Below are 56,280 nucleotides of genomic sequence, written 5' to 3' on the forward strand. Positions count from 1 at the left end.
CGCGGCGGCGATCCGCATCCCGATGAGCGCGCTCGGGATGCTCCAGTACCTGGCCCCGGTGCTGCAATTCCTCATCGGGTTGCTGGTCCAGCACGAGGAGATGCCGGCCAGCCGGTGGATCGGGTTCCTGCTGGTGTGGGCGGCGCTGATCACGCTGACCGGGGACGGACTGCGCGCGGGACGGCGCGCACGGCACGGCGCGGGCGCCGTCGAAACGGCGCCCGAACCCGTCCGCTGAGCGAGGTTCCGACGCGGAACGCGCAACTTCTCCGGCTTTACGCACATCTATAGAGGAAGAGATCCCGAACCACTAGAGTGCCGGATGTCACAAGCACCTTGTCGAGGAGTATCGTTGCGCCTACTCAGCGCCGCAGTGTTGGGCGGGGCCCTCATCGCGGTCGGCCTCGCGGCCCCGGCGACGGGCGAGGCGACGGCGACGAGGGGGAACCGCATCGCCGTGGAGCCGGACGTGGCCCGTCCCGGGCAGCGGATCGAGCTGGAGGTGCGCGGGTGCGCGGCCGGGACGCAGCGGCACTGGGCCGGCTCGCCGGCCTTCACCGGGGACGCCACCCTCGGGGGCAGGAACGACCAGGGGCGGACCGTGGCCCGGCTCCGGCGGGACATCAAGCCCGGCACCCACACGGTCGTGGCGCACTGCGGCCAGCAGACGTTCACCGGCCATTTCAAGGTCTCCAATAAGATCTCCTGGCCGGTCCGGTTGTCGACCGACATCGAGTCGCCGACCGCGAACTGAGACATCGCGCACCCATTCCCCGGGACACCCGGGGATTTTTTTTCGCCCTTATTCTTTTGTGCCGCGAAACCCGGTACATGATTATTCCGCCCACCACAGCCCGGCGGCGTCCCGCCTTTCATCGGCCGGCCGCGCGTGGGCTCACCTTCCCATCGCCAAAGTGCCCGACCGAGGCCACCGGACCGTTCCACCTGGCGGAATGGACGGGCCGAAGCGTGATGAAGGTCACTCGTTGAAGTTTCTATATACCGCCTTCGGCCATCTTGATCACGCCAAATGACCATGTGATACTTCCACGGAATCGCTCATACCCCCCATGCTTCACACGGGTGCACAGAACGGTAGGTTCGCCCGTTCAGCAACGTGCGACCGATGCGCCTCGTGCCACCAATTCCACTCCTAGGGGCAGTCGAGAATGTCCGTAGACATCGGTCTCGTTCCCGTCTGGACGGCGCATCGCCTCCGTCACGAGGCCGCCTCCACCGCACCGGTCCGCTTCCCTGCGGCCTCCCTCCTCGCGGCGGCCCGCCGCGTCGAGTCGCCTCCGGGCCGGCGCCCCGACCCCGGCGGCGGACCGGTCCCGGACCTGCCGGACGGAGGGCGCGCGTGAGCCCGCTCCAGACGGGCACCGACGAGATCCGGGCGGTCGCCGAGCACGGCCGGATCTGCGCCCTCTCCGCTCAATGCGCTCGTGACCTGCAAGGATGCGCCGCCGACTATCCCGGCCTGTTCTCCGGGAAGCCGTTCGACGCCACGCTCTTCACCGCGGTCTCGATGGCCAACGCGTTCGGTTCCCCCGGCGACACCCGGGAGCGGCTGGAGGTCGCCAACCGCACCTCGCTGTGGATCTTCGCGCTGGACTGGCTGGTCGACTACGTCGCCACCTCGCGGGCCGACCTCGACGGAGCGCTCGCCGGCCCGCTCGCCATCGCCGAAGGCCGTCCGCCCGCCGGGGACGCGCCGCTCGCCCGGTTCCTGGCGGCCATCCGCGACCGCGTCGGCAGCAGCCCCTCGTTCGCCGCGTTCGGCCCGGTCTGGCGGGACGAGCTGCGCCGGATGCTGGACGCGATGACCCTCGAATGGGAGTGGAAGGCCGCGCTCACCGCGGGCACGACCGCGCCGCCCTCCTTCGACGCCTACCTGGCCAACGCCGACAACTTCGGCTCCACGTTCGTGAACGCCGGGCACTGGATCTTCACCTCCGAGCCGTCCGCGCTGGCGCACCTGGACGCGCTGCTGGAGGTCAGCCGGAAGGTCCAGCAGGTGCTCCGCCTGCTCAACGACCTGGCCACCTACAAGCGCGACGTCACCTGGGGCGACCTGAACGCGATGCTCCTCGGCGTGGACGCCGACGCCGTCAGGGAGCGGATCGCCGAACTCGTCGCGCAGTGCCGGGTGCTGCTCGAGCCGCTCAGGGACACGTGCCCCCGCGAGGCCGTCTATCTGGAGCGCCAGATCGGCTACAGCATGGGCTTCTACGGTGCGGCCGACTACTGGGGCGAGCTGTGAGCATCGGAACCGAGCGGACCGAGACGGCCGCCGCCACCGTCCGCACCGGCTCCGCCGATGTCACCGCCGCCGCCCGCGACCTGATCACCGGCCTCGTCGCCGAACCGTGGGGACAGGTCTCCCCCTCGATCTACGAGACCGGACGGCTCGTGTCGCTGACACCCTGGCTGACCGGCCACGACCGGCGCGTGGACTTCCTCACCGAGACCCAGCGTCCCGACGGCGGCTGGGGCGCCCCCGACGACGGCTACGCGCTGGTGCCCACGCTGAGCGCGACCGAGGCCCTGCTGTCGGTGCTCGTCCGGTCGGACGCGTCCGAGCCGGACGGCCCGACCGCCCGCGCCGCGCGGGGCGGGCTGGACCGGCTGCACGTCCTCCTGCCCGGCGGCCGGGGCCCGGAACTGCCCGACATGCCGGCGATCGAGCTGATCGTCCCGTCCCTGGTGGAGCTGATCAACAAGCATCTCGGCGCGCTGGCCGCCCGGTCCTCCCGGCGCGTCCCGCTGCCCGAGGGCATGGACGGCGCCAAGCTGACGGTGATCAGGCGGCTGCTCACCTCCGGGATCGAGCCCCCGCAGAAGCTGATGCACGCCCTGGAGGTCGCCGGCGAGGTCGCGCGCGGGCTCCCGCAGGCCCACCCGGAGCCGACCGGGACCATTGGCGCGTCGCCCGCGGCGACCGCCGCGTGGCTCGGCGACCGTCCCCCGAGCGATCCGAGCGCCCCGGCGCGCTGGTACCTGGAGACCGTCGCCGCCACGCACGGCGGCCCGGTTCCGGTCGGGTTCCCGCTCACGGTGTTCGAGCGGGGCTGGGTCCTGGCGTGGCTGGAGCGGGCGGGCGTCCCGTTCGTCGCGCCCCCCGAGCTCGTGCTGAGCCTGACCGCGCCGCTCCGCGCGGACGGCACGCCCGCCGCGGCGGGGCTGCCCGCCGACGCCGACACCACGGCCGGCGCGCTCTACGCGCTGGCACTGCTCGGTGCCCCGCACCGTCCCGATCCCCTCTGGGAGTACGAGACCTCGACGCATTTCTGCACCTGGCAGGGAGAGGACGGCTATTCCCTCACGACCAACGCGCATGTGCTGGAGGCGTTCGGCGAGTACCTCGCGTCCGTCGGGACGAACCGTCTCGGCGCGGACGCGGCCGGCCGGTACGCCGACACCATCGACAAGGTGTCCGGTTGGCTCTGCCAGCAGCAGCAGGCTGACGGGAGCTGGACCGACCGATGGCACGCGTCCCCCTACTATGCGACCGCGTGCTGCGCCCTGGCCCTGGACCGCTTCGGCGGGGAGCGCTGCGCCCCCGCCGTGGAACGCGCCCGCCAGTGGGTGCTGGGCAGGCAGCGTCCGGACGGCTCCTGGGGACGCTGGCACGGGACCGCCGAGGAGACCGCGTACGCCGTGCAGGTGCTCCTGCTCCCCCGGCCTGGACGGGACGAGCCGCGCGCTCGCGCCGAGGCCCGGTTCGCGGCGGCCTCCGCCGCGCGGACGGTGCTCGAACACGACCTCGGCCGCCCGACCGCGGACCGGAGCTGCGACCCGCCGCTCTGGCACGACAAGGACCTGTACCATCCGACGGCGATCGTGCGCGCGGCCGTGATCGCGGCGCTCCACCTCATCTCCTCGCGCCGGCCGCCTCGGCCCGGAAAGTGAAATTCGTCATAACAGCGAAAACGACACCAGGCTGCAAACGGGACGGCCCGCGCCGACAACTCCATTCACCTTGAGCGGGTGTGTTCGCATTGCTAAGGTTCTGGGCCGTACGGACCGGCTCGACCGCCGCGCCCGCCCCACCAAACCCGAGCATCTCGCTACCGTTTATTCCGATGAGCGGCTGCCGATTCTTAGCAGAATTGATAGGGCGAATCCCATGCGCTTCCGCACCCCCCGCCCGCGGACCGGGGCACCGTCCCCATGCCCGCCGGTGGCCGCCCTCCGGGCGCCCGCCGCGCGGGGGGCCGTCCGCCGCGGGGCGGGCGGCGGGCACGCGCGCGGACCGATGCATCCCGCCGCCGCGACACGGCGTACGGTGATCATGCATGGCCCGGTGACCGAAAGGCCGGCGGCCACCGCCGGCGCCGGGTGCCCCGAGACCTCTCAGCCGGAGGACCAGCGACCCGTGCCCGAGACCTCCACCACCCCGTCCGGCCTGCCGGTCCGGGTGCCCCAGGCCAACCTGACCCCGCCTCTGGCCGAGAACGAGCAGTCCGGCGCGGCGGACGAAACCGACGGGCCGGTCCGTTCCCCCGAGGAGATCCATCGGATCATGGACGCGTACCAGCTCGGCACGCGCCGCGGCCGGTCGGCCGCGGCGGCCCGAGCGACGGAAGACGAGGACGATCAGTGATGCAGAAGACGGGTTCGTCGGCAGACCTGAGCTGGTTGCTGGACGACCTGGTACACCGGCTGCCGCACGCCGAGCATGCCGTGGTGCTGTCCGCCGACGGCCTGCTGATGGCCTCCTCGGAGGCCATGGCGCAGGACGACGGTGAGCATCTGGCCGCCGTCGCCGCCGGGATCCAGAGCCTGGCCAAGGGTGCGGGCACCCGCTTCGGCGGCGGCCCGGTCCGGCAGTCCATCATCGAGATGCAGTCGGCGTTCCTGCTGGTGACCGTCGCCGGCCAGGGCGCCTGCCTGGCGGTGCTGGCCGGTGAGGAGGCCGACGTCGGCCTGATCGCCTACGAGATGGCGATGCTGGTCACCAGCATGGGCCATCACCTCACCACGCCGTCGCGGTCGGAGGCCGCCGCAGAGGGCCGGACCACCTCATGATGCCGCCCGAGGAGCCCGGCCACGACCGCTGGCAGGACGACGCCGACCCCGTCCAGGACCGGTGGCACGACGAGCACTCCGGCCCCATGGTCCGCCCGTACGTGATGACCAGCGGCCGGATCGAGCCGACCCGGGGCAAGTTCGACCTGATCACCCTGGTGGTGTCGGTCGGCGCCGAGCCCGACGGCGCGGTCGGCCTCGGCCCCGAGCACGTGGCGATCGCCCGGCTCTGCCAGTCGGTGATGTCGGTCGCCGAGCTCACCGGGCACCTCAACCTGCCCATCGCCACCGTCCGGGTTCTGCTCGGCGACCTGCTCGACCAGGGCTTCATCTCGATGCAGGAACCCGAACCGGAGGCGGACATGCACGACATCAGGCTCTACAAGGCGGTGATCGATGGTCTCCGGGCCCTCTAGTCTCCCGACCCGTGCCCGCCGGCTGCCCACCGCGGTCAAGATCGTGATCGCGGGCGGTTTCGGGGTCGGCAAGACCACCATGGTCGGCACCGTCTCGGAGACCAAGCCGCTGCGCACCGAGGAGATCCTCACCGACGAGAGCGTGGGCGTCGACGACATCTCCGGTGTGGAGAAGAAGAAGACCACCACGGTCGCGATGGACTTCGGCCGCATCACGATGCGCGACGAGTACGTGCTCTACCTCTTCGGCACCCCGGGCCAGGAACGCTTCTGGTTCATGTGGGACGAGGTGGCACTCGGCGCCCTCGGCGCAATCGTCCTGGCCGACACCCGCCGCCTCTCGGACTGCTTCCCGTCGGTCGACTACTTCGAACGCCGCGGCACCCCGTTCATCGTCGCGGTGAACTGCTTCCAGGGCGCCCGCCAGTACGACCTGGCGGAGATCCAGCTCGCCCTCAACCTGGGCCCCGCCGTCCCGGTCATGCTCTGCGACGCCCGCAGCCTCGACTCCTGCAAGCAGGTCCTCATCGACCTGGTCCTGCACGCGATGAAGACCCGCGGCCTGGCCCCCAACCAAGAAGAACCCCAGAACGCCTGACCGCGACCGGCCCTGTTTTTGAAGCCCGGCCCGGCACCCTCGCCTGGCGGCTCGGACGCCGACCGTGCTTGGGCGAGCGCGACATCGCTTCGCGATCTGGCCGGTGAGGCTCGCCTCCGGCATCGCCCCACCGGCCAGATAACGCGCTCGCGCGACGGCTGAGGCACAGTGAGACCGGCCCTAACCCCCAGTGTGCCCGTGAGGGGCCGAACAACCTCAAGACGCCCCCGAGCCCCCGAGCGGGCGCGCGGTGTCTGGACTGAGGAGCGCAGGGAGCCTGCGACCGGAGCGACGAGGGAAGACACCGCGTAAAGCGCCCGCGAGCCGCGACGCCGAAGGCGGCGCCATCAACACAGCGAGCGGGCGCGTGGTGTCTGGACTGAGGAGCGCGCGCAGCGACGAAGGAGCGAGCACGCGACGAGGGAAGACGCCGCGTAAAGCGCCCGCGAGCCGCGACGCCGAAGGCGTCGCCATCAACACAGAGGCGCCATCAGACACCACTCAGCCGGTGCGGGAGACCACGTAGTCGCAGAGGCCGGTGAAGGCGGCGCGGGCGGGGATGTCGGGGAGGGTGAGGAGTTCGGTGCGGGCGTCTTCGGCCCAGCGGCGGAGGTCGGCGCGGGCGCGGTCCATGGCGGGGTGGGCGCGGAGGAGGGCGAGGGCTTCGGCGTGGAGGGCGTCGCCGGTGAGGTCCTGGGTGAGGAGTTCGCGCAGCCGGGCGTCGTCCGGGCCGGTGCCGGCGAGGACGTGGTGCATGGGGAGGGTGCGGATGCCTTCGCGGAGGTCGGTGCCGGGGGTCTTGCCGGACTGCTCGGCCTCCGAGGCGATGTCGAGGATGTCGTCGGAGAGCTGGAAGGCGACGCCGATCTTCTCGCAGGCGGAGGTGACGGTGTCGACCACGTGGGTGGGGGCGCCGGAGATGAGGGCGCCGAACTGGCCGGACGTGGCGATCAGCGAGGCGGTCTTGTCGGCGACGACCTGGAGGTAGTGCTTGAGGGGGTCGGCGTCCGGGCCGGGGCCGACGGTCTCCTGGATCTGGCCGCGGACGAGGCGGGCGAAGGAGCGGGCCTGGATCCGGACGGCTTCGGGGCCGAGGTCGGCGAGCAGGTCGGACGCGCGGGCGAACAGGTAGTCGCCGGTGAGGATGGCGACGGTGTTGGTCCAGCGGGAGTTGGCCGACGGCTGGCCACGGCGGACGGTGGCCTCGTCCATGACGTCGTCGTGGTACAGGGTGGCCAGGTGGGTCAGCTCGACGACGACCGCGGACGGGACGATGCCCGGGGAGGCCGGGTCGCCGAAGTCGGCGGCGAGCAGCACCAGCATCGCGCGGAAGCGCTTGCCGCCCGCCTCGACCAGGTGCTTGGAGGCCTGGGTGAGCAGCGGGTCCTCGCCGTGCACCGATTCCAGGAGGAGGTCTTCGACGGCCGTCATGCGCTCCTGTACGGCCGTCGCGAGCTTCTCGTCGATCGGGAGCCCGAACGGCCCGGCCGCGTCGGCCGCGCCCGGCGGCCCTCCGGGCCCTCCGGCGAAAGCGCTACTCACCCAAACCCCCTAGCGGACGTTCACCGCACGAACATCTGTGACGCGGCGTGCCCCGCCAGGTCCAGCATCGGCTGGGGGAGCACACCGAGTACCACAGTAGCCGTCAGTCCGAGCGCGACCGCCGCCGCGGTGGGCAGCCCGACGACCACCGTGGGGCCGTCCGCCTCGGGCTCGCTGAAGAACATCACAACGATGACGCGGACGTAGAAGAACGCCGCGATCGCCGAGGACAGCACGCCGATGATGACCAGCGGCGTGGCGCCGGCTTCGATGGCCGCCTTGAACACCGCGAACTTGCCGGTGAAGCCGCTGGTCAGCGGGATTCCGGCGAACGCCAGCAGGAAGAAGGCGAAGGTGCCGGCCACCACCGGGGAGCGCTTGCCGAGCCCGGCCCAGCGGGACAGGTGCGCGGCCTCGCCGCCCGCGTCCCGGACCATCGTGATGACGGCGAACGCGCCGATCGTGGTGAATCCGTAGGCGGCCAGGTAGAACAGGGTGCCCGACAGACCGTCGGCGGACGTGGCGATCACGCCGGTGAGCAGGAAGCCCGCGTGCGCGATCGAGGAGTAGGCCAGCATCCGCTTGATGTCGGTCTGGGTGATGGCGATCACCGCACCGATCACCATTGTGAGAATGGCCACACCCCACATCGCGGGGCGCCAGTCCCACTTCATGTTCTCGAAGGCGACGTAGAAGACGCGCAGCATCGCGCCGAAGGCGGCGACCAGCGTGCACGAGGCCATCAGCGCCGTGATCGGGGTCGGGGCGCCCTGGTAGACGTCCGGCTTCCACATGTGGAACGGCACGGCGCCGAGCTTGAACAGCAGGCCGACCGACAGGAGCGCGACCCCGCCGAGGAGCAGCGTCTCGCTGCCCGCGTCGCGGCTGAGCTGCGCGGCGATGTCGGACAGCCGCACCGAGCCGGCGTAGCCGTACAGCAGCGCCGTCCCGTACAGGAAGAACGCCGAGGAGAACGCGCCGAGCAGGAAGTACTTGACCGCGGCCTCCTGCGACAGCAGCCGGCGCCGGCGGGCGAGGCCGCACAGCAGGTACAGCGGCAGCGAGAGGACCTCCAGCGCCACGAACATGGTGAGCAGGTCGTTGGACGCGGGGAACATCACCATGCCGCCGACGGCGAACATCAGCAGCGGGAACACCTCGGTCTGGGTGATGCCCGCGGCCATCGTCTCCTGCTCGGCCTCGGTGCCGGGCAGCGCCGCCGCCTGCGCGGTGAAGTGCCCGCCGCCGACGCCGCCCTGCCCGCTGCTGCCGCGCTCGGCGATCAGCAGCAGGCTGATCAGCGCCAGGACGAGGATGGTGCCCTGGAGGAACAGCGTGGGGCCGTCCACGCCGAGCGCGCCTTCGGCGGCGACGTGGAACGGCTTGTCCCGCCAGCCCAGCACGATCGTCCAGACGAAGGCGCCGGCCAGCCCGAGGAAGGCCAGCGGCACCTGCACGGTGTAGCGCCAGGTGCGTCCGACGAACGCCTCGACCACCACCCCGGCGATGGCGACGCCGAACACCAGCAGCATCGGGGCGATCTGCCCGTACTCGATGTGCGGGGCCGGGATGGCCCCGCCCTGCGCGAGGACGGCGCTCACCTGGTTGCTCGCGCTCATGGACGCGCTCCGTTCTCGGCGACGTTACCGGTGATCTTCGGCGCCGGGTCGTGCCGGTCGACCCGGACCAGCGTCTGCTTGACCGATGGGTTGATCACGTTCAGCACCGGCTGCGGGAACACGCCCATCGCCACGATGATCGCGATGATCGGGGCCAGCGCCCACTTCTCCCGCGCGGACAGGTCCGTCATGCCCTGGACCTTCTCGGTGGACGGGCCGCCCATCGTCCGCTGGTACATCCACAGGATGTAGACGGCGGCCAGCACGATCCCGATGGTGGCGATCACGGCGGGCACCCGGTACCGGCTGAACGTGCCGGTGAACACCAGGAACTCCGACACGAACGGCGACAGGCCCGGCAGCGACAGCCCGGACAGGCCGGCGACCAGGAACGTCCCGGCGAGCACCGGGGCGACCTTCTGCACGCCGCCGAAGTCGCCGATCCGCGCGGACCGGCGCCGGACGATCATGAATCCGACGATGAGGAACAGCGCGCCGGTGGAGAACCCGTGGTTGACCATGTACAGCGTCGCGCCGGACTGGCCCTGCGAGGTCATCGCGAAGATGCCCAGCACGATGAACCCGAAGTGCGAGACCGACGTGTAGGCGATCAGCCGCTTCAGGTCGACCTGCCCGATCGCCAGCACCGCTCCGTAGATGATGCTGAGCACCGCCAGTCCGAGCACGACCGGTGTCGCCCACTTGGCGGCGCCGGGGAACAGCTCCAGGCAGAACCGCAGCATCCCGTAGGTGCCGACCTTGTCGAGCACGCCCACGATCAGCACCAGCGCGCCCGCCGGGGACTGCTGCGCGGCGTCCGGGAGCCAGGTGTGCACCGGCACCATCGGCGCCTTGATCGCGAACGCGAGGAAGAACCCGAGGAACAGCCACTTGGCCGTGGTCGGGTCGATGTTCATCTTGCTCAGCTCGCTGAACAGGAAGGTGCCGTGCCCGAGGCCGCCGTCCGCGGCCGACTTGGCCGACAGCGGGTACAGCCAGATCACCGCGACGAGCATGACCAGCCCGCCGAGCAGCGAGTAGAGCAGGAACTTCACCGCGGCGTACGAGCGCTGGAGGCCGCCGTAGGACCCGATGATGAAGTACACCGGGATCAGCATCGCCTCGAAGAAGACGTAGAAGAGGAAGACGTCGGTCGCCACGAAGACGCCGATCATCGCCGCTTCCAGCGCCAGCAGCAGCGCGAAGTAGGTCTTCACCGACCGCTTGGGCGGCACGTCGACGCCGCCGGACCGGTCGGCCTCGCTCCAGGAGGCCAGCATGACCAGCGGGACGAGGATCACCGACAGCACGACCAGCACCAGCGCGACGCCGTCGACGCCGACCGCCCAGTGCACCCCGAACTGCTTGATCCACCAGTACTTCTCTTCGAACTGGAACCGGGCGCCGCCGCTGTCGAACCGCGCCGCCATCACCAGCGTCAGCACCGCGACCAGCACCGAGACGCCGAGCGCGGTCTGTTTGACGAGCGCCTCACGCCCGCGCGGCAGGACGCCGACGAGCAGCGCGCCCAGCAGTGGCAGCGCGATGAGGACGCTCAACCAGGGAAAGTCACTCATGACACGTTCACCACCAGCAGCGCGGCAACGATGAGCGTCGCGCCGAAGAACATGGACAGGGCGTACGAGCGGACGAAGCCGGTCTGGAGCCGCCGGATGCGACCGGAGCTGCCGCCGACACCGGCCGCCGTGCCGTTGACCGCGCCGTCGACGACGCGGCCGTCGAACCAGACCGCCAGCCGGGTCAGCCACTGGCCGGGCCGCATCAGCAGCGACTCGTTCAGGGCGTCGCCGTAGAGGTCCTTGCGGGCCGCGACGGTGATGATCGAGCCGGCCGGGGCCTCGCGCGGCACCGGGCGGGCGCCGTACTGGCGCCACGCGATCGCCACGCCGATCACCATCAGCACGAGCGTCGCGATACCGGCCGGAGCGAACGGGTTGAACGCGTGGTGCTCCTCGGGCGCGCCGACCACCGGCTCCAGGAAGTCGGCGAACCCGCCGAGCACCAGGAACCCGCCGGCGCCGACCGAGCCGACCGCGAGCAGCATCAGCGGGACGGTCATCACCTTGGGCGACTCGTGCGGGTGCGCGTCCTCCGCCCAGCGCTTCTCGCCGTAGAAGGTCATGAACATCACCCGCGACATGTAGTACGCGGTGATGCCGGCGCCGATCAGCGCGCACGAGCCGAGGATGTTCCCGGACGTGCCGCCCTTCTCGTACGCGGCCTCGATGATGCCGTCCTTGGTGAACCAGCCCGACAGTCCCGGGAACCCGATGATGGCCAGGTAGCCGAGCCCGAAGGTGGCCCAGGTGAACACCATCATCACGCGCAGGCCACCGTAGCGGCGCATGTTCACGTCGTTCTTCATGCCGTGCATGACCGAGCCGGCACCGAGGAACAGGCCGGCCTTGAAGAAGCCGTGCGCGATGAGGTGCGCGATGGCGAACACGTACCCGGCCTTGCCGAGCCCGGCGGCCAGGAACATGTAGCCGATCTGCGACATCGTCGATCCGGCCAGGGCCTTCTTGATGTCGTCCTTGCCGCACCCGATGATCGCACCGGCGAGCAGCGTGGCCGCGCCGACGATGGTCACCACCAACTGCGCGGTGTCGGACATCTCGAAGATCGGGGCGGACCGGACGATCAGGTAGACGCCGGCGGTCACCATGGTCGCGGCGTGGATCAGCGCCGACACCGGGGTCGGGCCCTCCATCGCGTCCAGCAGCCAGGACTGGAGCGGGAGCTGCGCCGACTTGCCGCACGCGCCGAGCAGGAGCAGCAGCCCGAGCGCGGTCGCGGTGCCGGTGCCGAGCTTGGACGCGAGTCCCACGTGCTCGGCGCCGGTGCCGAGGATCTGGTCGAACCCGACGGTGCCGAAGGTGGAGAACATCAGCATCAGCGCGGTGAGCAGGCCGAGGTCGCCGACCCGGTTCACCACGAACGCCTTCTTGGCGGCGGTCGCCGCCGTCGGCTTGTACTGCCAGAACCCGATCAGCAGGTACGAGGTGAGGCCGACGCCCTCCCAGCCGAGGAACATGACCAGGTAGTTGCCGCCGAGGATCAGCAGCAGCATCGCCGCCACGAACAGGTTCAGGTACGCGAAGAACCTGCGCCGGTCCGGGTCCTCGGCCATGTAGCCGACGGAGTAGACGTGGATGAGCGAGCCCACCCCGGTGATCAGCAGCACGAAGCTCATGGACAGCGGGTCCACCAGCAGGTCCATGCCGACCTTGAACGAGCCGACGTCGAAGAAGTTCCACAGGTGCAGGGTGCGGCGCCGCTCCTCGGCGCCGTATCCGAGCATCTGGACGAACATCGCCACGCCGACCGCGAACGAGGCCACCGACATGGCGACCCCGAGCAGATGCCCCCACTTGTCGGTGCGGCGGCCCCCGAGAAGGAGGATCGCCGCGCCGGCCAGCGGCAGCGCGATGAGAAGCCAGGACGCGGCCTGGATGCCTTCCGCTTTCATCCCCGACCTCTCAGTACTTCAGCAGGTTCGCGTCGTCGACCGACGAGGACCTGCGGGTCCGGAAGATGGTCATGATGATCGCCAGTCCCACCACGACCTCCGCCGCGGCCACCACCATCACGAAGAAGGCGATGATCTGGCCGTCGAGGTTGCCGTGCATCCGGGCGAACGTGACGAACGCCAGGTTGGTGGCGTTGAGCATCAGCTCGACGCACATGAACACCACGATCGCGTTGCGCCGTACCAGCACGCCGACGGCGCCGATGGTGAACAGGATCGTCGAGAGCGCCAGGTAGTGCCCGGGACTCATTTGCCAGCCTCGCCTTCACGCTCGCCGGAACCGGAGCCCGGACCGGAACCCGCCCCCGGGCCGGACGCCGGGGCGTCGCCGCCGGGAGCGCCGGTGCCGGAGCGGAAGACCGCCCGGGACTCGGCGCCCGCGTCCTCGGCCTCGTCCGTGGTCGTCTTGACCGCGGACACGTCGCGGTCGACCGCCTCCTCGGCGGTCCCGCCGTACAGGTCGGGGTGCCGTTCGATGGTGTCGGTGCGGGCCGCGATGACCGGGTTGAGGGACAGCTCCGACGGGGTGCCGTCGGGCAGCAGCGCCGGCATGTCGACCGAGTTGTGCAGCGCGTACGTGCCGGGGCCGGGCAGCGGGCCGGGGTGCGCCCCGGACTTGAACCGGCTGGTCGACAGGTCGCGCTGGGTCGGCTTCGGCGTGGTGCGCTCGCGGTGCGCCAGCACCATCGCGCCGAGCGCCGCGGTGATCAGCAGCGCGCTGGTCGCCTCGAACGCGAACACGTACTTGCTGAACAGCAGCCGGGCCAGGCCGATCACGTTGCCCTCGGAGTTGGCCGCCTGCAACCCGGCACTGTCGCCCAGCGCCGCGTTGCCGAGGCCGGCGCCGAGCAGCGCCAGGAACCCGAGCGCGCCGATCGCGGCCCACAGCCGCTGCCCGCGGATCGTCTCCACCAGCGAGTCGGTGGAGCTGACCCCGACGAGCATCATCACGAACAGGAACAGCATCAGCACCGCGCCGGTGTACACGATCACCTGGACGAACGCCAGGAACGGCGCCCCCTCGATCGCGTACAGCGCGGCCAGCGAGAGCATCACGGCCGCCAGCATCAGCGCCGAGTGCACCGCCTTGCGCGTGAAGATCATGCCGAGCGCGGCGGCGACCGACACGATCGCCAGCAGCCAGAAGAAGAACGGCTCGCCGGACTGCTTGTCGGCGACCTGTGCGGCGACCGCGCCGGACGCGAGCAGGTGGGCGCTCATTTGCCCTCACCCGCGCCGGACGGCCCCTCCTCGGGCTGGAGGCCGAGGCGGTAGTAGTCCACCTCGGTCTCGCCGAGCCGCATCGCGTGTGGCGGCGTCTCCATGCCCTCGCGCAGCGGGGCCAGCAGCATGTCCTTGGTGTAGATCAGGCTCTCGCGGCTGTCGTCGGCGAGCTCGTACTCGTTGGTCATCGTGAGCGCCCGGGTGGGGCACGCCTCGATGCACAGCCCGCAGAAGATGCAGCGCAGATAGTTGATCTGGTAGATGCGCCCGTACCGCTCACCCGGCGAGAACCGCTCGTCGTCGCTCGCGCCGTTGTCGGCGCCCTCGACGAAGATCGCGTCGGCCGGGCACGCCCAGGCGCACAGCTCGCAGCCGATGCACTTCTCCAGGCCGTCCGGCCACCGGTTGAGCTGGTGCCGCCCGTGGAAACGCGGGGCGGTCGGCTTCTTCACCTCGGGGTACTGGACGGTCTCGCTCTTGGTGAACATCTGGTGGAACGAGACCCCGAACCCCTTGACCGGGTTCAGGAAGTCAGTGAGTCCCACTGGTGACCTCCTTGCTAGCGGGCTCGGCGCGCGAGGCTCCGGTGAGGCCCGCCCCCCGCATCTCGGTGTCGCGGCCGTGGTAGTGGGGCAGGTCCATCGGCGGGACGGGGAACCCGCCCGCCGCGGACCCGGCCGTCCCGGCCGGGCCGTCCGGGGCGAGCCCCGGGACGATCTGCTTCTCGTCCTCCTTGTTGCCGCGCAGGAACTCCCACACGAGCGACACGACCAGCACCACCGCCGCGGCGACCGCCGCGTACACGACGATCTGCCGCATGTCGTAGTCCTCGTTGCGCAGCGCGCGGATGGTGGCGACCAGCAGGATCCAGCCGAGGGAGAAGGGCATCAGCACCTTCCACCCGAGCTTCATCAGCTGGTCGTACCGGACCCGCGGCAGCGAGCCGCGCAGCCAGATGAAGAAGAAGATGAAGCACCAGATCTTGACCAGGAACCACAGGATCGGCCACCAGCCCTCGTTGGCCCCGGCCCAGATCGTGGAGATCGGCGCGGGAGCCCGCCAGCCGCCCAGGAACAGGGTGGTGGCCAGCGCGGACAGGGTGACCAGGTTGACGTACTCGGCGAGGAAGAACATCGCGAACTTCAGCGAGGAGTACTCGGTGTGGAAGCCGGCGACCAGCTCGCCCTCGCCCTCGGGCAGGTCGAACGGGATGCGGTTCGACTCGCCCATCATCGTGATCACGTAGACCAGGAAGGACGGCAGCAGCAACACCACGAACCACTTGTCCTGCTGCTGCGCGACGATCTGCGAGGTCGACATCGACCCGGCGAACAGGAACACCGCCACGAACGACAGGCTCATCGCGATCTCGTAGGAGATCATCTGGGCCGAGGCGCGCAGCCCGCCGAGCAGCGAGTACGACGACATCGACGCCCAGCCGGCCAGCACGATCCCGTAGATGCCCATCGACGACATCGCCAGCACCAGCAGCACCGCCACCGGCAGGTCGGTGCCCTGGAGCGCGGTCTGGTGCCCGAACACCGACACGACCGGCCCGAACGGGATGATGATGAACGAGATCAGCGCCGGGGTGGCGGACACGATCGGCGCCAGGATGAAGACGACCTTGTCGACCTTCCGGGGGACGATGTCCTCCTTGAGCGCCAGCTTCACCCCGTCGGCCAGCGCCTGGAGCAGGCCCTGCGGCCCGGTCCGGTTCGGGCCGACGCGCAGCTGCATCCGGCCGATCAGGCGCCGCTCGACCCACATGGACATGAAGACCATGAGGACCAGGAAGACGAACAGGAACAGCACCTTCCCGCCGATCAGCCACCACGGATCGTGGCCGAAGGCGGGCAGCGACGGATCGTTCGGCGCCGGCGCGGCGGCGAGTGCGGGCACCCTCATGCGGGACCTCCCGAGGAGATGGTGACGACGTTCCCTGCGGCGGCGCCCAGGTCGCGATGGAGCGCGCAGCCCGCGGAGTTGGTCGGCAGCCACACCACCCGGTCGGGCAGGTCGGGGGTGATCTCCAGCGGGAGCGTCACCTCGCCCCGTCCGGAACCGACCGTGACCGTCGCGGTCGCGCCGATCTCGGCGGCGGTGGCGGGCGACAACCGGGCCGCCGCGGGCTTGGCGGTGCCGGCCAGGTAGGGCTCGCCGTCCTGCATCCGGCCCTTGTCGAGCAGCAGCCGCCAGCTGGCCAGCAGCGCCTCGCCCTGGCCGGGCTGCGGGTGCGCGCCCTGACGGGCGCTCGGCGCCTGCGGGCGCTCGCCGCGGTAGCCGCCGAGCCCGGCCAGCTCGCGGCGGGCCGCGTCCGGTCCGGGCAGCGCCAGGTGCACGTCCATCTCGTTCGCCAGCGCGTCCAGGACGCGCAGGTCGGAGAGGCGGCCGACGGACGTGAGCACCACGTCGAACTGACGGCCGCGGCCCTCCCAGTCAACGAACGTGCCGGCCTTCTCGGCGACCGCGGCGACCGGCAGCACCACGTCGGCGCGGTCGGTGACCGCGCTCGGCCGCTGCTCCAGGCTCACCACGAACGGGGTGGCGTCCAGGGCCCGCAGCACCGCCTCGGGGTCAGGCAGGTCGTACGGGTCGACGCCGCCGACGAGCAGCGCGCCGCGCTCCCCCGCCGCAGCCGCGGCGAGGATGCCGTCGGCGTCCAGGCCCGGGACGGACGGCAGCTCGGCCACGCCCCACGCGCGGGCCACTTCGGCGCGCACGTCGGGGTCGTCGGCCGGACGGCCGATCGGCAGCAGGCCGGGCAGCGCGCCCGCCTCGATCGCGCCGCGCTCGCCCGCCCGCCGCGGCACCCAGGCGAGCCGGGCGCCGGTGACCTGGGCGAGCCGGACCACCGCCGACAGCGCGCCCGCGCTGCCGGCCAGCCGCTCGCCCACCAGGATCACCGCGCCGGGCGTCGCCAGCAGGTCGCGGACGGCGGTGTGCTCGGAACCGCCGACCAGCGACCCGAGCACCTCGGCCTCGGCGCCCGGCAGGGTCGGCAGCAGCGTGCCGCCGACCTTGGCCAGGCCGCGGGTCGCGAACGGGGCGACCGCGTGCACCTTCAGCCCGTTCTTGCGGACCGCCTTGCGGAGCCGCAGGAACACGATCGGCGACTCCTCCTCCGGCTCCAGGCCGGCGAGCAGCACCGCGGGCGCCGACTCCAGGTCGGCGTAGGACACCTCGATCGGCCGGCCCGCCACGGCGGCGGCCAGGAAGTCGGCCTCCTCCGCCGAGTGCGGCCGGGCGCGGAAGTCGACGTCGTTGGTGCCGAGCGCGATCCGGGCGAACTTGGCGTAGGCGTAGGCGTCCTCCAGCGTCACCCGCCCGCCGGTCAGCACGCCGGCCCGGCCGCGCGCGGCGGCCAGGCCGCGGCCCGCGATGGTGAGCGCCTCGGGCCAGGACGCCGGCTCCAGCACGCCCTGCTCGTTGCGGACCAGCGGGTGGGTGAGCCGGTCGGGCTGGGAGCCGTAGGTGAACGCCCACCGGCCCTTGTCGCAGTTCCATTCCTCGTTGACCTGCGGGTCGTCGCCCGCCAGCCGCCGCGTGATCTTCCCGCGGCGGTGGTCGGTGCGCAGCGCGCAGCCGGACGCGCAGTGCTCGCACGTGCTCGGCGCCGACACCAGGTCGAACGGACGGGACCTGAACCGGTACGCGGTGCCGGTCAGCGCCCCCACCGGGCAGATCTGCACCGTGTTGCCGGAGAAGTAGGACTGGAACGGCTCGCCGTCGGCGACCCCGACCTGCTCCTTGGCGCCGCGCTCGAACAGGTCGATGAACGCGTCGCCGGCGATCTGGTCGGAGAACCGGGTGCAGCGGGCGCACTGGACGCAGCGCTCCCGGTCGAGCAGCACCTGGCTGGACAGCGGGATCGGCTTCGGGAACGTCCGCTTGGCCTCGGTGAAGCGCGACTCGCCCCGCCCGTTGGACATCGCCTGGTTCTGGAGCGGGCACTCGCCGCCCTTGTCGCAGATCGGGCAGTCCAGCGGGTGGTTGATCAGCAGCAGCTCCATCACGCCCTGCTGGGCCTTGTCGGCCTGCGGCGAGGTGAGCTGGGTCTTGATCACCATGCCCGGCATCACCGTGGTGGTGCAGGACGCCTGCGGCTTGGGCATCCCGCGCCCGTTGCCGGCGTCGGGGATCTCCACCAGGCACTGCCGGCAGGCCCCGACCGGGTCGAGCAGCGGATGGTCGCAGAACCGCGGGATCTGGATGCCGAGCAGCTCGGCGGCCCGGATGATCAGGGTGCCCTTGGGCACTTCGATCTCGAACCCGTCGATGGTGACGGCGATCATGTCCGGTGCCTTCTTGACCGCGGCCGGACCACCCCCAGGCTGCTGGGGAGCACTCGAAGCCGCCGAGCCGCCACCAACACTAACCGTCATCGGGAGCCTCCCTCAGCCCAAACCGTGGACTTGGCGTGGTCGAACGGACAGCCGCCCTGCTCGAAGTGCTTGAGGTACTCGTCGCGGAAGAGCTTGATGGAGGACACCACCGGGCTCGTCGCGCCGTCGCCGAGGGCGCAGAAGGAGCGGCCGAGGATGTTGTCGGACAGGTCCAGGAGCGTCTCCAGGTCCGCCTCCTCGCCCTGCCCGGCCTCCAGCCGCTTGAGCATCTGCTTGTACCAGTAGGTGCCCTCGCGGCACGGCGTGCACTTGCCGCACGACTCGTGCGCGTAGAACTCCGACCAGCGCAGCACGGCCCGCACCACGCAGGTCGTCTCGTCGAAGATCTGGAGCGCGCGGGTGCCGAGCATCGACCCGGCTGCGCCGACCGACTCGAAGTCGAGCGGCACGTCCAGGTGCTCGTCGGTGAAGATCGGGGTGGACGAGCCGCCGGGCGTCCAGAACTTCAGCCGGTGCCCGGCGCGGACGCCGCCCGCCATCTCCAGCAGCTCGCGCAGCGTGATGCCGAGCGGCGCCTCGTACTGCCCGGGACGGGTGACGTGCCCGGACAGCGAGAAGATCCCGTACCCCTGGGACTTCTCGGTGCCCATCGCGGCGAACCAGTCCGAACCGTTCTGCACGATCGAGGGAACCGACGCGATCGACTCGACGTTGTTGATGACAGTGGGGCCGCCGTAGAGGCCCGCGACCGCCGGGAAGGGGGGCTTCAGCCTGGGCTGACCGCGGAACCCTTCCAGGGAATCGAGCAGCGCCGTCTCCTCGCCGCAGATGTAGGCCCCGGCACCGGTGTGCACGACCAGATCGAGGTCGAACCCGGAGCCGAGGATGTTGCGGCCGAGGTAGCCGGCCTCATACGCCTCGGCGACCGCCTGCTGGAGGCGTCGTACGACGTGCAGTACCTCACCGCGCACGTAGATGAACGCGTGGTTCGACTTGATCGCGAACGAGCTGATCACGATGCCCTCGACCAGCACGTGCGGGTTGGCCATCATCAGCGGGATGTCCTTGCACGTGCCCGGCTCGGACTCGTCGGCGTTGACGACCAGGTACCGCGGGTTCGGGCTCGCCGGCGGGAGGAAGCCCCACTTCATGCCGGTGGGGAAGCCCGCGCCGCCCCGGCCGCGCAGGCCGGAGTCCTTGACCGCCTGCACGATCGCGTCCGGCTCCATGCCGAGCGCGGTGCGCAGCGCCTGGTAGCCGCCCTCGCGCTCGTACGCCACGCGGGTGAACGAGTCGGGCTGATCCCAGTTCCTGGTGAGGATCGGGGTGAGCGTGGTCACTGGTTCCGCCCCTCCTGGCCGCCGGACTCGTGCGGCCGCTCGCGCTCGGCGCTCGGCGGCGGAGCCGTCCAGCCGCGCTCCTTCGCCAGCTCCAGCCCGCGCAGCGACTCCGGTCCGGCCTGCACGCCCTCGTGGGCGCGGCCGTCCGGGAACCCGGCGAGCACGCGGGAGGCGTCCTTCCAGCCGACCAGCTCGTTCGGCCCGCGCGAAGGAAGCACTTGCTTACCCGAGCGCAGATCGTCGACCAGCGCCTTGGCCTTCTCGGGAGTCATGTTGTCGAAGAACTCCCAGTTGACCATCATCACCGGCGCGAAGTCGCAGGCCGCGTTGCACTCGATCCGCTCGAGGCTGACCCTGCCGTCGGCATCGGCCTCGTCGTGGCCGAGCCCGGTGTGCGCGCTCAGCTCGTTCCAGATCTGGTCGCCGCCCATGATCGCGCACAGCGTGTTGATGCAGACGCCGACGTGGTACTCCCCGACCGGCTTCCGCTTGTACTGCGTGTAGAAGGTCACGACGCCGGTCACCTGCGCGGGCGTGATCCCGAGCTGCTCGGCGCAGAACGCGGTGCCGCGCGGGGTGACGTGCCCCTCCTCCGACTGCACCAGGTGCAGCATCGGCAGCAGCGCCGACCGCGGCTTGGGATAGCGCGCGATGATCTCTTTGGCGTCCCGCTCCAGGCGCTCGCGCACCTCGGGCGCGTACGGCTCCTGATCGCCGGTCCCTGCGGTCTCCAGGAACTCCATGTGCTCGCTCAACGGTCCACACCCCCCATGACCGGGTCGATGCTGGCCACGGCCGCGATGACGTCGGCGACCATGCCGCCCTCCGCCATCGCCGGCGTCGCCTGCAGGTTGACGAAGGACGGGTCGCGGAAGTGCGCCCGGTACGGGCGGGTGCCGCCGTCGCTCACCAGGTGCACGCCGAGCTCGCCGCGCGGCGACTCGATCGCCGAGTAGACCTGCCCCGCCGGCACCCGGAACCCCTCGGTCACCAGCTTGAAGTGGTGGATGAGGGCCTCCATCGAGGTGCCCATGATGTGCGCGATGTGCCGGGGCGAGTTGCCCATCCCGTCCGCCCCGATGGCCAGCTGCGCGGGCCAGCCGATCTTCTTGTCCTCGATCATCACCGGGCCCTTGACCGTCTGGAGCCGCTCCGCGCACTGCTCGACGATCTTCAGGGACTCCTCCATCTCCTTCATCCGAACGAGATAGCGGCCGTAGACGTCGGCGGTCTCCTCGGTGGCGACCTCGAAGTCGTAGGTCTCGTAGCCGCAGTAGGGCTGCGACTTGCGCAGGTCCCACGGCAGCCCGGTCGCGCGCAGCATCGGCCCGGTGACGCCGAGCGCCATGCAGCCGGTGAGGTCGAGGTACCCGACGTCCTTGGTCCTGGCCAGGTAGACCGGGTTGGAGTCCAGCAGCTTGCGCATCGCCTGGAACCGCTTCGGCATCCGGTCCAGGTAGTCGCGCACCTTGCTGAGCGTCCCGCTCGGCAGGTCCTGCGCGACGCCGCCCGGCCGGACGTAGGCCATGTTCATCCGCAGCCCGGTGATCTCCTCGAACAGGTCGAGGGTGTACTCGCGCTCGATGAACCCGTTGAGCATCACCGTCGTCGCGCCGAGCTCCAGGCCGAACGTGGCGATCGCGACCAGGTGCGAGGAGATCCGGTTGAGCTCCATCATCATCACCCGGATGATCTGGGCCCGCTCGGGGATCTGGTCGGTGACGCCGAGCAGCTTCTCCACGCCGAGGCAGTACGCCGTCTCGTTGTAGATCGGCGCCAGGTAGTCCATCCGGGTGCAGAACGTGGTGCCCTGCGTCCAGGTGCGGTACTCCATGTTCTTCTCGATGCCGGTGTGCAGGTAGCCGATGCCGACCCGGCACTCGTCCACCGTCTCGCCGTCGAGGGTGAGGATCAGCCGCAGCACCCCGTGCGTGGACGGGTGCTGCGGGCCCATGTTGACCACGAGCCGTTCGTCGCCGGCGTCCTCGGCGCCGGCCACGACCTGGTCCCAGTCCTGCCCGTTGACGTCGTAGACGGTGCCCTCCGCCGCGGCGTCCGCGGCGTAGGCGTCGTACTCGGTGTACTTCGTGCTGCTCATGTGTACGACCTCCGCTCGTCCGGAGGGGGGATCTCCGCTCCGCGGTACTCGACGGGGATGCCGCCGAGGGGATAGTCCTTGCGCTGCGGGTGCCCCACCCAGTCGTCGGGCATCTGGATGCGGGTGAGCGCCGGGTGGCCGTCGAACACGATCCCGAAGAAGTCGTAGGTCTCGCGCTCGTGCCAGTCGTTGGTCGGGTACACCGGGACCAGCGACGGGACGTGCGGGTCGGCGTCCGGGCAGGACGCCTCCAGCCGGACCCGCCGGTTGTGCGTGATCGACAGCAGGTGCACCACCGCGTGCAGCTCGGCCCCGGTCTCGTCCGGGTAGTGCACCCCGGACACGCCCGAGCACAGCTCGAACCGCAGGGACGGCTCGTCGCGCATCGTCCGCGCCACCGTCAGCAGGTGCTCGCGCCGGACGAAGAAGGTCATCTCGCCGCGGTCGACGACCACCCGCTCGATCGCCTCGCCGAAGTCGGGCAGCGCGCGCTCGAGCTCGTCCGCGACCTCGTCGAACTCGCCCGCCTCGGCGGCCCCGCGCGGCCCGCCGTAGGGGCGCGGGGTGGACACCTTCGGGGTCCGCCGGACGACGAGGCCCCCGTAGCCGGAGGTGTCGCCGCTGGTCTTGGCGCCGAACATGCCCGTGCGGGCCACCGGCTGCTCGCGCCGGTCGTCCCCGCCGGGCGCGGGAAGCTGCGGATCCTGCGAGCTCATGACAGCGCCCCCGACTGGCCGAGCAGCGGTAGCTGGCGGCGCTTGGCCTCTTCCAGCTCGGCGATCTGCGCCTTGCGCTGCGGGCCGAGCTTGGTGTTCTGGATCTTGTCGTGCAGCTTGAGGATCGCGTCCAGCAGCATCTCCGGCCGCGGCGGGCAGCCGGGCAGGTAGATGTCCACCGGGACGACGTGGTCGACGCCCTGCACGACCGCGTAGTTGTTGAACATGCCGCCCGACGAGGCGCACACGCCCATCGCGATGACCCACTTGGGCTCGGTCATCTGGTCGTAGATCTGGCGCAGCACCGGCGCCATCTTCTGGCTGACCCGGCCCGCGACGATCATCAGGTCGGCCTGCCGGGGCGTGGCCGAGGCACGCTCCATCCCCCACCGGGAGAAGTCGTGCCGGGGGTCGCCCGCCGCCATCATCTCGATCGCGCAGCAGGCCAGCCCGAAGGTGGCCGGCCACACCGAGCTCTTGCGCGCCCAGCCCGCGACCTGCTCGACCGTGGTCAGCAGGAAGCCGCTGGGGAGTTTTTCCTCAAGACCCATGTCAGTCCCACTCCAGACCACCGCGCCGCCAGATGTAGGCGTACGCCACCAGCACGGTGAGGATGAAAAGGACCATCTCCACCAGACCGAAAATCCCCAGCCGGTCGAACGCGACCGCCCAGGGATAAAGGAAGATGATCTCAATGTCGAAGACGATGAAAAGCATCGCCGTCAGGTAGTACTTCACGGGAAAGCGCCCGCCGCCGACCGGCTGCGGAGTCGGCTCGATCCCGCACTCGTAGGCGTCCAGCCTCGCCCGGTTCCAGCGCTTGGGCCCCGTGAGCGACGCCATCACCACGGAGAACGCGGCGAACCCGAAGGCCAGCACTCCCAGCACGATGATCGGAACATAGAGATCCATGTCTCTACTGCCTCTCCTTGGAACGTACGACGCAGTACGGGACGCGTCCGCCCGGGCCAGGGGCCGCGGGATGCGCGGCGCCGGACGGGCGCGCCACGGTGGCGTGACCCTTGACGTGTCCGTGACACCTGTCACGGACACGGGTCGCCACCCTAGCCAAGGTGATCAATAGCACTCCCCTCGGGGGGTCGGGCGGTGTATCCCGTACGCACGTTCGCTGAGCGCCTCATGCCGCCGGGGCCACCTTCTGCATGGCATTGATGACCCGGTCCATGGCGTCGCCGCCGCGCGGGTCGGTCAGGTTGGCGAGCAGCTTGAGGGTGAAGCGCATCAGCGTGGGGTGGGGCAGGCCGTGCGTGGTCAGGAACTTCATCACCCGGGGGTCCCCGATCGCCTGCACGAAGACGCGGGCGAGGGTGAAGTAGCCGCCGTGCTCGTCCTTGAGGATGCGCGGGTACTCGTACAGCGCCCGCTCGCGCTGCGCCGGGGTGCGGCGGGCCAGGGCCTGCACCATGATCTCGGCGGCCAGCCGGCCGGACTCCAGCGCGTAGTCGATGCCCTCGCCGTTGAACGGGTTGATCATCCCGCCGGCGTCGCCGACCAGCAGCATGCCGCGGGTGTAGTGCGGCTGCCGGTTGAAGCCCATGGGCAGCGCCGCGCCGCGCACCGGGCCGGTGGCGTGCTGCTCGTCGAATTGCCACTCCGGCGGCATCTGGCCGGTCCAGCCCTTGAGCATGCCGCGGTAGTCGACGCTCTGGAACGCCTTGCTGGTGTTGAGGAGGCCGAGCCCGACGTTGCAGGTGCCGTCGGCGAGGGGGAAGACCCAGCCGTAGCCGGGCAGCAGCCGCTGCCCGTCCCACAGCTCCAGCCACGCCTCCATGTACTCGTCGGTGTGCCGGGGGCTCTGGTAGTAGCGGCGGACGGCGACGCCCATCGGCCGGTCCTCGCGCCGTTGCAGGCCCATCGCCAGCGAGAGCCGGGTCGAGTTGCCGTCGGCGGCGACCACCAGGGGGGCGCGGTACTCGACCTCCTCGCCCTCGAACTTGGCGGTGACGCCGATGATGCGATCGGTGCGCTCGTCCAGGATGGGGCCGGTCACATTGCAGCCCTGGAGCAGCCGGGCGCCGGCCTTGGCGGCGTGCTCGGCGAGGAGCTGATCGAAGTCCATCCGGGTGCGGACCAGGCCGAAGTCGGGGAAGCTCGCCAGCTCGGGCCAGGGCAGCTCGACCTTGACGCCGCCGCCGTAGATGCGCAGGCCCTTGTTGCGGGACCAGCCGGGGGCGTCGAGGTCGACGCCCATCCCGATCAGCGCGCGGACGGCGCGCGGAGTGAGGCCGTCACCGCAGATCTTGTCGCGCGGGAACGTGGCCTTCTCCAGCAGCAGGACGTCCAGACCGGCCTGGGCCAGCCAGTAGGCGGTCGACGCCCCGGCGGGGCCGGCCCCGACGACGATGATGTCTGCCTGCCGGGTGGACTCGGTCACAGCGTTCCTCTTTAGCTCGTTCGCTTGTGAAGTACTTCACAAGGATGCGGGGGGAGTCTATTCCTTTGGAGCGGGTCGTGGGTACCTCTCGGCCGGGACCGATTTGGACCGGTCCGAAAACGATCGGTTTCCGTTCCCGCCGTGCTCAGCCGGGGTTGACAGCGTGGTGCAGCGCCGCAACACCGAAGGTCAGGTCGCGCCACCGCACCGCGTCCCAGCCCGCGGCCTGGATCCGCCGGGCCAGCGTCGCCTGCTCGGGCCAGGCGAGCGTCGACTCGGCGAGATAGGTGTAGGAGTCGGGGTTGGAGCTGACCCGTGCCAGCAGCGGCAGCCCGTACCGCAAGTGCGCCTTGTGTCCGAACGCGAGCAGCGCGTTCGGCGGGTGACTGACCTCACAGACCAGCAGCCGGCCGCCCGGCTTGGCCACCCTGCGCAGCTCGCGCAGGGCCCGGCCGGTGTCGGCGACGTTGCGCAGGCCGAAGGAGATGGTCACCGCGTCGAACGAGTCGTCGGCGAAGGGCAGCCGCAGCGCGTCGCCGGCCACGAAGCCGAGCCGGCGGACGCCGGCCTGCCTGCGGGTGCCGACGCGCAGCATGCCGAGGGAGAAGTCGCAGGCCACCGTGTCGGCCCCGGCCTCGGCGAACGGCACCGAGGAGGTCCCCGTCCCGGCCGCGAGGTCGAGGATCCGCTCACCCGGGCGGGCGTCCACGGCCTTGACGACCGCACGCCGCCAGCGCCGGTCCTGGCCGCCGGTCATGAGGGTGTTGAGCAGGTCGTAACGCTCGGCGGTGCCGTCGAACATCGCCGCCACGTCGGCGGGCTGCTTGTCGAGAGAGGCGCGGGTCATGCCCCCACCCTAAGAGGCCGCAGGGGACGCGCCGCGCACGGCCTCAGGCAGGGGGCGCCGGGACCATACGGGAGACGGGGCGCCGGGCGGAAACGCCGGGGCTCAGGCGTCTTCCTTGGTGACCGACTCCTTGAACCTGCTCTTCTTGGAGCGCACGCCCGAGGCGACGACCGACGACATGGCGTCGCGCTGCCTGGACAGCAGGACGAAGCTGACGACGCCGCTGATCAGCAGCGCCAGCAGCAGGAGCAGGACACCGCGGGCCCCGAACAGCGCGAGCACGCCCGCGGTGACGAGGAAGATCACGATGCGGGCGGCGGAGTACAGGATGACGGAGCGCATGACCCTTCGAGGGTACCCACTCGCCCCCGCGCCCCTGCTCAGGGGTCCCGCCAGCGCCCGCGCCGGGGCTCAGCCGAGGACGTCGAGGAAGAGGGCCGGGTCGACGTTGCCGCCCGACAGCACCGAGACATGGGTGCGCGCCACTGGCAGCTCGTCGCGATGGAACAGGTAGGCGGCGGTGGCGACGGCGCCGCCCGGCTCGGCGACGAGCCGGGCCTCGCGGGCGAGCCGGCGCATGGCCAGCCGGATCTCCTCCTCGCTCACCGCGACGAAGCCGTCGACCAACTCGCGGATGTGCGCGAACGTCAGGTCGCCGACCCGCTGCGCGCGCAGCGCGTCGGCGATGGTGCGGCCGGTCTCCTCCGGCTCCCACGCCACCGGGCGGCCCGCGCGGTGGGAGTCGCGGGCGTCGGCGGCCAGCTCGGGCTCGACCCCGATGACCTTGATCTCCGGGCGCACCGCCTTGACCGCGGCGGCGACGCCGGCGATGAGCCCGCCGCCGCTGACCGGGACGAGCACCACCCCGGCGTCCGGCCGGTCCCGGACGATCTCCAGGCCCACCGTGCCCTGGCCGGCGATGACGCGCGCGTCGTCGAACGGCGGGACGAGGGTGAACCCGTGCGCCGCGGCGAGCTGCTCGGCGGTGCCGGTGCGCGCCTCCATCGTCGGCTCCACGTAGACGATCTCGGCGCCGAGCGCGATGCACGCCTCGACCTTCACCCCGGGGGTGGTGTGCGGGACGACCAGGACCGCCCGGACGCCGAGCGCGCGGGCGGTGTAGGCGACCGCCTGCGCGTGGTTGCCGCTGGAGTGGGTGACGACGCCGCGCCGCCGCTCGTCCTCGGGCAGCCCGGCGATCGTGGCGTACGCGCCGCGCAGCTTGAAGGCGCCGACCGGCTGGAGGGACTCCGGCTTGACGAGCAGCTCCGGCCCGTCGCCGCGGCGGGCGCCGGCGCGGGGGAACGGGATGAGCGGGGTGCGGACGGCGACGCCCTCCAGGCGTTCGGCGGCCCGCTCGATCTCCGCGAGCGACACAAGATCGGACATGCCGGGAGACTATTCGTTCGCCCGCTCCGGGTGTTAACGAGCGTGTCAACGGTGCGTACCGGGCGGTACACGGCGGGTCTATCGCGATCAATGTGACCACTGTGTCCAATGCCACGTTTACTTCGCGTTATACCGCCTGTTCGGGCAGCTACACAGCGTGATGTTTTGCGAAAACAAGGGAGAAATCGGTCTTGACCCGCCACACTGTAAACAGTCCACCCGCGCCGAGAGCGGGACAAAGGGGGAGTAACAACGTGGAGAGCACGAGCGAGCGCCTGCTGACCCCAGGAGAGGTCGCCGCCCTCTTCCGGGTCGATCCGAAGACGGTCACCCGCTGGGCCGCGGCGGGCCGGATCAGCAGCATCCGCACTCCGGGAGGCCATCGGCGCTTCCGCGAGTCCGAGGTGCACGCGCTGCTGCGCGGGGAAGAGCCGGTGGCCGAGCACATCGCCCGCTGACCTGGGCGGGACCGTCCCCCGCCGGTCCGTCCACGGCGGTCAGCCGCCCCCCTCGCCGGCCTTCCACTCCTCGAAGACGCGGAGCAGTTCCTCGTCCCCGTCCCGCCACCCGCGCCGCTTCTCCTCCAGCTCCTCCTCGGTCAGCGACTGGCCGAGGAGCCGCTCGTAGCCGGGATCGCCGGGGCCGACCCGCACATACGCGTCGGCGATGATCTGCCCCTCGCCCTCCTCGCCCCCCGCGGAGTCGGCCAGGACGCTGTGAGGCACCCGGAGCGTGCCGTCGGGGAGCCGGATCACGTACATCGTCGATCACCTTCGATGTTGGCTAATCAGATTCCGTATCGGCGGTTGAAGAACAGCATGACCTCTAGGGCGACGCGAATGTTGCCGGCGAGCATATCGACCAGCGCGGGCCGCTGGTGTGCGGAGATGGCGGCGAAGGCGTCGGCGAAGAACTCCCTGCGGCCGAGCGCGTCGGGCTGGCGGTGGAAGTCGCTCGCCAGGCTGGGGCGGCACAGTTCGTACAGCGACCGGAACGCGGCGCTGTCGGAGCGCCACTCCGCGCCGTCGCCGTCGATGTCGTCGAGCGCGTGCCCGACCTCGTGCATCATCACGTCCGGCGTGGGCGACGGGCGGTCGCCCACCACGATCTTGCGGTCGCCGTAGGCGCCGGCGCAGATGTCCCAGGTGGCCTTGCCCGACGGCAGCGGCCGGTCGCGCAGGTGGCCCATGTCGTCGAGCTGCGGGACGCCGCCCGGCCCGACGTAGATGCCGTCGAGCCCGCCCGCCAGCCGCTCCTTCAGCGGCTCGGGGAGCGCCGCCAGGCTGTCGACCGCCCTGATCACCTCGGGCGTCGGCGGCCCGAGCCGGTCGTCCCACTGCCGGTGCAGGAGGCCTTCGAGGACGCCGCAGTGCTGGAGCCCGTCCGCCATGCGCGGCGTGCCCGGCGCGCGCGGCCGGGCGCGGAGCGGCTCGTCGTCGAGCTCGAAGTCGCTCCAGGAGTAGTCGCCGGCCCTCGGGACGCCGCGCGCGTGCCTCGGCCGCCCGTACCGTCCGGCCGGCGCCTCGGTCTCGGCGGGCCCGCCGGTGCCGTCCGCGCCCTGGCGCAGGGCGAAGTCGTCGTCGCGGCCGGCCTTGCGGAACCGCCCGAACCGGTCACGGGGCTGGCTGTGGCGCGGCCGGACGTGGCGCGGCTCGGGACGCTGCCCGGCGTCGGGGGGCGAGGGCGCATAGGAGGTGTCCCTCAGGTCCCGGGGCTTTCGGTGGATGCCTTTGAAGCGCATCAGGCTCCTCTGTCCGCGGGCCCGCGGTCTCAACGATCGCCGGGGCCCCCGGAGGCAGGGTAAGCCGGAACCCGACACGCCGTCATCCCCGGAAGTCACGCACTACTCTCAGGACATGCCGTTTGCGCTGCTCGCCCTCGTTCTGGTCGGTGTGTGGCTGTTCTGCCTCCTCGACATCCTCACCACCGACGAGGAGGCGATGCACGGGTTGCCCAAGTTCGGCTGGCTCCTGGTCGCCCTGCTCGGCTTCCTCGCCGGAGCGGCGGCGTGGCTGCTGCTCGGCCGGCCCCGCCGCCACCTCGTCGACCCGCAGGAGGTGCTCCTGCCGCCGCCGGACCGGCGCGGCGTCCCCACCCCCAAGGGGCCCGACGACGACCCCGCCTTCCTGCGCGACCTCGACCGGCGGCTGAAGGGCGACGAGGACAAGTAGGTCGTGATCCGAACGCGCGGGACCCCGGAACCGCTCCGTGGTCCCGGGGTCCGTTTCGGTGCCGCTGCGGCTCAGGCGTACGAGTGCAGGCCCGAGAAGATGTAGTTGACGCCGAAGAAGTTGAACAGCAGCGCGGCGAACGCGATCAGCGAGAGGATCGCGGCCTTGCGGCCCTTCCAGCCGGCCGTCGCACGCGCGTGCAGGTAGGCGGCGTAGATGATCCAGGTGACGAACGACCAGATCTCCTTGGGGTCCCAGCCCCAGTAGCGGCCCCACGCCTCGTCCGCCCAGATGGCGCCCATGATGATCGCGGCGGTCCAGATCGGGAACGCGAACATGGTGACCCGCAGCGCCAGCCGGTCGAGCGTCTCGGCCGCCGGGACGCGCGACATGAACCCGCTGCCGCCGAGGGCGGTGGCGGCGACCGGGGCCGGACCCGAGCCCGCGGCGCGGCCGGTGGCCGCGGTGGCGGTGGCCGCGGTGGCGGTGGCCGCGGTGGCCGCGGTGGCCGCGGTGGCCGCGGTGGCCGCGGTGGCCGCGGTGGCCGCGGTGGCGAGCCTGGCCTCCTGGCGGGCCTTGAGCAGGTAGAGCAGGGTGGAGGCGCCGGCGACGGTGAACGCGCCGGTCGCGGTGATCGCGGCGGTGACATGGATCGCGATCCAGTACGAGTTGAGCGCCGGGACGACCGGGCCCGCCTTGTCGTAGAGCCAGATGTTGGCCACGCCGAGCGCGAGCACCGCGGCGGCCATCACGAACGCGCCGAGGAACTGCGCCCGGTAGCGCCACATCACGACCAGGAAGGCGGTCACCGCGGCGAACGCGATCGCGGCGAGGAACTCGTACATGTTCGCCCACGGCCAGCGGCTCGCGGACAGCCCGCGGGTCGCGATGAACCCGAGGTGCGCGGCCCACCCGATCACGTTCAGCAGGATCGCGAGCCGCATCCACTCGACCTTGCGGCCGTCCGCTCCGGCGTCGTCCCCCGAGGCGGCGGACGGGCCGGCGGACGTGCCGGCCGAGGCGGCGGAGGCGTCCGCGACCTCGGCGCCGTCGGCCCCGACCAGCACCTTGGCCTTGGTGGTCTCGGCGATCTCGGCGTCGCGGCGGCGCTGCCCGAAGCCCAGGTCCGCCGCGTAGGCGACCAGGGCGACGATGTAGAGCACGACAGTGCTCAACATGAGCTTGTCGCTCAGGTTCGCGAGGTCGGCATGGCTCACCCTCGTCACTCCTTCGATTCTGTTGCCGACCCGGGATCCCGGTCGGTGCCGGGCTCGTCGGCCCGCTCGTCTGCCCGCTCCACGGCCGGTTCCCCGGCCGGTTCCTCAGCGACCGGGCCGCGGAGCGCGGCCACGATGTCGTCGAACTCCGGCGTCGGGTTCCCGAGCGTCAGGCCACCGACCTCCACCACGGTACGCCCGCCCTTCGCGGCGGTCGCACGGACCCACACCCGGCGCCGCCGGACCATGAAGGAGGTGGCGACGCCGGCCACCGCGAGGATCGCGGCGATCAGCGCCGGGACGCGGCCCGGGTCACGGTTGATCGACAGGCTGGTCCACTCCTTGAGCCCGTCGAAGGTGACCGTCCCGGCACCGTCGGGCAGCTCGAACGATTCGCCGGGCTCCAGCAGCTTCTGCCCGCCCTTGATCGGCTGGAGCGTCTTGCCGATGCCCTCCAGCTTGTAGACCGACTGCGGGGCGCCCGAGTCGAGGCCGATGTCGCCCTTGAACGAGGACACCGTCACCATCGGGCGCAGCGGCCCCGGGAAGGCCGAGATGATCTGCTTGCCGTCCTCGCTGGCCATCGCGGTCGGCCACAGGATCGCGTAGAACGCGAGCTGCTCGGGCTCGGCGTCGGGGGCCTTGATGACGCCCTCGGAGGTGTAGTTGCGCTGCTCCATCGCCAGGAACGGCACCGTGTCCTTGAAGGCGATGTCCCCCTTGCCGTCGCGGACGGTGAACGCCGGCGCGTAGCCGTGGCCGAGCAGGTAGACCTTGGCGCCGCCGGCCTTGAGCGGATGGTTGACCCGCAGGTCGTACTTCTTCTCCGGCGCGGACGGCTCGTCCCGGTAACGGATCTTGGCCTCGAAGTCGGTGGCCTGGCCGCGCTTTTCGCCCTTGGCCTCGTACGTGGCGGTGAAGTCGTCCAGGCTGATCGAGAACGGCGCCAGCGCGTCGGTGTCGAACGCCCGTCCCGGCATGAACTGGTCGTAGTTGTTGAGCGCGTTGGCGAATGACTTGCCCTCGGCGAGCACCACGTTGCCCCGGTAGCCGAACAGGTTGCCCATGCCCAGCGCGAACAGCAGCGCCAGCAGCGCGAGGTGGAAGACCAGGTTGCCGGTCTCGCCCAGGTAGCCCTTCTCCGCGGCGACGGCGCTTCCGGCGGTGCCCTTCCCGCCTCCGGTGGACAGGTCGGTCCGGAACCGGCGTCCGCGCAGCAGTGCGCGCGCCTCGGCGAGGACCTCCTCGGGAGAGGCGTCGGTCTCGTACGACGCGGACTGCGGCAGCCGCGACAGATTGCGCGGCGCCGCCGGAGGCCGCGCCCGCATCGACTTGTAGTGCTTGACCGCGCGCGGGATCACGCAGCCCGCGAGCGACACGAACAGCAGGATGTAGATCGCCGCGAACCACGGCGCGGCGAACACGTCGAACAGCGACAGCCGGTCGAGCCACGGCGCGGCCGTCTGGTGCTTGTCGAAGTAGTCGGCGACCTTCTCGGGCGCCTGGCCCCGCTGCGGCAGGATCGATCCCGGAACCGCGCCGAGCGCGACCAGGAACAGCAGGATCAGCGCGGTGCGCATCGTGGTGAGCTGCCGCCAGCCCCAGCGCAGCCAGCCGACCGGGCCGAGCCCCTTGGGGCGCGGCCCGTCGCCGGGCGCCTGCCGCGCGGCCGGCGCGGCGGTCGCGGCGGCGCCGACGGCGGCGTCCGCTGCGGTGGCCTCGTCTGCGGCGGCCTCGTCTGCGGCGGCGGTCGTGTCTGAAGAGTTCGTCATCTCAAATCACCGGTTCGAAGCCGCTGATCCACGACTTCAGGTGGATGGTCAGATCGCCCCACAGGCCGCTCACCAGCAGCACCCCGATGACGACCAGCATGCCCCCGCCGATCCGCATGACCAGCGGGTAGTGCCGCTTCACCGCGCCGAACGCCCCCAGGGCCCGCCGGTAGGCGACCGCGGTGAGCACGAACGGCAGCCCGAGGCCGAGGCAGTACGCCAGCGACAGTAGCGCGCCCCGGCCCGCGCTCGCCTCGGTGATGGCCAGGCCCTGCACCGCGCCGAGCGTCGGCCCGATGCACGGCGTCCAGCCGAGCCCGAAGAGCACGCCGAGCAGCGGCGCCCCGGCCAGCCCGGCGGCGGGCAGCCGGCCGGACTTGAAGGTCCGCTGGAGGCCGGGGATCAGCCCCATGAACGCCAGCCCGAACACGATCACCATCACGCCGAGGACGCGGGTGATGACGTCCTGGTACTCCAGCAGCCAGCGGCCGAGCCCGCCGAAGAGCATCCCGTAGCTGACGAAGACGAGCGTGAACCCGCCGACGAACAGCAGCACGCCGGCGAGCAGCCGCCCGCGCTGTCCGCCGCGCCGCGACGAGGCGGCGCCCGGCTCGCCCGGCTCGCCCGCCAGGTCGGCGCCGGTCATCCCGGTCACGTACGACAGGTAGCCGGGCACCAGCGGCAGCACGCACGGGGACACGAACGAGACCAGCCCGGCCAGGGCCGCCAGCGGCGCCGCCGCGACGAGCGAACCGCTGGTGACGGTCTCGCCGACCCCCGCGAGGGCGCTCACCGGGGCGCCCTCACTGGGCCGCGAGGACTTCGGCGACCAGCGAGCCCAGCTTGGAGTACGTCGTCGCGCCGATGACGCGGGCGGCGACCCGGCCCTGCCGGTCCAGGACGAGGGTGCTCGGGATCGCGTTCGGGGGGACGTCGCGGAAGGCCAGGCCGACGCGGCCGTCGGAGTCGAACAGGCTCGGGTAGGTGACCTTGAACCTGCGCTCGAACGCCTTCGCGTTCTCCTTGCCGTCCTTGAAGTTGACCCCGAGGAACTCCACGCCCTTGGCCCGGTTCTCGGTGTAGATCTGCTGGAGCGACTGGGCCTCGCCGCGGCACGGGGCGCACCACGACGCCCAGAAGTTCACCACGACGACCTTGCCCTTGAGGCCGGCCAGCGCGAGCCTCTCGCCGTTCAGCGCCTCACCCTCGGCCCGCGGGGCGGGCTTGCGGTCGGCGGCCTTGATCTTCTGGACGTTGCCGTCGCCGGCGATGAAGCGGTTGTCGCTGCCGCCCGGCCCGCTCTGCGCGGCGTTGGTCCCGGCGCAGCCCGCCAGCAGCCCGCACAGCGCGGTGACGGCGGCGACGGCGCGCACCGAGGAGACTCGGGGGCTCAACGGACCCTCCTACTACAAGACGTAGTACTCAACGTAGCGGCCCGGTCAGGCCCCCGCGACACCGGGGGCCTCGCCGAGCCCGGCGGCCGGTTCGGCGTAGGACACCTCGACCAGCCGGCTGCCCTCGAAGCTCAGGCTGGTGACGCTCGCGAGCCCGCATTCGCGGCGGCGCGGGTGGTGCCAGAGGCGCCGGTGCTCGGCGTGCAGCCGCAGCGTCCAGATGGGGAGCTGGTGGCTGACGCACACCGCCTCGTGCCCACGCGCGGCCTCGCGCGCCCTGATCACCACGGCGCGCATCCGGGCGGCGAGGTCCTTGTAGGGCTCGCCCCAGGAGGGCCGGAACGGGTTGACCAGGTAGCGCCAGTGCTCGGGGCGGCGCAGCGAGCCCGACCCCACCCCGAAGGTGTGCCCCTCGAAATGGTTGTCGGCCTCGATCAGCCGGTCGTCCACCGTCACCGGCAGGTCGAACGTGTCGACCAGCGGCGCGGCCGTCTCCAGGGCCCGCTGCATGGGCGACGAGAACAGCGCGGTGACGTCCCGGTCGGCGAACCATCTCGCGGCGGCCTTGGCCATGAGGATCCCGTCCTCACTCAGCCGGTAGCCCGGCAGCCGCCCGTAGAGAACGCCCTCAGGATTGTGCACTTCGCCGTGCCGCAGCACGTGAACGATCGTCTTGTCAGTCATGGCGTGGTCAGGTTACCCGCGCCGCTCGGTGAACCGGGCCACGACCTCGTCCGCCCCAGCCGCCCCGTCTGCAACGCCCGTCCCGGCCTCTCAGCCAGTGAGGGGCTCGTCCCAGTGGTGCCTGCCCAGGAACGAACGGTCGTCGGCGAGGTACTCGCGGAAGGCCCGTTTCACGTCGTCCAAGTCGGTGACGTGGGTTTGGTAAAGGCGCCCCTGGACGCTGTCCTTGTACTCCAGTTCGTACCCGCCGGGCTCCGGGGACACCTGGATGAAGTGCCGGCCGAAGAGGACGAGCGTGGTGAACGGGTTGGCGGGACTCAGCCGCCGCAGCACGTCGTCCACAAGGGCAAGGTCGGGATCGACGACGATCAGGCCCTCCCCCGTGTGCAGCTGCACACCCTCGTACGCGCCGGTGGGCCCGAGGTTGTGGACGAGGCCGCGGGCCTGGTCGTAGCAGACCAGCCCGTGCGCCCTGGCGACCGTGTGCACCTCAGCGGAGACCTCGTCGGCCTCGTCCGCCGTCATGCGCACGCGCGCGTAGCGGGACCCCACCTCGGTGACGGCGACCTCGGGGCGGAGCTTGCCGAACTCCTCGGCGAACTCGGCGACACCCGGGTACGGCGCGATTTCGTCCAGTGCCACGGCCCCGGCGCGCTCCGCCGTGATCGGCGCGGGCTCATGCCAGACGACAAGCTCGAACGTCATCCCGCCATGCTCTCACCCGCGTGATCAGTGCCGCGACGCGGCCACATGCGCGGCGATGCGGCCCGCGACGCGGTCGAGGTCGGCCTTGGCGATCCCGCTCTTCGCCGTGTTCTGGACGAACCAGTAGGTGAGCGCGGCGGTGCAGACGGGCGCCTTCGCCCACGGCATGCTGCACGAGATCGGCGACGCGATGCCGGTCGAGCTCAGCGTCGCCAGGGTCACCGACACATACGGTGACGCGAGCTTCCGGCCGCCCGCGCGTGGGTCGGACGAGAGCATCGCCTGGAAGTTCGAGACCCCTGTGGGCAGATCGTCCCGGGAGGACAGGTCGGAGGCGCAGGTGTTCCCCGACCCGCGCTCCTCGTCCGCCTGCGGGGAGTCCGGGAAGTACTGGCAGAGCGAGATCCGCAGTCCGCCGAGGGACGTCTGGAACACCTGGGAGATCAGCCCGGTGCGCGCCCGTCCCACCTCGTTGCTTCCGCCGGAAGCACCGATCGACCCTTCGCAGGAGGCTCCGGCGTTGCCGATGAGGTTGCCCCCTTGCCCGGTGGAGTACACGGCCGCACCGGCCGGAAGCTTGACCTGTACGGGGAGGCGCACGGGCGCGGGCTTCGTCCCCGCAGGTATCGGCCTGCCGCCGGGGTCGAGCGTCCGGCACTGGTTCACTGCGGCCACCGTGACCGCAGGGGCGGCGGAACGACTCACCGTAGGAGTCGGTCTCGGATCGGCCTTGGTGACCTCCCGTGCGGTGAACGCTCCCCCTGCGACGACCACGGCCACCCCGGTCGACGCTGCGGTAATACCGGCGCCGCTACCGAAGAACGCCTTGACCGCGCCGGCGGACGCCTTGCCTCCGACACTGGCCGCCTTGCCAACGGCCGCCGTATGCCCGGCCGCCAGGCTGGACGAACCCGCCGCCCCGGCCGTCCCCGCACCGGCTGTCCCAGCCCCAGCCGTGCCCGCACCGGCCGAGCCCACGGCCCCGGCACCCGCGGCCCCAGCGGTCGCCGCTCCAGCGCCCGTCCCCACAGCGGCCCCTGCGCCCGGGAGGACCCACGCCGCCAGCGGGAACAGCGCGGCCAGCGCGACGGCGGACACCGCGATCGCCTGGACACCCCGCGTCTCCCAGTCATCGCCGTACGCCTCCCGTGCCGAGCGCTCCAGTTCCTCCACGAAGACGGCCGCCCCTATCGGACGGTCCTCCGGGGTCTTGGCCATGCCCCCTGCCACCAGGGCGCGCAACGGTTCGGGGACGGCCTCTACAGGGATCGGGGCGGTGAGGTGGGCGTGCATCAGCGCCGCCCTGCTGGACGTCGTGTACGGCCGGCTCCCCGTCAGGCACTCGACGAACACGCACGTCGCGGCGTACACGTCGGTGGCCGGGGTGGCGATGTGCCGCTTCCACTGCTCCGGGGCCATGTAGTGGGGGGTCCCGGCCCCGCCCGCCTCCTCCCCGGCGGGCGTCGCGATGCCGAAGTCGACGAGCTTGCTGCGCCCGTCGGCCGGGACGACGACGTTGGCGGGCTTGTAGTCGCGGTGGACGACGCCGAGCGCGTGCGCGGCGGCCAGACCCAGCAGCGAGCCCTTCAGGACGCTGAGCGACGCCTCAGGGCCGAGCGGCCCATGCCGTTCGAGGACCTCCTTGAGGGAGACCCCGTCGACGGCCTCCATCACGATCGCGACGCCCTCGGGCGCCTCGACGAGGCGGAAGAGCCGGGCGACGTGCGGGCTGTCGGCCTGCCCGAGCATCCGCGCCTCGTGACGCAGCCGTTCCCGGTCGGCCTCGGCCGCGCCCGCGGGCAGGTACTTGATCGCGACCGGGGTCCCCGACTCGGTGTGCCGGGCGAGCACCACCTGGCCCTGCGCGCCCTCGCCGAGCCGGCGTACCTCCTCGAACCCGGTGATCCGCCACTCGGCCACGCGCCGCTCCCGCCGTCCCGTCCACCCACGAAAGATGATCGGGAAGAAAATAGCGAAATCTCACCGCTAGACGGGCACCGGGTACGAAACGCCGACGGGCGCGGCGGGGTCCGGGAACGCCCCGGTGGAGGGGAACGACGTGTCCGGCAGCGCCGCCGGAACGGCCTTGCGCAGCGCGTCGACCATCGCCCGGATGGCGGGACGCCGCGCGGCCTCCTCGCGCCACACCGCGTAGACGCGGCGGTACAGGGGCTCCTTCAGCGGGACGACCCGCACCCCGGCGGGCACGTCGCAGCGGCCGAGCCGCGGCAGCACGGCGTTGCCGAGCCCCGCGTCCACCAGCGCGAGCTGCGTGGCGAACTCGTGGGCCATGTGCATGATGTTCGGCTCGCTGTCGACCGCGCGCAGCATGCGCAGCAGCCAGTCGCAGCAGATGCTGTCGGGCGAGGCGCTGATCCACGGATCGCCCGACAGCTCCTCCAGCGCGATCTCGGCCCGCCCGGCCAGCGGATGCGCGGCGGGGAGCGCCACGTCGGCCGGGTCGTCGCAGATGACGCCCTTGCACAGGCCCTCGGGCAGCGGCAGCGGCTCGTTGTTCCAGTCCTGGACGACGGCCATGTCGAGGTCGCCCCGGACGACGAGCGGCATGCTGCGCATCGGGTCGTCCTCGCGCACCTGGACGTGCAGATCGGGATGGTCGGCGCGCAGCCTGCCCAGCGCGTCCGGGATGAGGCCCCGGACCGCGGTCGGGAACGCGGCGACCGAGAGCCGCCCGATCACCGAGCCGCGATGCGCCTCCAGATCGGCCTGGGCCTGCTCGACGAGCGACAGGATGCGCTCGGCGTGCGCGACGAGCAGTTCGGCGGCGTCGGTCAGCCGCACCCCCCGCCCGTTGCGTTCGAGCAGCTTCTGGCCGGTCTCCCGTTCCAGCTTGGCGAGTTGCTGGGAGACCGCCGAGGTGGTCACGTGCAGCACGTCCGCGGCGGCGCTCACCGAGCCGTAGGCCGCCACCGCGTGCAGGGCGCGCAGCCGTTCCAGATCGAGCATGAAGCAACTCTAAAGCGAGTCGTCGAGAAGTTCTAGCTTGTCCTAAAGTCAGCAGGTGGCGAGGTCCCTCCAGTGGCCGGCGCTCCTGCCGTGAGCCCGCCGCTCAGCCCGCGGTGGCCTGCGCCGCCGCGCGCGCGGCGTGCGGGAGAGCGTCGGTGATGCGCTCCAAGGCCGCGTCGTCATGCGCGGCGGACAGGAACCACACCTCGTAGGCCGACGGCGGCAGGTAGACCCCGTGGTCGAGCATGGCGTGGAAGAACGCGGCGTAGGCCTTGGCGTCCTGACGCTGCGCGGCGGCGAAATCGCCCACCACCGCGTCCGTGAAGAAGATGGAGAACAGGTTCCCCGCATGCTGCAACCGGTGCGCGACGCCCTCCTTGGCGAGCGCCTCGGACGCGGCCGACGACACGACCGCCGCCGAACGGTCGATCGCCGCGTACACCTCGTCGGTCGCGTTCCGCAGCGTGGCCAGCCCCGCGGCCGTGGCGAGAGGGTTCCCCGACAGCGTGCCCGCCTGGTAGACGGGCCCGGCCGGCGCGAGCTGCGCCATCACGTCCGCCCGGCCGCCGAACGCCGCCGCGGGCAGCCCGCCGCCCATCACCTTGCCGAAGGTCACCAGGTCGCCCGGGACGCCCTCGATGCCGTACCAGCCCGCCGCCGAGGCGCGGAAACCGGTGAGCACCTCGTCGATCACCAGCAGCGCCCCGCCGCGCTCGCACAGCCGCTTGAGCAGCGCGTTGAAGTCGGGCATCGGCGGCACCACGCCCATGTTGCACGGCACCGCCTCGGTGATCACGCACGCGATCTCGTGCCCGTGCTCGGCGAACGCCAGCTCGACCGCGGCGACGTCGTTGTAGGGCAGCACGATGGTGTCGGCCGTCGTCGCGCCGGTCACCCCGGGGGTGTCGGGCAGGCCGAAGGTGGCGACGCCGGACCCGGCCGCTGCCAGCAGCGCGTCGACGTGCCCGTGGTAGCACCCGGCGAACTTCACCACCTTGGCGCGCCCGGTGAACCCGCGGGCCAGCCGGATCGCCGACATCGTCGCCTCGGTGCCGGAGCTGACCAGCCGCACCTGGTCGACCGGCGTGCGGGCCACGATCTCCTCGGCGAGCTCCACCTCCCCCGGCGTCGGCGCGCCGTACGAGGTGCCGCGCCCGGCGGCGTCCCGCACCGCCTCGACGACGGCGGGATGCGCGTGCCCGAGGATCATCGGCCCCCACGAGCACACCAGGTCGACGTACTCGTTCCCGTCGGCGTCGGTCAGGTAGGGGCCCCGCGCGCCGGTCATGAACCGGGGCGTGCCGCCCACCGCGCGGAAGGCCCGCACCGGCGAGTTGACCCCGCCGGGGACCACCCGGTTCGCACGGTCGAACAGCTGCTGCGAGCGATCGGTTCCAGTCACCCGACCAGTGTCTCAGCCGCGTTCGGGGGGACGCCACGGGCCGGGCCCCACGGCGGTCGCGCACGTCTCGTCACACACAGTTGAGTTGCAGTTCGGCGTTTGCCCTTGACCTGGCCCGCTAAGGGCCGATATTCCACCAAGTACGACTTTGGCGCCCGGCTTGAGAGGCGCCCACCAAAGCACCGGCGTCGGCTGTATCAGAGGGATGGCTCGTAAAGTGGTTGACGGCTGGACGGTACCGGGCTTCACCCACGAAAGGGAGCTGGGAAGCGGCGGCTCCGGACGGGTGGTGCAGGCCGTCGATGATCTGACCCGCACGAAGGTCTCGATCAAGTATCTCGACCCGCGGCTGGACGGTGACGAGGCCTTCCTGTCGCGGTTCCGGGCCGCGTCGCGACGCCTGTCGCAGCTCGAAGACCCCAACGTGGTGGACTTCTACGACTTCGTGGAGACGCCCCAGCAGGGCACCGCGATCGTGATGGAGCACGTCGAGGGGGTCAGCCTGCGGCGGGTGCTGGCCGCGCAGGGCCCCACCGGCCCGCTCGCCGCGCTGTCCGCGCTCGGCGGCACCCTGCTCGGGCTCGCCGCCGCGCACGCGCATGAGGTGGTCCACGCGGCGATCCGGCCCGCCAACATCCTGGTCGACCTCGAAGGCAACGCGCGGCTGACCGACATCGCGGTGTCCCCGACGGGCACCGAGGCTTCGGCCGGGCCCGCGTACGCGGCGCCCGAGCTGTGGGACGGCGCGACGTCGACCGTGTCGACCGACCTGTACGCGGCGACGGCGATCTTCTACGAGTGCCTGACCGGGCGCCCCCCGTTCAGCGCGCGGAACATGGCCAAGGCCCACCGCGAGACACCGATCCCGGTGGAGGAGGTCCCCGGGCCGCTGCGCGACCTCATCGCCCGAGGGCTCGCCAAGGAGGCCGGGCGGCGGCCCGCGACGGCGGCCGACTACCTCGGCGCCCTGGAGGACGCGGCGGTCGCCGCCTACGGTCCCTCCTGGGAGGCCCAGGGCCGCGGACGGCTCACCGAGCTCGCGGCGCAGGCGGCGTCGCAGCCCGAACCGCCGCCCGCACGCGGGCGCGCCGCGGCGCGGTCCTCCGGCCGCCAGCCCACGGTCGCCGCCGCCTCACCGGCGGGCGGGCGGTCACGCGGCCGGCTGGTCGGCGCGGTCGCCGCCATCGTGGTCGTCATCGGCGGCGCGGTCGGCGCGGCGACGCTGCTCGGCGACGGCGAGGAGCAGCCCGAGCCGACGCCCGCGCAGAGCAGCAGCCCACAGCCGGCGGCCCCGGCGAACCCTGAGGCCGCTCAGCTCATCGAGCACATCAACACGGCGACCTCACGGACACCGAACGCCGCGTTCACCTTCAAGCGCAGCGGCTGCTGCGGCGCCCCCGCCAGCGCGCGCGGGAGCCTCGGGCTGGTCGCGAACGCCCCTGCGTCCTACTCGATGACGGTCTCGGGCGCCGCCGAGGCGCACAGGACCGCCTTCACCGTGCTGGTGGGCGACACCGTCTACGTCCGGTCCGGGAAGACGTGGCGGCCGTCGCCGACCGCCGGGCCCGGCTATCCGGCGCTGGCGGGCCAGGTCCGGTCGGGCACCTCGATGCAGAGCGTGAGCTCACTACTCCAGGCCAGCACCACGCTGCGCAAGACGGGCGACCGCTGGCAGGGGAGCGCGCCGCTGGCCGCGCTGTCGCAGGACCCGGTCGTCGGCCCGCTGTACGGCGAGATGGCGAAGGCGACCGGAGCCCGGCAGGTCGGCTTCGCCCTCAGGGTCGACCGCGCCTCACGGCCCGTCCAGCTCTGGCTCAAGGCGCAGGGCCCGGTCAAGAACCGGGCGCAGGTGCTCCAGGCGAGCTATACGGGCTGGACCCGCAAGGCGCCCATCTCCGCGCCGCACTGACGTCGCCGTCCACGGCCGGAAGGCACCGCGACACGACACAGGGCCCCGGGACGCGTTCCCGGGGCCCTGTGATGCTCTCAGCGGTCTCTGGGACCCACTCCGCCGCCAGGGTGCGCCGCGACCTCAGATCGCCTCACAGCTGTCGGACAGGACCTCCAGGAGCCGCAGCGGGTCGGGCAGCGGCCCGCCGTCCGGCGGCACGATCCAGACGACCTCACGGCCGGACGGCAGCACCGACGGCGGCGCGACCACGTAGCTGTCGCGGCAGTGCCACCGCATGCCCGGCGTCTCGGTGACGGTCTCCGGCGAGCAGTCGAGGTGGCAGGACCACCACTCGTCCTCGTCCACGGGCGCGCCGCGGGTGGCGACGAAGAAGAGGTGGCGGTCGCCGCCGACGCCGGCGACCGGCCCGACCGGCAGGTCCTCCCGCTCGATCCGCTCCAGCGCGATGGTGCCCGCCGCGGCCGGGACGTCGAAGACGTCGAAGACGTGCCCGGTGGGCAGGATGATGTTGGCGCGCGGGTCCTCGGCCCACCAGCGCTTCAGCACGGCGGTGTCGACGCTGGACTGGAGCGCCCACGTCGCCGACACCGGATGCATCGCGGGGTCGGGGCAGCCGATCCGGTCGCACGAGCACGCCCGCCCCCCGCCCGCGGGGGGATGCGCCCCGGGGTGGCAGGGCCAGCCCAGCTCCGCATAGCCGCGCGCGGCGGCGGCCATCCGGTCGCGCGCCTTTTGCCGCCTGCTCCCCGAGACCGCCAGCATGTCGTCCCCTCAATACTCCAAGGCCGAACGTGGGTTCTGGAGACGATGATGCCCGTGCGCCGGCGGACTTGGCACGCCAACCCCCGGGAACGGCCCTAAGTGACTAGGCAGGGCTGATCACCGGCAATCGCTCACATCGCGGGCGCGCGCCGGGCGCGGGCGCCCACCCGCGGGGCGACGGGCGCTCGCGGGCGCGCGCCGGTCAGCGGCCGAGCAGCCGGGCGACCTCGGTCGCCCAGTAGGTGAGCACGATGTCCGAGCCGGCCCGGCGGATCGACAGCAGCGACTCCATGATCGTGCGCTCCCGGTCGACCCAGCCCCGCTGCGCCGCCGCCTCGATCATCGCGTACTCGCCGCTGACCTGGTAGGCCGCGACCGGCACCCGCACCGCGTCGCGGACCTGCCGGACGATGTCGAGGTAGGCCCCGGCGGGCTTGACCATCACCATGTCGGCGCCCTCGTCGAGGTCGAGCAGCACCTCGCGCAGCGACTCGTCGGCGTTGGCCGGGTCCTGCTGGTGCGAGGACCGGTCGCCGAACTGCGGCGCGCACTCGGCGGCCTCGCGGAACGGCCCGTAGTAGGCCGAGGAGTACTTGACCGAGTACGCCATGATCGCGGTCTCCCGGTGCCCGGCGCCGTCCAGCGCCGCCCGGATCGCGCCGACCTGGCCGTCCATCATCCCGCTCGGCCCGAGCACCGCCGACCCCGCCTCGGCCTGCGCGAGGGCGATGGAGGCGTAGCGCTCCAGGGTGGCGTCGTTGTCGATCTCACCGGCCGCGGTGAGGACGCCGCAGTGCCCGTGGTCGGTGTACTCGTCCAGGCACAGGTCGGTCATGATCACGGTCGAGTCGCCCAGGTCGGCGTTCAGGTCGCGGAGCGCGCTCTGGACGATGCCGGCCGGGTCGTCGGCGGCCGAGCCGACGCCGTCCTTGACCGCGGGGATCCCGAACAGAATGATCCCGCCGACCCCGGCCTCGACCGCCTCGTGCGCGGCCTTGCGCAGGCTGTCGCGGGTGTGCTGGTGCACGCCGGGCATCGATCCGATCGGCTGCGGCTCGGCGATCCCCTCCTTGACGAACATCGGCAGCACCAGCTCGGCCGGGCTCAGCCGGGTCTCGGCGACCATCCGGCGCAGCGCGGGGGTGCGCCGCAGCCGCCGTGGCCGCGCGGCGGGGAACTGTGCAGACATGACCCTTCTCCCTTCGCGACCGCTGCCGGGTCACGGTGGTGTCCATCTCCGACGGCGCCGCCCGCGGCGACCGCGCCGTCCCGGGGCGGTCGCGCGCGCGGCGATCGTGCTACTTGCGGCGGCGGGCGCCCCGGCGCATCTGGCTGGGCTTGCGCAGCGGATCGCCCGCCTCGACCTGGGCCGCGCGGCGGTTCGCACCGTACTCCGCGAGCGCCTCGGCGAGGGCGGAGACCGACGGCTTGTCGGCCATGACGTCCACCCGCAGGCCGTACTCCTCGGCGGTGCGGGCGGTCTGCGGGCCGATCACTGCGATGACCGTGACGTTGTGCGGCTTGCCCGCGATGCCGATCAGGTTCTTCACCGTGGACGAGGAGGTGAACAGCACGGCGTCGAAGCCGCCGCCCTTGATCGCCTCGCGGATCGGCGCGGGCGGCGGCGCGGCGCGCACGGTCCGGTAGGCGGTGACGTCCTCGCACTCCCAGCCGAGGTCGGTCAGCCCGGCGATCAGCGTGTCGGTGGCGATGTCGGCGCGCGGCAGCAGCACCCGGTTGATCGGGTCGAGGTCCTCGTCGTAGGGCGGCCAGATCTCGACCAGCCCCTCGCTGGACTGCTGCCCGGACGGCTCCAGGTCGGGCTGCACGCCGAACGCCACGAGCGCGGCGGCGGTCTGCTCGCCGACGGCGGCGACCTTGAGCCCGGCGAACGCGCGGGCGTCGAGGCCGTAGTCGGCGAACTTCTCGCGGATCGCCCGGACGGCGTTGGTGGAGGTGAACACCACCCACTCGTACCGCCCGGTGACCAGGCCCTTGACGGCGCGGTCCATCTGCTGCGGGGTGCGCGGCGGCTCGACCGAGATGGTCGGCACCTCGTCGGGCACCGCGCCGTAGCCGCGCAGCTGGTCCGACAGCGAGGCGGCCTGCTCCTTGGTGCGCGGCACCAGCACTCGCCAGCCGAACAGCGCCTTGGTCTCGAACCACGACAGCTTGTCGCGCCAGTTCACCACGTCCCCGACGATGATCATCGCCGGGGCCTCCATGCCCTTGGTGTCGGCGGCCAGCCGGTGCAGGGTGGACACCACGGTCTCCTGCTCGGTGGTGGTGCCGAGGCTGGTCATCGCGGCGGGCGTGGTGTCGGCGCGGCCGACGGCCATCAGCCCCTTGGCCACCTCGGCGACCGTGCCCTCGGCGCCGAGGATCACCAGCGTCGCCCCGGGGGCGGAGAACCGCTCCCAGTCGACGCCGCCCTCGGCGGCGTCGACGATCCGGACCTCGCGGTGCTTGGCGTCGGTCAGCGGGATGCCGGCGTAGCCGGGCACGCCGGTGACGGCCGACACGCCCGGGACGACCTCGAACGGCACACCGGCCTTGGCCAGCACGGCGCCCTCGGCGGCCAGGCCGCAGGCGAGGCCGGGGTCGCCCTGGAACAGCCGGACCACCCGGCGGCCCGCCTTGGCGGCCCGCGCGGCCAGCTTGGCCGGGTCGGCGCCGGCCGAGTCGATGATCTCGACGCCGGCGCGGCAGTGGGACAGGAACTCGTCGTGGCAGCGGGCGCGGTCGACCACGACCACGTCGGCGCGCTCCAGTTCGGCGGCGGCGCGCAGGGTCAGCAGGCCCGGGTCGCCCGGGCCCATGCCGACGAGGACGACCGTACCGAGACCGGCCGCCTGGCGGACGGTCGTCGAGCCGGCGGGACTCTGGCTAGCGGGGCTCAATCTCGCTCCCCCATCAACTGGTCGGCCCCCTGGCCGAGCAGCCGGTGCGCGAGATCGCGCCCGAACTCCTCGGCCTGATCCGGGTGGCCGCTTGCGGACAGCCTGATCTGCCTGCTCCCGTCGGTCGCTGCGACGGAAGCGGTTAGATGCAGCTTTTGTTCTACTTCGGCAGCGTATGTTCCCACGGGCGCCGAACATCCCGCTTCGAGGACGGCCAGCACCGTGCGCTCGGCTGTGACGGCCGCCCGCGTCGCCGGATCGTCTACCGTTCCGAGCAGCGCGCGGAGGTCGGCCCGGTCGGCCCGGCACTCCAGCGCGAGCGCGCCCTGGCCGGGCGCGGGCAGCATCTGGTCGGGGTCGAAGACCTCGGCGACCGCCTCCAGCCGGCCGATCCGGCGCAGCCCCGCGTACGCCAGCACGACCGCGTCCAGCTCACCATCGGTGACCTTGCGCAGCCGGGTCTCGGCGTTGCCGCGGATCGGCACCACCTCCAGATCGGGCCGCAGCGCGCGCAACTGCGCCTCACGGCGCGGCGAGCCGGTACCGATCCGCGCGCCGGACGGCAGGTCGGCCAGCTTGGACGGGCCGCACAGCGCGTCGCGCGGGTCGTCGCGGCGCGGCGTCGCCGCGAGCACGATCCCGTCGGCCGGTCCGGTCGGCAGGTCCTTCAGCGAGTGCACCGCGAAATCCACCTCGCCGGATAGCAGCTTCTCCCGGAGCCCGTTGACGAAGACGCCGGTGCCGCCGATCTGCGCGAGCAAAGCCTTGGAGACATCACCCTCGGTCGTTACCCCGACCAGCTCCACGGCATGCCCGGTGCGCTGTGACAATGCGTCGGCGACAAGCTGGGACTGGGTGGTGGCCATCAGGCTCTTGCGGGTGCCGAGCCGCAACGGGCCCTTGCCTGAAATGGTCATAGCCTCGCTCCGCTCGCCTGTGCTCGGACGGTGTCCCGCCCGCTCTCGTTCACGTCTGCTCTCCCACGCCCTCGCCGGCCCGCCCCGCGCCCGGCACCGCGACACCGGCACCCGGCGCCACGTCCCTGGCGCTCACCGCCCGGACGCTCGCGGCCTGGGCGTTGACCGTCTCGGCGTCGACGCCCCCGGGGCCCGGCCCTGAGGACGGGCTCACGCAGTCGGCGTCGGCGCACCCGGCGCCCGCCTGGACGGACGGCGCCCCGTCCCCCGCGTCGGCGAGGTCGGCCCGCGCCACCACCTCCGGGGCCTTCGGGTCGAGGTCGAAGAGCTCGCGCAGCGCGTCGGCGTAGGTGTCGCCGCCCGGCGCGGCGGCCAGCTCCTTGACCCGCACGGTCGGCGCGTGCAGCAGCTTGTCGACCACGCGCCGCACGGTCTGGGTGATCTCCTTGCGGGCCCGGTCGTCGAGCTCGGGCAGCCGCCCGGCGAGGCGGGCCAGCTCGGCGTCGACGACGCCCGCGGCCTTGCTGCGCAGCGCGACCACGGTGGGCGCGACGGCGGCGGCGCGGGCGGCGCCGAGGAACGCGGCGACCTCGTCGCAGACGATGCGCCGCACGGCCTCCTCGGCCTCGGGCCCGATCGCCTTGGCCGCCTCCTGGGCGGTGCGCAGGTCGTCCAGCCCCGCGAGCGCGACGCCGGGCAGGCCGCGGACGGCCCGGTCGACGTCGTGCGGCAGGGCCAGGTCGAGGAAGAACCGGGACCGGCCGTCGGCGCCCACGCCGTGCTCGGCGAGGCGCGCGGCCGTGAGCACCAGCCCGGCGGCGCCGGTGCACGACACCACCAGGTCGGCGCCCGCCAGCGCGGCGCCGAGATCGTCCAGCCCGATCGCGCGCGCGGGCACGTCGAGCGACTCGGCCAGCCGCGCCGCGCGGTCGAAGGTGCGGTTGGCCACCACGACCTCGCGGGCGCCGGCCCGGCTCAGCGTGGCGGCGGCCAGCGAGCTCATCGAGCCCGCGCCCACCACCAGCGCGCGCACCCCGTCCAGCGGGCCGAGGTGCCCGGACGCGACCTGGAGGCCGACGCTGACCAGGGACGCCCCGGCCTTGTCGATGCCGGTCTCGTGGTGGGCCCGCTTGCCGACCCGCAGCGCCTGCTGGAGGACGTCGTGCAGCTCGCGGCCGAGGGTGTCCTCGTCCTGGGCGAGCCGGAACGCCTGCCGGATCTGCCCGAGGATCTGGCCCTCGCCGACGACCATGGACTCCAGGCCGCAGGCCACCGAGAACGCGTGCTGGATCGCGCGTTCCTCATAGTGGACGTACAGATGCCGGGACAGGTCGTCGAGCGGGACGCCCGAGTGCAGCGCCAGCAGCTCGGAGATCAGCGACACCCCGCCATGGAACCGGTCGACCACGGCGTAGACCTCGACCCGGTTGCAGGTCGAGACGATCGCGGTCTCGGCGACGTTCTCGGAGTCGTGCACGGCGTGCAGCAGCTTGCCGAGGTCGTCCCCGGCCACCGCCGCCCGCTCGAGCAGGGCCACCGGCGCGCTCCGATGGCTGAGGCCCACCACCAGGACGCTCATCGCACGCGCCCCCTCGGCCCACCACGATCCGGCCCACCGCGCTTGATCACACCGTGCTCGATCACACCGCGCTCGATCCCACCGGTCTCACCGCGACTCATGCCTCTGCTACCGCCTCTACGTACTGCGTGGGACCAGGGGGCGTGCCGCCGCTGGTCAACGGCTCGTAGTCGCCGGGCCCCCCGGCCTTGCGCTGCTCGTGGAACGCCAGGATCTGCAGCTCGATGGACAGGTCGACCTTACGCACGTCGACCCCCTCCGGCACCGAGAGCACCACGGGCGCGAAGTTGAGGACGCTCGTCACGCCGGCCGCCACCACCCGGTCGCAGACCCCCTGGGCCGCGCCCGCGGGGGTGGCGATCACCGCGATGGACACGCCGCCCTCGGCGATGACGTCCTCCAGCCGGTCGATGGTGACCACGGTCATCCCGGAGATCTCCTGGCCGACGATGCCCTCATCGGCGTCGAGCAGGCCGGCCACCCGGAAGCCGCGCGAGGCGAAACCGCCGTACCCGGCCAGCGCCCGGCCCAGGTTACCCACCCCGATGATGGCCACCGCCCAGTCCTGGGTCAGGCCGAGCTCGCGGGAGATCTGGTAGACGAGGTATTCGACCTCGTAGCCGACCCCGCGGGTGCCGTACGAGCCGAGGTGCGAGAGGTCCTTGCGGAGCTTGGCGGAGTTGACGCCGGCGGCGGCGGCCAGTTCCTCCGACGACACGGTGGCGACGCCCCGCTCCTGGAGGCTGGACAGCGCCCGCAGGTAGACCGGGAGCCGCGCCACGGTGGCTTCGGGAATGCCGCGGTCCGCACGGTCACGGGGGCGGGTCTGTCGTGAGGTCACGGCCTGCTCTTCGGGGCTCGACGCTGAGGGCGGGGCCCGAGAACCCCTCACCCCGGCGGGCCGCCGCCGGGCTTCGCAGCCGCGGCCCGACCGCCCCAGGGCTGTTCCCCAGGTTAAGCCTTTGTGAATACGCGCACAAAGTCACCCCCCGGTTACCGCATCCGCGAAGAGGTCCGGCGAACCGCCGTAAGCCCTGACCAGGGTGGTTCCCGCCGGTCCGGGTGGTGGACGGCGGCGCGGCCCGGGGTGTGACCGACCAGACATCCCGCGATTCCCGATTTCCGGGATTTCTGGTCATCCAGCGATTAGCGGCGGCTCAGTGTGATTTCTGCAATTCCGCGAGGGCGGCGCGCAGCCGCGCCTCGTCCACCCGCCAGAAGTCGTGCTGGACGCCGTTGATCAGCGTGACCGGGATCTGCTCCCAGTACTCCCGGGTGTCGTCCTCGGACCGCGTGATGTCGCGCTCGGTCCAGGCCACGCCGAGGTCGGCGGCGACCCGCTCGATCACCGTGCGGGCGTCGTCGCACAGGTGGCAGCCCGGCTTGCCGAGCAACGTGATCGTGATGTCCGCGCCGCCGGCCGTCCGGCTCGCCACCTCGTCCACCGGCCCGTTCACCTGCGGCTCACCGCCGCTTCTCGGACGCGCTCGGCGGAGGGAGCGGCACCTTGCCCGCGCCGAGCCTCAGCTCGACGACGTTGGTGGCGAGCACGTGCGGACGCGACTCGGCCGTGAAGCGCTTGAGGTGCGGCAGCCGCCGGTGCGCGGCGAGCGCCGCCTCGTCGCGGAAGAGCTGGTAGAAGATCCGCTGCGGGGTGGGGGCGTTCACCACCTCGTGGCAGGCGAAGACCACCGTGTCGGGCTCGGCACCGCGGGCACCCTTGACCAGGTCGTCGGTCAGCCGGTCGAACGCGTCCTCCCGCCCCTCCAGCAGCGTGTAGACGGTGATCTGCCCGCAGGCCGCGGAGAGGTCGCCGGCGCTCCGGCCCGGCGGACCGCCGGGGAGGGCACCGGGCAGCCCGGCCGGCAGCCCTGGGATACCGGACGCGGCCTGGATCGCCTGCTCGGGCACCGGGGCGCTCCGCATGCCGTCGACCGTCGTCGGCGGCGGCGCCTCGGGGAACCGCATCTCCTCGGCCGCGGACGGATCGGGGAAGCGCAGGTCGCCCCGCTGGGGCGCGGGCATCCCCGCCGGGGCCGCGGCCGGCTCGGGCGGCGGCGGGGCGTTGTGGCCCTGCTCCTCGTAGCCCGTGGCCGGGTCCTCGCCGTCGAACGGCTCGCCGTCGTAGCCCTCGTCGTCGTACACCGGGATCGTGCGCATCGCGCCGTACCAGACCAGCCCGGCGGCGGCACCGAGCGCGATGACCGCGAGCGGGCCCGGCAGGAACCCCCGGGTGCCGCTCACCACCAGCACCCCGGCGAGCGCGACCAACGCGATCGGGATGAGCAGCTCGCCCGCCTCGCGGTCCTGCTTGCTCGCCAGCCACGCGGTGACCCCGGTGCACCCCACCAGCGCGATCACGGCGACCACGTGGCCGCCGTCGATCAGCAGCCGGGGCAGCGCGTCGTAGGTATCGCCGGGCTTGGGCAGCTTCTTGGCGAACGAGCCGGTCAGCGGGTCGACCATCAGGATGACCATCGCGACGACCGTGTACGACACCGCGAACAGCCACGCCGCGAAGCGCACCTGCACGTACCGCGCGATCAGCTCGATCATGCCGAGGGCCAGCCAGACCGGCCCGACCAGGGCCGCGCCGAGCTCCAGCACCCGGAACATCGGACCGTTGAAACCCGCGAAGAAGCCCACCGTCATCGCGGCCAGCGCGATGGAGAGCCCGACCAGGGTGAGGGACCAGGCGATCAGGTAGAGCAGCCGGTCCTTGTAGGCGCGCGTGACCAGCAACCCTGTGGCCGCCAGGGCCCCCAGGGTCGCCAGCAGCGCGAGAGCTCCGTCGACCATCGCGCCCCATGGTGCCCGATGCGGGGCGCTGAGGGGTAACCACTCCTGCGAACACGTCCCGGAATAGTGTCCGCCGGGACATCGCGAAGCGCCCGCCATTGCCTGCCGTACCCGCCGGTACCTAGAGTGGCAACCCATGCCGGTGGTCGCGTAAGCCCCCCGAGGAGAGCCGCATGAGCAGCCTGGCCATCAACGCCCAGGTCCTCACGCTTCCCCGCCACGCCCGGAGCGCGGACGCCGAAGACCGCGCCGAGATGCTGAAGGCGCTGGTCCTGCGGGCCAGGGACGGCGACGCTGACGCGTTCGGCCGCCTCTACGACCACTATGTCGACCTGGTCTACCGCTACGTCTACTACCGCGTCGGCGCGCACGCGCTGGCCGAGGACCTCACCAGCGAGACCTTCCTCAGGGCGCTGCGCCGGATGAGCGATTTCAACTGGCAGGGCAAGGACTTCGGGGCCTGGCTGGTGACGATCGCCCGTAACCTGGTGGCCGACCATTTCAAGTCCAGCCGCTACCGACTGGAGATCTGCACGGCCGAGCTGCTGGAGCCCGACCGTCTTCAGGAGGGACCCGAGCGGGCGGTGCTCGACTCGATGACGAACCGGACCCTCCTGACGGCCGTCCGGCAACTCGGTTCCGAGCAGCAGGAGTGCGTGGTGCTGCGCTTCCTGCACGGCCTCAGCGTGGCCGAGACCGCGCTGGTGATGGGCAAGAAGACCGGCGCGATCAAGGCCTTGCAGTATCGCGCCGTGCGGTCGCTGGCGCGGGCGCTGCCCGCCGATCTGCGCTACTGAAACGATCTTCGTTCGGGGCGGCCCGAACCCGGCCGTAACCCCTCGTGCGGCCCGCTCGTTGTGCGGCTGGGAGAGCAATTTTCAGGGAACGTTGCATGGGGCGGACAAAAAGGATGATCAAACTGCACGGTAGGAGCACCGCCGAGGACCGCAATCCGCTGAACCGGCTCCGCATGCAGATGCGCGAGGCCGACCCGGACCCCGTCTTCCGCGCCGTCCTGCGCGAACGGCTCGTGGCCGAGGCCGCCGACCGGAGTTCCGGCCGGAACGCCGATCGGAACACCGAACGGCGTGAGGACTATCGCATTCCCCGGCGGACCGGCGGGCACCGCGAGCCGGTTGACTAGGCTCTGGCCCATGCGGCGATTCTGGCAGCGCGGCCGAGAGACCGACCACGTGAGCGCCGGGGAGGCCGCCGCCGCCGCGGCGACCGACCCCGGCCCGCTCCCCGCGCCCGACCCCTCGGCCGCGGCGTTCTTCGACGTCGACAACACGATGATGCGCGGCGCGTCGATCTACTACTTCGCGCGCGGGCTGGCCTCCCGCAAGCTGTTCACCCTGCGCGACCTGGCCATGTTCACCTGGGGCCAGGCCGCCTTCCGGCTGCGCGGCACCGAGAACTCCGAGCACATCGGCAGCGCCAAGGAGGCCGCGCTCGCCTTCGTGGCCGGGCAGAAGGTCGCCGGCATCGTCCAGCTCAGCGAGGAGATCTACGACGAGGTGATGGCCGACCGGATCTGGCACGGCACCCGGTCGCTGGCCCTCCAGCACCTGGACGCGGGCCAGCAGGTCTGGCTGGTCACCGCCACGCCGGTCGAGGTGGCGCGCACCATCGCGCGGCGGCTCGGCCTCACCGGCGCGCTCGGCACCGTCGCCGAGGCCCGCGACGGCCTCTACACCGGACGGCTCGTCGGCAACCTGCTGCACGGCCCCGCCAAGGCCGAGGCGGTGCGGGCGCTGGCCCAGCGCGAGGGCCTCGACCTGGCCCGCTGCTCGGCCTACAGCGACTCGATCAACGACCTGCCGATGCTGACCGCGGTCGGCCATCCGCACGCCGTCAATCCCGACTCCGACCTGCGCGACCATGCCAAGGAACACGGCTGGCCGATCCACGACTTCCGGACCGGGCGCAAGGTCACCATGGTCGCGCTGCCCGCGGCCGCGGGCGCGGGCGCCCTGGCCGGCGGCGTCGCCGCGGGCATCGCCCTCCGCAAGCACTACCGCGGCTGAGCTTCCCCTGGGGTGCCTGGCGGTGCCCCGGGACGGCGGGGCGGCGGCGACTCAGAGGAACGCGGGGCCGCGGCGCAGGAGGGTGTCGTACAGCATCTGCTGGACGTTCTCCCGGACGTGGTCGGTGATGTTGAAGACCGTCATCGGGTCGTCGGCCGCGTCCGCGTCGTACTCCGCCAGCGACATCGGCTCGCCGAACTGGATCATCCACTTGGACGGCAGCGGCAGCAGCCCCGCCACGCCCAGCAGCGGGAACGTCGGGGTGATCGGGAAGTAGGGCAGGCCGAGCAGCCGGGCCAGCGGGCGGAAGTCGGCGATCTTGGGGTAGATCTCCTCGGCCCCGACGATCGCCGCGGGGATGATCGGGACGCCGGCCCGCAGCGCGGTCTGCGCGATGCCGCCGCGGCCGAAGCGCTGGAGCTTGTAGCGGTCGGCGAACGGCTTGCCGACGCCCTTGAAGCCCTCCGGGAACACGCCGACCAGCTCCCCCTTGCCGAGCAGGCGCGCGGCGTCGGCGGGGCCGGCCAGGGTGTGCCCGGCCTTGCGCGACAGGTGGCCCAGCAGCGGCATCTGGTAGACGAGATCGGCGCCGAGCAGCCGCAGCCGCCGGTCGGCGCCGTCGTGCACCGCCACCGACAGCATGATCCCGTCGAGCGGCACGGTGCCCGAGTGGTTGGCGACGATCAGCGCGCCGCCCTTCTCGGGGACGTGCTCCAGCCCGAACACCTCGGTGCGGAACCAGTGCTCGTACAGCGCCCGCGCGACCGGGAGCAGGACCGTCCCGTTGAACTCGGGGTCGAAGCCGAACTCGTCGACCTCGTACTCGCCGGCGATGCGCCGCCGCAGGAACGCCAGCCCGGAGGCGATCTTGCGCTCCAGCCCGTCGTCGGACCGCTCCTCGCGGTGGGCGTTCATCCTCGCGGGCCTCCTCGTGAGCCGCCGGCCACCTCAGCCACGGCCGATGAGGCCGGACAGCCGGTCGAAAAGGTGGAGCGGACCGCCGCGGCCGAGCTCCCGGGCCGAGACGAAGTCGGCGAACGCGGCGGCGGACTCGTACTTGGGCCGCCAGGCCAGCTCGTCGATCAGCGCGCCGGTGTCGATGACCCGGCCGTAGGTGAGCCAGCGCAGCAGCTCGGGTGAGAAGCCCGACAGCCCGGCGAACCGCCGCCCCATGTCGCCGATCGCCGACAGGGACGGAGCGGGCACCGGCAGGTACGGGCGGCCGGCCCGGCGCAGCGCCTGCGACAGCAGCAGGACGCCGTCGCCCGCCACGTTGAACCAGCCGGGATGGTCTTCGACGGTCATCCGGCGCAGCACCTCGACGCCGTCGTCCTCGTGCACGAACTGGAGGCGCGGATCGAAGCCGAGCACCGTCGGGACGACCGGCATGGTCAGGTAGCGGGTCAGCGGGGAGTCGACCCCCGGCCCGAGGAAGTTGGCGAAGCGCAGCACCGAGACGGTCAGATCGGAGCGGCGGCGGCACAGCCCCCGCACGTAGCCCTCGACCTCGACCGCGTCCTTGGCGTACCCGGAGGTGGGCGCCTCCACCGGCTCGTCGCGCTCGGTGAACACCGCCGGGTCCATCGGCGAGGAGCCGTAGACCGCGGCCGAGGACCGCACGACGAGCTTGCGCATGTCCGGCGACCGCTGGCACGCCGCCAGCAGCTGCATCGTGCCGATGACGTTGAATTCCTTCACCTTCGCCCGCGGCACCGACGGGGAGGAGACCAGGTTCAGGTGCACCACCGTGTCGACCTCGGCCGAGGAGATGACCTTGGCGATGCCCGGCGTGCGGATGTCGACGCGCACGAACTCGGTGCGCCCGAGCGACATCGAGGGTGGGACCGTGTCCACGCCGATGACCCGCTCGATGCCCGGGTCGGCCTGGAGGGTGTTCGCGACCCGCGCCCCCAGGAAACGGGAGACGCCCGTGACTAGTACGACACGGGCCGCGGCGGCGGGCATGTAGGACACTGTGCGCCCCACCCCTTACGGCTGAGTGGCCGGCGTCTTACTTCTTGTTGCGACGCTGGATGCGCGTCTTCTTGAGCAGCTTGCGGTGCTTCTTCTTCGCCATCCGCTTGCGGCGCTTCTTGATGACAGAGCCCACGAGACCTCGCTTGGCAAAAATCGGGTGTTGTGCAGGAGACGGGCGTAACGCATGCGAGCGTGGCTCGACGGGCGTACACAGTCCGCCGCCCAAGAGTACCGCTGTACTGGCGGCGGTCATGCCGCCGGTCACCCGCGGCGCCGTGACGGTCGCCCTGCGCGTCCTCCGAACGCCCCTCGCGCAGCCCTCTCACGGGCCTCGACGGGCCGTTCGGCGACGCCGTGCGGACCGCGGCGAGAACCCGTTCGCGACGGCCGGCGCCTCCGCCGGCATGAAGGGTCACCGGCGGGCACCGCCATCCGGCGGCTCCGCACGGTGCCTGTCCGGTACCGTCTCCGGCGCCCGGTGCGCCGCGGGCATCGGCGATGCCCCGGGCGCCCGGACACCGGTTCCGGCGGCCTGCCGGTCGCCGGCCGGTCTTCTTCCCTCGACGCGTCCCCGCTGGCGCGAGGACTGTTCCCCAGCTTCCGCCGCGGATCGCCAGATCCACGTCGGAGCCCCCTGCACGGCCGGGTTCGAGATCGGCGGCGAGGCGCACAGACTCTGCCCCGCCACCCTCCCCGGAACGTCCCCGCGAACGCGGGGGCGGACGCTATCCGGCTTCGATGAACGCTTCGCGCAGGTAGTCGTGAACGGCCTGCTCGGGGACTCGGAACGAACGGCCCACGCGGATCGCGGGCAGCTCGCCTGAGTGGACGAGACGGTAGACGGTCATCTTGGACACCCGCATCACCGCCGCCACTTCGGCCACAGTCAGGAACCTGACCTCACTCAGAGGTCGCTCGCCTGAGCTCATCGGACGCCCTCTTCCACACGTGCCGCGCACCGGCCCTTTGGGTGACTTTGATCACGCACGTGTACTTCCTCCAGCGTAAATCGTGTATCGGCAGTCGCAAGAGGGGAGTCCCATCCATTTCCGTGTCCCGTCCTGACCCCGCGGCCACACCTGGACTTCGGCACAGAGCGTGGACATGACGGCACCGGGCGTAGCGCGGCGAACGCTTGTGAGCCGAAACCACGCGACGACCTGCGACTCAGACGTCGCCGAAGGCTCCGCGCGGGCGCATGCGCCCCGAAGTGGCCGCCGCGTCACACATGGTGACGCTCCGTGTCCGGCTCCGCCGCCGGAACGGATGGACGGAGATCAGCCCAGGCCGGCGCGGGCGAGCAGGAACGCCGTCAACGGGGCGTAGTGCTGCGGGTATATGCCGTCGTCAAGGGGCACGACCACATCGATCTTGCCCTCGGCGGCGCCCGCGAACAGGGCCGGATCGTTACAGTCAGCGAAGCCCACGGTGTCGATCCCGGCCTGACCGGCGGCGCCCGCCCAGCCGTGGTCGGCGATGGCCAGATCCGGCCAATCGCTCGATTCACTGGCGGACTCCACTCGGGCACCGGTATCGAACGCCCGGGTGCGGGGCGCCAGCGCGGCGAGCATCTCCTGCATCGCGTCCGGGTCGTGGGTGTGCTGCGTACGCCCGCCGTCGTCCTCCAGCATCGCCACGCCGCCCGGGGCGTAGACGAGCCGGCGCAGCTCGGTGGGCCCGTAGGCGATCGCCTGGTACGTCCAGCCGCCGGACGGCGTCAGCACCCGGCAGCCGCGTCCGGCCAGCGCGCGGGCCAGCGCCTGGTAGAGCGGGGTGAGGTTGGCCGGGTGCCCGGTGGCCAGCACCACGTTCTCGCGGCGGCGCGCGGCGAGCCCGACGCGGTCGCCCATCGCCTCCAGCGCGTCGATGGTCAGGTCGGGGTCGATGGTGTCGTCGCCGTACAGGTGCATCGGGTCGGGGTCGACGCCGCAGCGCTCGACCATCATCGCCAGCACCGTGCGCTCGGTCCACGCCGGGTCGAGTT

At 72.0% G+C, this 56,280-nt stretch carries 57 protein-coding genes (2 of these 57 running past the window's edge); 14 read left to right on the forward strand and 43 right to left on the reverse strand.

What is annotated here, in order from left to right; all coding sequences use genetic code 11:
* From rarD to QP090_RS36275, 8 genes are all read left to right on the forward strand, one after another.
* Positions 1–238: the end of an EamA family transporter RarD gene (rarD, locus tag QP090_RS36240; protein ID WP_285944278.1), read on the forward strand. The gene continues 659 nt to the left of window position 1, outside the view; 238 of the gene's 897 nt are visible here — the last part of the coding sequence; its start codon lies off the left edge, out of view; the stop codon is at positions 236–238.
* A 114-nt stretch (positions 239–352) separates the two neighbouring features.
* Positions 353–754: a hypothetical protein gene (locus tag QP090_RS36245; RefSeq protein ID WP_285944279.1), complete on the forward strand. Its 402-nt coding sequence runs from the start codon at positions 353–355 to the stop codon at positions 752–754.
* A 606-nt stretch (positions 755–1,360) separates the two neighbouring features.
* A complete protein-coding gene (locus QP090_RS36250; protein ID WP_285944280.1) occupies positions 1,361–2,263 on the forward strand; it encodes a terpene synthase family protein in 903 nt (300 codons plus the stop codon).
* Positions 2,260–3,912: a prenyltransferase/squalene oxidase repeat-containing protein gene (locus QP090_RS36255; protein ID WP_285944281.1), complete on the forward strand. Its 1,653-nt coding sequence runs from the start codon at positions 2,260–2,262 to the stop codon at positions 3,910–3,912. The genes QP090_RS36250 and QP090_RS36255 overlap by 4 nt, the downstream gene beginning before the upstream one ends.
* Before the next feature lie 466 nt (positions 3,913–4,378).
* A complete protein-coding gene (locus QP090_RS36260; protein ID WP_285944282.1) occupies positions 4,379–4,606 on the forward strand; it encodes a hypothetical protein in 228 nt (75 codons plus the stop codon).
* On the forward strand, positions 4,606–5,031 hold the full coding sequence (locus tag QP090_RS36265; protein ID WP_285944283.1) for a roadblock/LC7 domain-containing protein: 426 nt from the start codon (positions 4,606–4,608) through the stop codon (positions 5,029–5,031). The genes QP090_RS36260 and QP090_RS36265 overlap by 1 nt, the downstream gene beginning before the upstream one ends.
* A complete protein-coding gene (locus tag QP090_RS36270) occupies positions 5,028–5,447 on the forward strand; it encodes a DUF742 domain-containing protein (RefSeq protein WP_285944284.1) in 420 nt (139 codons plus the stop codon). Before QP090_RS36265 ends, QP090_RS36270 begins: the two co-directional genes overlap by 4 nt.
* Positions 5,428–6,045, forward strand: coding sequence for a GTP-binding protein (locus tag QP090_RS36275; RefSeq protein ID WP_285944285.1), 618 nt, complete (start codon positions 5,428–5,430; stop codon positions 6,043–6,045). The genes QP090_RS36270 and QP090_RS36275 overlap by 20 nt, the downstream gene beginning before the upstream one ends.
* Before the next feature lie 501 nt (positions 6,046–6,546).
* Here the strand turns inward: QP090_RS36275 and QP090_RS36280 are convergent.
* The 19 genes from QP090_RS36280 to QP090_RS36370 form a co-directional block, all read right to left on the reverse strand.
* Positions 6,547–7,587, reverse strand: a complete 1,041-nt coding sequence (locus QP090_RS36280; protein ID WP_432763113.1) for a polyprenyl synthetase family protein — start codon at positions 7,585–7,587, stop codon at positions 6,547–6,549.
* Between the two features lie 20 nt (positions 7,588–7,607).
* Entirely contained in the window at positions 7,608–9,206 is a 1,599-nt protein-coding gene (gene nuoN / locus QP090_RS36285; RefSeq protein WP_285944286.1) for an NADH-quinone oxidoreductase subunit NuoN, read from the reverse strand.
* Positions 9,203–10,783, reverse strand: a complete 1,581-nt coding sequence (locus QP090_RS36290; RefSeq protein WP_285944287.1) for an NADH-quinone oxidoreductase subunit M — start codon at positions 10,781–10,783, stop codon at positions 9,203–9,205. Before QP090_RS36290 ends, nuoN begins: the two co-directional genes overlap by 4 nt.
* Positions 10,780–12,696 carry an NADH-quinone oxidoreductase subunit L gene (nuoL, locus tag QP090_RS36295; RefSeq protein WP_285944288.1) on the reverse strand — a complete coding sequence of 639 codons (1,917 nt, stop codon included), beginning with the start codon at positions 12,694–12,696 and terminating at the stop codon, positions 10,780–10,782. The genes QP090_RS36290 and nuoL overlap by 4 nt, the downstream gene beginning before the upstream one ends.
* Before the next feature lie 10 nt (positions 12,697–12,706).
* On the reverse strand, positions 12,707–13,006 hold the full coding sequence (gene nuoK, locus QP090_RS36300; RefSeq protein WP_285944289.1) for an NADH-quinone oxidoreductase subunit NuoK: 300 nt from the start codon (positions 13,004–13,006) through the stop codon (positions 12,707–12,709).
* Positions 13,003–13,977 (reverse strand): NADH-quinone oxidoreductase subunit J, encoded by a 975-nt coding sequence (locus tag QP090_RS36305; protein ID WP_285944290.1) that lies wholly within the window; start codon positions 13,975–13,977, stop codon positions 13,003–13,005. Before QP090_RS36305 ends, nuoK begins: the two co-directional genes overlap by 4 nt.
* Positions 13,974–14,525: an NADH-quinone oxidoreductase subunit NuoI gene (nuoI, locus tag QP090_RS36310; RefSeq protein ID WP_432763114.1), complete on the reverse strand. Its 552-nt coding sequence runs from the start codon at positions 14,523–14,525 to the stop codon at positions 13,974–13,976. Before nuoI ends, QP090_RS36305 begins: the two co-directional genes overlap by 4 nt.
* Positions 14,512–15,888, reverse strand: a complete 1,377-nt coding sequence (nuoH, locus tag QP090_RS36315; RefSeq protein WP_285944291.1) for an NADH-quinone oxidoreductase subunit NuoH — start codon at positions 15,886–15,888, stop codon at positions 14,512–14,514. The genes nuoI and nuoH overlap by 14 nt, the downstream gene beginning before the upstream one ends.
* Positions 15,885–18,365, reverse strand: a complete 2,481-nt coding sequence (locus QP090_RS36320) for an NADH-quinone oxidoreductase subunit G (RefSeq protein WP_285944292.1) — start codon at positions 18,363–18,365, stop codon at positions 15,885–15,887. Before QP090_RS36320 ends, nuoH begins: the two co-directional genes overlap by 4 nt.
* A complete protein-coding gene (gene nuoF, locus QP090_RS36325; protein ID WP_285944293.1) occupies positions 18,362–19,666 on the reverse strand; it encodes an NADH-quinone oxidoreductase subunit NuoF in 1,305 nt (434 codons plus the stop codon). The genes QP090_RS36320 and nuoF overlap by 4 nt, the downstream gene beginning before the upstream one ends.
* Positions 19,663–20,409, reverse strand: coding sequence for an NADH-quinone oxidoreductase subunit NuoE (gene nuoE, locus QP090_RS36330; RefSeq protein ID WP_285944353.1), 747 nt, complete (start codon positions 20,407–20,409; stop codon positions 19,663–19,665). The genes nuoF and nuoE overlap by 4 nt, the downstream gene beginning before the upstream one ends.
* 8 nt (positions 20,410–20,417) lie before the next feature.
* A complete protein-coding gene (locus tag QP090_RS36335; RefSeq protein ID WP_285944294.1) occupies positions 20,418–21,764 on the reverse strand; it encodes an NADH-quinone oxidoreductase subunit D in 1,347 nt (448 codons plus the stop codon).
* The gene (locus QP090_RS36340) at positions 21,761–22,480 is read right to left on the reverse strand and encodes an NADH-quinone oxidoreductase subunit C (RefSeq protein ID WP_285944295.1); all 720 of its coding nucleotides are present in this window, start codon (positions 22,478–22,480) and stop codon (positions 21,761–21,763) included. The genes QP090_RS36335 and QP090_RS36340 overlap by 4 nt, the downstream gene beginning before the upstream one ends.
* Positions 22,477–23,031 carry a NuoB/complex I 20 kDa subunit family protein gene (locus QP090_RS36345; protein ID WP_285944296.1) on the reverse strand — a complete coding sequence of 185 codons (555 nt, stop codon included), beginning with the start codon at positions 23,029–23,031 and terminating at the stop codon, positions 22,477–22,479. The genes QP090_RS36340 and QP090_RS36345 overlap by 4 nt, the downstream gene beginning before the upstream one ends.
* A 1-nt stretch (position 23,032) precedes the next feature.
* On the reverse strand, positions 23,033–23,392 hold the full coding sequence (locus tag QP090_RS36350; protein ID WP_285944297.1) for an NADH-quinone oxidoreductase subunit A: 360 nt from the start codon (positions 23,390–23,392) through the stop codon (positions 23,033–23,035).
* Between the two features lie 226 nt (positions 23,393–23,618).
* Positions 23,619–24,875, reverse strand: coding sequence for a geranylgeranyl reductase family protein (locus QP090_RS36355; protein WP_285944298.1), 1,257 nt, complete (start codon positions 24,873–24,875; stop codon positions 23,619–23,621).
* 145 nt (positions 24,876–25,020) lie between these two features.
* The gene (locus QP090_RS36360; protein ID WP_285944299.1) at positions 25,021–25,722 is read right to left on the reverse strand and encodes a demethylmenaquinone methyltransferase; all 702 of its coding nucleotides are present in this window, start codon (positions 25,720–25,722) and stop codon (positions 25,021–25,023) included.
* Between the two features lie 102 nt (positions 25,723–25,824).
* Positions 25,825–26,064, reverse strand: coding sequence for a DUF4229 domain-containing protein (locus QP090_RS36365; protein WP_285944300.1), 240 nt, complete (start codon positions 26,062–26,064; stop codon positions 25,825–25,827).
* A gap of 69 nt (positions 26,065–26,133) precedes the next feature.
* Positions 26,134–27,111 carry a threonine ammonia-lyase gene (locus QP090_RS36370; RefSeq protein WP_285944301.1) on the reverse strand — a complete coding sequence of 326 codons (978 nt, stop codon included), beginning with the start codon at positions 27,109–27,111 and terminating at the stop codon, positions 26,134–26,136.
* 254 nt (positions 27,112–27,365) lie between these two features.
* Between QP090_RS36370 and QP090_RS36375 the strand changes: the two genes are divergently transcribed.
* Complete coding sequence (locus QP090_RS36375) at positions 27,366–27,569, forward strand: BldC family transcriptional regulator (RefSeq protein WP_285944302.1); 204 nt, start codon at positions 27,366–27,368, stop codon at positions 27,567–27,569.
* Positions 27,570–27,608: 39 nt separating this feature from the next.
* Here QP090_RS36375 and QP090_RS36380 read toward each other — a convergent pair whose 3' ends face one another.
* Together QP090_RS36380 and QP090_RS36385 are read right to left on the reverse strand one after the other, a co-directional pair.
* Positions 27,609–27,872 (reverse strand): hypothetical protein, encoded by a 264-nt coding sequence (locus tag QP090_RS36380; protein WP_285944303.1) that lies wholly within the window; start codon positions 27,870–27,872, stop codon positions 27,609–27,611.
* Positions 27,873–27,898: 26 nt separating this feature from the next.
* Positions 27,899–28,852 (reverse strand): hypothetical protein, encoded by a 954-nt coding sequence (locus QP090_RS36385; protein WP_285944304.1) that lies wholly within the window; start codon positions 28,850–28,852, stop codon positions 27,899–27,901.
* A gap of 115 nt (positions 28,853–28,967) precedes the next feature.
* On the opposite strand from QP090_RS36385, the gene QP090_RS36390 reads away from it, so the two are divergent.
* On the forward strand, positions 28,968–29,282 hold the full coding sequence (locus tag QP090_RS36390; protein WP_285944305.1) for a PLDc N-terminal domain-containing protein: 315 nt from the start codon (positions 28,968–28,970) through the stop codon (positions 29,280–29,282).
* 71 nt (positions 29,283–29,353) lie between these two features.
* Here the strand turns inward: QP090_RS36390 and ccsB are convergent, their stop codons facing one another.
* The 9 genes from ccsB to hemL all read right to left on the reverse strand — a co-directional run bounded on the left by ccsB (position 29,354) and on the right by hemL (position 39,423).
* Entirely contained in the window at positions 29,354–30,499 is a 1,146-nt protein-coding gene (gene ccsB, locus QP090_RS36395; protein ID WP_285944306.1) for a c-type cytochrome biogenesis protein CcsB, read from the reverse strand.
* 5 nt (positions 30,500–30,504) lie between these two features.
* Positions 30,505–32,271 (reverse strand): cytochrome c biogenesis protein ResB, encoded by a 1,767-nt coding sequence (gene resB, locus QP090_RS36400; RefSeq protein WP_285944308.1) that lies wholly within the window; start codon positions 32,269–32,271, stop codon positions 30,505–30,507.
* Position 32,272: 1 nt separating this feature from the next.
* The gene (locus QP090_RS36405) at positions 32,273–33,064 is read right to left on the reverse strand and encodes a cytochrome c biogenesis CcdA family protein (protein ID WP_285944309.1); all 792 of its coding nucleotides are present in this window, start codon (positions 33,062–33,064) and stop codon (positions 32,273–32,275) included.
* Positions 33,065–33,074: 10 nt separating this feature from the next.
* Positions 33,075–33,665, reverse strand: a complete 591-nt coding sequence (locus QP090_RS36410; protein WP_285944310.1) for a TlpA family protein disulfide reductase — start codon at positions 33,663–33,665, stop codon at positions 33,075–33,077.
* A 45-nt stretch (positions 33,666–33,710) separates the two neighbouring features.
* The gene (locus tag QP090_RS36415) at positions 33,711–34,349 is read right to left on the reverse strand and encodes a histidine phosphatase family protein (RefSeq protein ID WP_285944311.1); all 639 of its coding nucleotides are present in this window, start codon (positions 34,347–34,349) and stop codon (positions 33,711–33,713) included.
* A 90-nt stretch (positions 34,350–34,439) separates the two neighbouring features.
* Entirely contained in the window at positions 34,440–35,054 is a 615-nt protein-coding gene (locus QP090_RS36420; protein WP_285944312.1) for a hypothetical protein, read from the reverse strand.
* 24 nt (positions 35,055–35,078) lie between these two features.
* A complete protein-coding gene (locus QP090_RS36425; protein ID WP_285944313.1) occupies positions 35,079–36,974 on the reverse strand; it encodes a serine/threonine-protein kinase in 1,896 nt (631 codons plus the stop codon).
* A gap of 66 nt (positions 36,975–37,040) precedes the next feature.
* Positions 37,041–38,021: a LysR family transcriptional regulator gene (locus QP090_RS36430; protein ID WP_285944314.1), complete on the reverse strand. Its 981-nt coding sequence runs from the start codon at positions 38,019–38,021 to the stop codon at positions 37,041–37,043.
* Between the two features lie 103 nt (positions 38,022–38,124).
* Complete coding sequence (gene hemL, locus QP090_RS36435; RefSeq protein WP_285944316.1) at positions 38,125–39,423, reverse strand: glutamate-1-semialdehyde 2,1-aminomutase; 1,299 nt, start codon at positions 39,421–39,423, stop codon at positions 38,125–38,127.
* Positions 39,424–39,628: 205 nt separating this feature from the next.
* Here hemL and QP090_RS36440 point away from each other — a divergent pair, with 205 nt between their 5' ends.
* Positions 39,629–41,332 carry a serine/threonine protein kinase gene (locus QP090_RS36440; RefSeq protein WP_285944317.1) on the forward strand — a complete coding sequence of 568 codons (1,704 nt, stop codon included), beginning with the start codon at positions 39,629–39,631 and terminating at the stop codon, positions 41,330–41,332.
* A gap of 123 nt (positions 41,333–41,455) precedes the next feature.
* Here QP090_RS36440 and QP090_RS36445 read toward each other — a convergent pair whose 3' ends face one another.
* The 8 genes from QP090_RS36445 to QP090_RS36480 form a co-directional block, all read right to left on the reverse strand.
* The gene (locus QP090_RS36445; RefSeq protein ID WP_285944318.1) at positions 41,456–42,097 is read right to left on the reverse strand and encodes a bifunctional DNA primase/polymerase; all 642 of its coding nucleotides are present in this window, start codon (positions 42,095–42,097) and stop codon (positions 41,456–41,458) included.
* A gap of 202 nt (positions 42,098–42,299) precedes the next feature.
* The gene (gene hemB, locus QP090_RS36450; protein WP_285944319.1) at positions 42,300–43,286 is read right to left on the reverse strand and encodes a porphobilinogen synthase; all 987 of its coding nucleotides are present in this window, start codon (positions 43,284–43,286) and stop codon (positions 42,300–42,302) included.
* A 109-nt stretch (positions 43,287–43,395) separates the two neighbouring features.
* A complete protein-coding gene (locus QP090_RS36455) occupies positions 43,396–44,997 on the reverse strand; it encodes a bifunctional uroporphyrinogen-III C-methyltransferase/uroporphyrinogen-III synthase (protein ID WP_285944320.1) in 1,602 nt (533 codons plus the stop codon).
* Positions 44,994–45,914 carry a hydroxymethylbilane synthase gene (gene hemC / locus QP090_RS36460; protein ID WP_285944321.1) on the reverse strand — a complete coding sequence of 307 codons (921 nt, stop codon included), beginning with the start codon at positions 45,912–45,914 and terminating at the stop codon, positions 44,994–44,996. The genes QP090_RS36455 and hemC overlap by 4 nt, the downstream gene beginning before the upstream one ends.
* Positions 45,915–45,963: 49 nt before the next feature.
* Positions 45,964–47,493 (reverse strand): glutamyl-tRNA reductase, encoded by a 1,530-nt coding sequence (locus QP090_RS36465; protein WP_285944322.1) that lies wholly within the window; start codon positions 47,491–47,493, stop codon positions 45,964–45,966.
* Between the two features lie 97 nt (positions 47,494–47,590).
* A complete protein-coding gene (locus QP090_RS36470; protein WP_285944323.1) occupies positions 47,591–48,334 on the reverse strand; it encodes a redox-sensing transcriptional repressor Rex in 744 nt (247 codons plus the stop codon).
* A gap of 316 nt (positions 48,335–48,650) precedes the next feature.
* Complete coding sequence (locus QP090_RS36475) at positions 48,651–48,950, reverse strand: glutaredoxin family protein (protein ID WP_349666537.1); 300 nt, start codon at positions 48,948–48,950, stop codon at positions 48,651–48,653.
* A gap of 7 nt (positions 48,951–48,957) precedes the next feature.
* On the reverse strand, positions 48,958–50,292 hold the full coding sequence (locus QP090_RS36480) for a putative quinol monooxygenase (RefSeq protein WP_285944324.1): 1,335 nt from the start codon (positions 50,290–50,292) through the stop codon (positions 48,958–48,960).
* A 173-nt stretch (positions 50,293–50,465) separates the two neighbouring features.
* On the opposite strand from QP090_RS36480, the gene QP090_RS36485 reads away from it, so the two are divergent.
* The 3 genes from QP090_RS36485 to QP090_RS36495 all read left to right on the forward strand — a co-directional run bounded on the left by QP090_RS36485 (position 50,466) and on the right by QP090_RS36495 (position 52,319).
* A complete protein-coding gene (locus QP090_RS36485; RefSeq protein ID WP_285944325.1) occupies positions 50,466–51,089 on the forward strand; it encodes an ECF subfamily RNA polymerase sigma factor, BldN family in 624 nt (207 codons plus the stop codon).
* A 113-nt stretch (positions 51,090–51,202) separates the two neighbouring features.
* Positions 51,203–51,436 carry a hypothetical protein gene (locus QP090_RS36490; protein WP_285944326.1) on the forward strand — a complete coding sequence of 78 codons (234 nt, stop codon included), beginning with the start codon at positions 51,203–51,205 and terminating at the stop codon, positions 51,434–51,436.
* 10 nt (positions 51,437–51,446) lie between these two features.
* Complete coding sequence (locus QP090_RS36495; RefSeq protein ID WP_285944327.1) at positions 51,447–52,319, forward strand: HAD family hydrolase; 873 nt, start codon at positions 51,447–51,449, stop codon at positions 52,317–52,319.
* 51 nt (positions 52,320–52,370) lie between these two features.
* Here QP090_RS36495 and QP090_RS36500 read toward each other — a convergent pair whose 3' ends face one another.
* The 5 genes from QP090_RS36500 to QP090_RS36520 all read right to left on the reverse strand — a co-directional run.
* Positions 52,371–53,234, reverse strand: a complete 864-nt coding sequence (locus QP090_RS36500) for a lysophospholipid acyltransferase family protein (RefSeq protein WP_285944328.1) — start codon at positions 53,232–53,234, stop codon at positions 52,371–52,373.
* 33 nt (positions 53,235–53,267) lie between these two features.
* Positions 53,268–54,284, reverse strand: a complete 1,017-nt coding sequence (locus QP090_RS36505) for an NAD-dependent epimerase/dehydratase family protein (protein WP_285944329.1) — start codon at positions 54,282–54,284, stop codon at positions 53,268–53,270.
* Between the two features lie 46 nt (positions 54,285–54,330).
* The gene (locus QP090_RS36510) at positions 54,331–54,429 is read right to left on the reverse strand and encodes a 30S ribosomal protein bS22 (RefSeq protein WP_018654693.1); all 99 of its coding nucleotides are present in this window, start codon (positions 54,427–54,429) and stop codon (positions 54,331–54,333) included.
* Positions 54,430–55,021: 592 nt separating this feature from the next.
* Positions 55,022–55,225 (reverse strand): helix-turn-helix domain-containing protein, encoded by a 204-nt coding sequence (locus tag QP090_RS36515; RefSeq protein ID WP_030163775.1) that lies wholly within the window; start codon positions 55,223–55,225, stop codon positions 55,022–55,024.
* A gap of 348 nt (positions 55,226–55,573) precedes the next feature.
* Positions 55,574–56,280 carry the 3' portion of a phosphatase gene (locus tag QP090_RS36520; protein WP_432763115.1) on the reverse strand. 160 nt of this gene lie beyond the right edge of the window, so the window shows 707 of its 867 coding nt (coding positions 161–867); the start codon falls outside the window, past its right edge; its stop codon occupies positions 55,574–55,576.

Source organism: Actinomadura xylanilytica, from assembly GCF_030283145.1.
Taxonomy (GTDB): domain Bacteria; phylum Actinomycetota; class Actinomycetes; order Streptosporangiales; family Streptosporangiaceae; genus Spirillospora; species Spirillospora xylanilytica.

Bases quoted from the DNA above. Each gene is read 5' to 3' on its own strand.
- QP090_RS36495 (WP_285944327.1), top strand. From the start codon at position 51,447: ATGCGGCGATTCTGGCAGCGCGGCCGAGAGACCGACCACGTGAGCGCC.
- QP090_RS36430 (WP_285944314.1), bottom strand. From the start codon at position 38,021: ATGCTCGATCTGGAACGGCTGCGCGCCCTGCACGCGGTGGCGGCCTAC.
- nuoE (WP_285944353.1), bottom strand. From the start codon at position 20,409: ATGGAGTTCCTGGAGACCGCAGGGACCGGCGATCAGGAGCCGTACGCG.
- QP090_RS36270 (WP_285944284.1), top strand. From the start codon at position 5,028: ATGATGCCGCCCGAGGAGCCCGGCCACGACCGCTGGCAGGACGACGCC.
- QP090_RS36335 (WP_285944294.1), bottom strand. From the start codon at position 21,764: ATGAGCAGCACGAAGTACACCGAGTACGACGCCTACGCCGCGGACGCC.
- QP090_RS36340 (WP_285944295.1), bottom strand. From the start codon at position 22,480: ATGAGCTCGCAGGATCCGCAGCTTCCCGCGCCCGGCGGGGACGACCGG.
- QP090_RS36490 (WP_285944326.1), top strand. From the start codon at position 51,203: ATGATCAAACTGCACGGTAGGAGCACCGCCGAGGACCGCAATCCGCTG.
- resB (WP_285944308.1), bottom strand. From the start codon at position 32,271: ATGACGAACTCTTCAGACACGACCGCCGCCGCAGACGAGGCCGCCGCA.
- QP090_RS36440 (WP_285944317.1), top strand. From the start codon at position 39,629: ATGGCTCGTAAAGTGGTTGACGGCTGGACGGTACCGGGCTTCACCCAC.
- QP090_RS36415 (WP_285944311.1), bottom strand. From the start codon at position 34,349: ATGACTGACAAGACGATCGTTCACGTGCTGCGGCACGGCGAAGTGCAC.
- QP090_RS36290 (WP_285944287.1), bottom strand. From the start codon at position 10,783: ATGAGTGACTTTCCCTGGTTGAGCGTCCTCATCGCGCTGCCACTGCTG.
- QP090_RS36370 (WP_285944301.1), bottom strand. From the start codon at position 27,111: ATGTCCGATCTTGTGTCGCTCGCGGAGATCGAGCGGGCCGCCGAACGC.
- QP090_RS36360 (WP_285944299.1), bottom strand. From the start codon at position 25,722: ATGACCCGCGCCTCTCTCGACAAGCAGCCCGCCGACGTGGCGGCGATG.
- QP090_RS36380 (WP_285944303.1), bottom strand. From the start codon at position 27,872: ATGTACGTGATCCGGCTCCCCGACGGCACGCTCCGGGTGCCTCACAGC.
- QP090_RS36445 (WP_285944318.1), bottom strand. From the start codon at position 42,097: ATGCTGGCGGTCTCGGGGAGCAGGCGGCAAAAGGCGCGCGACCGGATG.
- QP090_RS36385 (WP_285944304.1), bottom strand. From the start codon at position 28,852: ATGCGCTTCAAAGGCATCCACCGAAAGCCCCGGGACCTGAGGGACACC.
- QP090_RS36365 (WP_285944300.1), bottom strand. From the start codon at position 26,064: ATGCGCTCCGTCATCCTGTACTCCGCCGCCCGCATCGTGATCTTCCTC.
- QP090_RS36515 (WP_030163775.1), bottom strand. From the start codon at position 55,225: ATGAGCTCAGGCGAGCGACCTCTGAGTGAGGTCAGGTTCCTGACTGTG.
- hemB (WP_285944319.1), bottom strand. From the start codon at position 43,286: ATGTCTGCACAGTTCCCCGCCGCGCGGCCACGGCGGCTGCGGCGCACC.
- QP090_RS36350 (WP_285944297.1), bottom strand. From the start codon at position 23,392: ATGGATCTCTATGTTCCGATCATCGTGCTGGGAGTGCTGGCCTTCGGG.
- QP090_RS36465 (WP_285944322.1), bottom strand. From the start codon at position 47,493: ATGAGCGTCCTGGTGGTGGGCCTCAGCCATCGGAGCGCGCCGGTGGCC.
- nuoN (WP_285944286.1), bottom strand. From the start codon at position 9,206: ATGAGCGCGAGCAACCAGGTGAGCGCCGTCCTCGCGCAGGGCGGGGCC.
- QP090_RS36420 (WP_285944312.1), bottom strand. From the start codon at position 35,054: ATGACGTTCGAGCTTGTCGTCTGGCATGAGCCCGCGCCGATCACGGCG.
- hemC (WP_285944321.1), bottom strand. From the start codon at position 45,914: ATGACCATTTCAGGCAAGGGCCCGTTGCGGCTCGGCACCCGCAAGAGC.
- QP090_RS36265 (WP_285944283.1), top strand. From the start codon at position 4,606: ATGCAGAAGACGGGTTCGTCGGCAGACCTGAGCTGGTTGCTGGACGAC.
- QP090_RS36485 (WP_285944325.1), top strand. From the start codon at position 50,466: ATGAGCAGCCTGGCCATCAACGCCCAGGTCCTCACGCTTCCCCGCCAC.
- QP090_RS36345 (WP_285944296.1), bottom strand. From the start codon at position 23,031: ATGGGTCTTGAGGAAAAACTCCCCAGCGGCTTCCTGCTGACCACGGTC.
- QP090_RS36500 (WP_285944328.1), bottom strand. From the start codon at position 53,234: ATGAACGCCCACCGCGAGGAGCGGTCCGACGACGGGCTGGAGCGCAAG.
- nuoL (WP_285944288.1), bottom strand. From the start codon at position 12,696: ATGAAAGCGGAAGGCATCCAGGCCGCGTCCTGGCTTCTCATCGCGCTG.
- QP090_RS36390 (WP_285944305.1), top strand. From the start codon at position 28,968: ATGCCGTTTGCGCTGCTCGCCCTCGTTCTGGTCGGTGTGTGGCTGTTC.
- QP090_RS36320 (WP_285944292.1), bottom strand. From the start codon at position 18,365: ATGACGGTTAGTGTTGGTGGCGGCTCGGCGGCTTCGAGTGCTCCCCAG.
- QP090_RS36480 (WP_285944324.1), bottom strand. From the start codon at position 50,292: ATGGTCGACGGAGCTCTCGCGCTGCTGGCGACCCTGGGGGCCCTGGCG.
- QP090_RS36505 (WP_285944329.1), bottom strand. From the start codon at position 54,284: ATGCCCGCCGCCGCGGCCCGTGTCGTACTAGTCACGGGCGTCTCCCGT.
- QP090_RS36275 (WP_285944285.1), top strand. From the start codon at position 5,428: ATGGTCTCCGGGCCCTCTAGTCTCCCGACCCGTGCCCGCCGGCTGCCC.
- nuoH (WP_285944291.1), bottom strand. From the start codon at position 15,888: ATGAGGGTGCCCGCACTCGCCGCCGCGCCGGCGCCGAACGATCCGTCG.
- QP090_RS36305 (WP_285944290.1), bottom strand. From the start codon at position 13,977: ATGAGCGCCCACCTGCTCGCGTCCGGCGCGGTCGCCGCACAGGTCGCC.
- nuoK (WP_285944289.1), bottom strand. From the start codon at position 13,006: ATGAGTCCCGGGCACTACCTGGCGCTCTCGACGATCCTGTTCACCATC.